The following is a 55304-nucleotide window of genomic DNA, read 5'->3' on the forward strand; positions in this document are numbered from 1 at the left end:
TTTTATTTGTTCCCGAATGCAAAAGAAGCAGCTCAATCTTGCGGCTTCAAAGATGTAGATGAATTTGTCAAAGCGCTTCTTGAGGAGGAAAAAGTGGCAATTGTTCCTGGATCGGGCTTCGGTTCTCCTGATAATGTCCGTCTATCTTACGCCACATCGTTAGATCTTCTTGAAAAAGCGGTGGAAAGAATAAAACGTTTTGTAGAAAAGCATAGCTAACAGAACAAAAGCGGCTGACAAAAAAGCCGCTTTTGTTCTGCATTGACCCGGTTAGTTAAGAGCGGGTATAATAAAGTGATGATAATAGAGTTCGGGACAATGGTCTTCCGAATGTCTTTCTTGTTTTGGAGGGAAATATGTTGAAAACAACAATCAACCAAGTGTATAAGCACGTAGGTGAAGAAGTAACGATCGGTGCTTGGGTCGCAAATAAGCGTTCAAGCGGGAAAATCGCGTTTTTACAGCTGCGCGACGGTACCGGTTTTATTCAAGGTGTCGTAGTAAAAGCAGAAGTAGAAGAGAGCATGTTCCAAACAGCTAAATCAGTGACACAGGAAACGTCACTCTATATAAAAGGGGTTGTCAAAGAGGACGAGCGTTCCCCGCTTGGTTATGAACTAGCTGTGACAGGGATTGAAGTCATTCACGAAGCGACTGATTATCCCATTACACCAAAAGAACACGGTACGGAATTTTTGATGGATCACAGACATTTATGGCTCCGTTCAAAACGCCAGCATGCGATCATGAAAATCCGTAATGAAATTATTCGCGCGACTTACGAATTCTTTAATAACGAAGGCTTCGTAAAAGTAGATCCGCCGATTCTGACTGGAAGCGCACCAGAAGGAACAACAGAGCTCTTTGCGACTAAGTACTTTGATGAAGATGCTTACCTGTCTCAAAGCGGTCAGCTTTACATGGAAGCTGCGGCAATGGCATTAGGAAAAGTATTCTCTTTCGGGCCGACGTTCAGAGCGGAAAAGTCTAAAACAAAACGCCACTTAATCGAATTCTGGATGATCGAACCTGAAATGGCGTTTGTTGAATTTGAAGAAAACCTTCAAGTACAGGAAAATTATGTTTCATTCATTGTGCAATCGGTTCTTAAGAATTGCAAAATTGAATTAAACATATTGGGAAGAGACACGTCAAAACTTGAGCAAATCAAAGCTCCGTTCCCAAGAATTACGTATGACGAAGCCATTGATTTTCTAAAAGAAAAGGGCTTTGATGATATCGAATGGGGAGATGACTTCGGAGCGCCTCATGAAACAGCGATTGCCGAACACTATGACAAACCGGTTTTCATCACTCGCTATCCGACGTCCTTAAAACCGTTCTATATGCAGCCTGCTTCTGACCGCGAGGATGTCGTGCTTTGCGCTGACCTGATTGCACCGGAAGGCTATGGAGAAATTATCGGCGGATCTGAACGGATTCACGATATGGAACTCTTGGAAGCGCGTCTTAAAGAACATGGACTGGATTCTGACGCCTATAAATGGTATGCTGAACTTAGAAAATATGGATCAGTTCCTCATTCAGGCTTTGGCCTTGGATTAGAGCGGACAGTAGCATGGATTAGCGGAGCGCCTCACGTTCGTGAAACCATTCCGTTCCCAAGACTGTTAAACCGTCTATATCCATAATACATTCAAATGAAACAAAAAAAGAGTCTCCTGCAAGGGAGACTTTTTACAGTAAAGGGGAAATCATGATCCTTTACAGTAAGAGGTGTGACGATGAAAAAACAACAATTTATTGATATGCAGGAGCAGGGAACGTCAACCATCCCTAATCTGCTGCTTACGCATTATAAACAGCTCGGGCTTAATGAAACAGAGCTAATCCTCCTGTTGAAAATCAAAATGCATTTAGAAAGAGGCTCTTACTTTCCTACACCGAACGAACTGCAGGAAGGTATGTCAATTTCTGTTGAAGAATGCACAAGCAGATTGCGAATGTTCATTCAAAAAGGCTTTCTGTTTATTGAAGAATGTGAAGACCAAAACGGCATCAAATTTGAGAAATATTCTCTTCAGCCTTTATGGGGCAAGCTGTACGAGTATATGCAGCTTGCACAGACGATAACACAGGTTAGAAAAGCAGAAGGGGAACAAAAAAGCCTTTATACGATTTTTGAGGAAGAGTTTGCGAGGCCCTTATCACCTTTGGAATGTGAAACACTGGCAATCTGGCAGGATCAAGATCAGCATGACGCACAGCTGATCAAACACGCGTTAAAAGAAGCGGTATTATCAGGAAAACTTAGTTTCCGTTACATTGACCGGATATTGTTTGAGTGGAAGAAAAACGGATTGAAAACTGTGGAACAGGCAAAAGTCCATAGCCAAAAATTCCGGCGTGTGCAAACAAAGCAGAATGAACCGCAAAAAGAGTATAAAAGGCAGGTTCCTTTTTACAATTGGCTTGAACAATAAAGTGAAAAGGTGACAAACATGTTAAATCTAAAGCAAATTGAATTCTGTTTAGACAAGATAGGCGACATGTTTCCCCACGCAGAGTGTGAGCTGGTTCATTCCAATCCTTTTGAATTAGTGGTAGCAGTCGCTTTATCTGCTCAATGTACAGACGCACTTGTAAACAGAGTGACCAAAACGTTATTTCAAAAATATAAACGCCCTGAAGACTATTTGGCTGTTTCGCTGGAAGAACTTCAGCAGGATATTAAATCAATCGGTTTGTATCGCAATAAAGCGAAAAATATTCAAAAACTGAGTAAAATGATTATTGAAGATTACGGCGGGGAAGTGCCGAGAGACCGTGATGAGCTTGTCAAACTGCCTGGTGTCGGAAGAAAGACCGCCAACGTCGTGGTATCCGTCGCCTTTGGCGTACCGGCTATCGCCGTGGATACCCATGTGGAGAGGGTCAGTAAGCGTTTGGGCATCTGCCGTTGGAAGGATTCGGTGCTGGAAGTGGAAAAGACGCTCATGCGCAAGGTTCCGAAGGAAGACTGGTCTGTTACCCATCACCGGCTTATTTTCTTTGGCAGATATCATTGTAAGGCCCAGTCACCGCGCTGTGCGGAATGTCCGCTCCTTTCTCTATGCAGAGAAGGGCAGAAGAGAGAGAAAAAAGGACTGGTGAAACGATGACAGAAGCAAAAGAAGTACTGGCTTCCTATGAGCAATACTTGCGCAGTCTTGGCCAGATGAATTCTGCGGATATGAAGGGGACCTTGCAGTTGAATCCTGTTTATTTTGATTTCCGCACGGAAACCCAAGGTATTTTGCCATGGGAAGACAGCAGCAAGTACGTTCCGCTTTTGTTTGAAGTGTGGGAAGACATCAAAGAATCGCTTCTCCCAGTTTTTCAAACACGAAAATCGAGATGTGATCAAAACGACATGCTGAAGGGCATTGTGTGCTTGCTGGCTTCGCTCCACTGGACAGCGGGCGAGCGGGTGAAATCGCTGGATTGGGCAGAACTGACGGATAAATCATTCCCCGCAAAGCCGATCAATTGGCCTGAACGGGTAGAATTTATTCTTCTAAAGCCGACCCAATACCATTGCTTTATTCAGCTTGATGAGCTGTTTACTGAAATGAAAAAGCACTTTTATAAATATCACGCGATAAATCGATAAAACCTCCCCGTAATAGGAGAGGTTTTTTATGAAGAAAAAAAGCCGTCACCTTTTGGGTGACGGCTTTTTGTTTAATTTGTTTTTTTAGGTGATGAGTTTGATTGCGGTTTGTCAGATGGATCTGGTTTATTTTTGTTGGGATCAGAACCGGATGATTCATTCGTGCCTGAGTTTGAATTGCCATCTGACGTATCTTGATTGTTGCTGTTATCGTTAGATTGATCTTGGTTACTGTTGTCGGACGGGTTGTTATTTGTATTATCTTGTTTTTTATCTTGATCTTGATCGTTTGTTGAATCATCAGTTTGATCTTGATTTTTCTGGTCATCTGTTTGAGAATCATCAGTTTGGGAGTCATCCTGAGATTTATCTTCATCTTGCTTTTCATCATCGGTTTTCTTTTCGTCGTCTTTATTTTCTTCATCCTCAGCCTTCGGTACTTCATAGAAAGTAGCGGCTGTATCACTGCGAACATCATCGCTGATCGCTGTTACTTGGAATTTATACACAGATCCAGGCTTCACATCAGATATGACGACTTCTTTTGCAGAACTGTTCTGGATCTCTGAGTAGCTGCCGTCATCGACAGACTGCTTCACTTCAAAGGTAGCATCATCGTCATATTTCCAGCTTAACGTCAGAGACTGATTGTCTTTATCATATTTTACGTTTAAGTCAGTCGGTTTATCTGTTTCTTTTTTTTCATACGTTTTAGAAACAGAGGAAGGAGCAGTGCCTTTTACAAAGTACTCTGTGAGCTTTTTGTCGCTTGGTGTATTTGGTCCTGCCAATTTTGCCGGGTTAGAGCCTTTTTCTACAGTAGCTTCCTCTACACTGTCAGGCTTCTCGAATGATCCGCTTCCGTTATCGACATCGGCGATGAGCTGGGCGAATAGACGTTTTGCCACCTGCTGCTCTGGACTATTCAAAGATTTTTTTCCTAGCTTGTTGTTAGAATCTACACCTGTCCATACAGCGGCTGTATATTGAGGGGTATATCCCACAAACCAAGAATCAGGTACGCCGCCTGATGCAATATTATATTGCTTTAAATATTTTTCTTCAAAGTTTGTTGTACCTGTTTTACCTGCAACTTCCACATTCGGTACTTGTGCAAGTCGTCCAGTACCTGACTTAACAGCTGTTTTCAGCATATCTGTAATCATAAACGCAGTATAATCGCTCATGGCTGACTTAGATTTTGGTGTTAAGTCAAGCTTCGTGCCATCATTAAATTCAATTGACTTTACAAAATGCGGTTCATTATATGTTCCGTTATTGCCGAATGCACTGTATGCCCCAGCCATTGTCAGAGGAGAAACACCGACATTGCCTTCTCCGAATCCGCCGATAGAATACGATTCATATACATGTTCTTTATCTAATCCTAATCCCAATCCGTTAGCAAAGTCTACCGCTGCGTCTTTTCCGGCTGCTTGGAACGCTTTTAAAGCCGGGATGTTACGAGATTGTGCCAATGCTTGGCGCATAGACATTGGTCCATTATATTTACGGTCCCAATCACGGATTGGTTTTCCGTTAGAATACGTATAGGCTGAGTCATCAATTTGTTCGTATGTGGACCATTTCTTATTTTCAATCACTGGTCCGTAATCCAAAATCGGTTTTATGGTCGAACCAGGTTGGGCCTCAGTTTGAGTAGCATAGTTAAAGCCGCCGACCGGCTGATTGCGTCCCGCGCCAATCGCGCGGACTTCTCCGGTTTTTGTATCGAGAAGGGTAACGCCGCCCTGCATGCCTTCAGTAAATCCGACGGTGTCTCCGTCCATCAATTCATCTAGTTTGTCTTGTGCTTTTGTATTTAATGTCGTGTAAATCTTCAATCCGTCAGTGCCTGGATTGACATCAGATTTTTCTTCAATTTCTTTCATGACTTCTTCAACAAACGCACTGTATTTATTTGAATTTGTTTTTTCATATTCCTTCTGTGATACAACGCCTTCATCTTTCACTGCCACTTTTTTCGCTTTGTTAAATTGAGAATCAGAAATAAATCCTTGTTTTTTCATTAGACTGAGTACGATGTTCCGTCTTTTTTCCGATTTATCCGGGTTTTTAACGGGATTGTACGCTGTCGGGCTTTGCGGCATACCGGCAAGTGTCGCGGCTTGTTCCACAGTCAGTTTGCTTAAATCTGTGACACCGAAAAATTCTTCCGCCGCTTTTCCGATTCCGTATGCTCTAGGAGAAAAATAAATCCGGTTTAAATACATTTCTAAAATTTCATCTTTAGAGTAATTGCGCTCCAGCTGAAGTGAAAGCCATACTTCCTGTACTTTCCGTTTCATTGTTTTCTGTTGGGAAAGAAGGGAGTTCTTAACGACCTGCTGTGTGATCGTACTTCCGCCTTCAGCACCAAAGCCATCTGTAAAGTTGGCGACTAAGGCGCCTCCGATACGGACAGGGTCAATCCCATGGTGCTCATAAAAACGGGCGTCTTCTGTTGCAATAAACGCTTCTTTTACAACATCAGGAATTTCATCTATCGAGACGTAACTCCGCTTTTCAGACCCATATTCAGCGATTTCTTTTCCATTTTCATCATAAATTGTCGATGAGTAGGGTGTTTTCAGTTTGTTTTCGTCTAGTTTAGGTGCATCTGAAATCATGACGGCAAATGTAACGGCACCGCCGACTACGCCTAAAACAAACAGAATGAGTAAAGTGAAAAGGGTCTTTTTAAACAACCCGCCTTTTTTTCGTTTTTTATTACCTTTTTTCGGTGAAGGATTCGATTTGCTGTTTGCTTTTCGTCGAGCTTCACGGCTGTTTAATTGATCTGACATCACATCTCAACCTTTCGTTAATCAACCTTTCGCACTTGATGATGGCGAAAAATAAAGCTGTTCAATAATACTAATATAATCAATTCTAGGTGCATATCCAAGAGAAATCGGATATGCGGCTTCCTCTAGCTCATCTTTTCGAATTGATTTTCTGCCGTTTTGTTCTTTTCTGTTCCAGAAAAAAAACAGCTTATCGGCTTCCAAAAAATAAACTTGGTCGAAAGCGGATATAATAACAAAACAAATACCGTCTTGGGCCTTCACCTGCTTCATATGCTCAATTTGATGGTCATGGAAATTCTGCAGGGGGAAAGAGGTTTTGTTTTTCGTTTCTTTCGCCTCAAAATCAATATACCGTCCTTTGTAAATCCCATTATAATCTGTAGTCGATGATTGTTTAAAGTAAGCTTCTTTAATCACTGCGGCGCTTCTTTTTGGGTAATGGACATTTACAATTTGAACAGGTGTCGGCTTTTTGTGTATGACGGCTATTTGGTTTGTCAGATAATACTTATTCGTTTCGTTTAAGTCATCTTCGAGGGTCATTCCGCGATTACTGTAAGACGGGGCCCTTTTTTGACTGTTTTGGGATGAAACCGAATGTTTCGGCTGAAACGTTTTTCCGTTAGGATACCGAATCACTTTCTCATCCTCCTTATTAAACTATTCATGACGGAAGTGAATGAACATGCACGGACAACAGAGCATTGGAACGCTTTTGAGCCGGATTGAGCGGGAGACAAAAGTAAAAAATATAGATAATATCTCAAGAACGAATGCATATAAAGCGTTTTATGATCGTCATCCAGAGATCAAATGGTCGCTATTGGCATCCTTCGTATCCCGCAATGCCGGCTGGTCAATGACTGACTTAAAAGGCAGTCTGTTTCAGCTCGGACTTCGTGAGAGACAGCAAAAGTGGTTCTTTTTGGCCTATGAAAGAGCGAACTGGCTTATTTTTTCGGATGCCTATCCGCAGCTTCTCTTATACCAATGGTCAAAAATAATCGGTAAACCGCTGTTTCATTACCTGCATATGTTTGGCGTCTCACAATTTATGAGAGAAGAATGGACCCGTTTTTGGCATGAGCGAAACACAGAGCGCCTAATGTATGCCCTCATCATAAATGAACAAAACACTATCCAAACACCTATTATACAAAATCCTTCGTTTAAAAAGAACGTTTTTGACACGATTCCTTTTTATTTAAGTGATTGGTTTCATTTTAACACGGTTATTTTTCCTTCTTCAGATGGGCTTCTTTACGGGATTTCAGTGAAACGTTTTTCCAAAACAGAGGAGAGGATCAGGCTGGGAAAGCAGCTGTCTCAATTGCTGTTCAGCCCCGAATTGTTTTCCTCATTTTATCACTTTTTGCACACAGTGCCGCATACAGGTTCCCGTTTTGATATGGAAAAAATGATCGGGGTCAAAAAAAGAACATCTCCTATGCTTAGGACATGCTATCCAGAGTTCATTCACTCATTAGACGGAAAGAAAACTGATTGGTTTCATGGAAAGATAAAGAAAGCGTTCTTTAAACGTGAAGTATTGCCGAAGCAGATTGAATTGACAGACTGGTATCTGCATAAAAATCGCCAGCTTCATGCGCTTTTCGCGGTCGAGCATTGGCTGAAAAAATAAAGAAGCAAGGAAATTCCTTGCTTCTTACGTAGAAGGGCGGTTTGGGCCGCCCAATTTTTTATCTAAAGAGTCGATTGCTTTTGATTCAGTCTTTTTTTGCTGGCCGGCTTTTTTCGGTCTTGTTTTCATACGGCACCTCCTCACAAATATCGTTTGCATTAAGAGGGAGGATCATACAATGTTTGCGGGTGTTTTTGTCGAAAACGTCAGCTTTTTGTGGAATACCTGTTTGTTTGGCGATTTGCTTCTAGTTTTGTCAGGAGGAAGGAAAGAGCCTAAAGAGCAAAGAATGTTAACCGGGAGAGACGAAGAAAGGGAGGTACACGAATGTCCGGTTATGTAAGCAAAACAGATATTCTCCGTATGCTTTCTGATATGGAACATGAACTAACTCGAGCTGAGCAAAGCCTGAATCATTCTTTACATGCATTTGAAGCTGAGGCGCGGGAAACGAAAAACGATCGTCTGCGCGTGCTGGAAGAAGAACTCATGGACCTTCATATTTGTATCAGTGAGCTGTATCAATCGCCTCGGCATAGGTATGCATTTGAAAAGGTATATCGTATCAGCTGAATTTGTGACTGAAATTTGGTACGATATGCATTGAGGTGAAGGGTATTGCAATCACAAACATTGCTGGAAATGACCAAGCAAATGATTGAAGCTGCTGAAAAAGGCGCTGATCGATATCAGGAAGGAAAAGACAATGATCAATCTTATGATTTTTTTGATACGATAAAGCCTGCAGTTGAGGAGAATGATGAGCTTGCGAATAGCTGGGCGCAAGGGGCATTTGAATGGATAAAAGCCAGCCGGCCAAAATATGTGCATAAAGAGCAAATCGAGACCGTAAAGGATCATTTTTTGGAATTGGTCCTTCAATCATACGTTCATCATATTCATAAAAAACGATTTAAGGATATCACGGAATCTGTCCTTTATACGTTACACGCAGTAAAAGATGAAATAGAAAGAGAAGACAGCCGGTAAAGGCTGTCTTCTTTTACGTTTGTTATAGGGGGCCGGCTGTTAATTCAGCTCATATGCCGGGCTTTCTGCTCCATTTGCTTCGAGAACCTTCATACTGTAACGAAACTCAGTTATGCTGAGATGTCCTTGAATATAGAGGAACTTGGCAAAGTCCATCAGTTTATTCACACAGTCTGTTTCATATTTCTTCATTTCTGCAAAACGTTTGCTTAAGTATGATACGTTCATTATGGTGCATCCCCTCTCATCTGTATTGAAAATATGGTACCATAATGATTCGACTTTTTTCTGTTTTTAAAAAATTTAAACTTTCGACAAAGTTAGACAAATGCAAATCAAGACATGTGACACAAATAATAGATTTCACTCATACATATATAGAAGAAAAAACATGTTGAGTTTAGGGGGAATCGCAATGAACAGGAGTTCTCAAAGCTATCCTCAGCAAATGGGCTACTATGATCCTCAGCAAATGCAAGGGTATTATCAGCAGGCTGCTGCACCAGGGCCTGGGCAATATTACCCGATGCAGTATGGACAGCAGGATTATTATGATCCGTATACTCCAAACCCAAACCAGTCAATGCCTATGCAGCCGCCTATGTTTTCTAACCCTTATCCAATCCCAAGGCCTAATCAACAGCAGCCCTCACAATTTCAAAATATACTATCGCAATTCAAAAAAGCCAACGGACAGTTTGATTTTAATAAAATGATGGATACGACAGGCCAAGTGATGAGTGCAATGAATCAGTTCGGATCATTAATAAAGGGAGTTACCAGCTTTTTCAAATGATGAAAGCATGAATGAGTTACTCATTCATGCTTCTTTTTTGGAAAGAAAAGCGTCATCGTCTGCTCATCCCAAGATGTTTCCATATCTTCTTGGTGTACTTCATAAGGCAGCTGAACCGTTCTTGTCATGCTTGTAAAAGTGGCCTCATTATGCTGTTTTTGTTTCTCTTGAAGTGTTACATGCAGATATCTTGATTTTACATCAACGACGATATCACCATCCCGAAACGTCGCCGGAATGGTGATATCGACATACAGTCCGGTCTCTCTTTCCCTCAGATCTATGGTTGTCTGCACATCCTCTAAACTCGAGTTGATCAGGTTTTGAAACCCGTTTAATAGGTTGCCGAATGCTGAAGATTGAAAAAGAGAGTCAATTGCCTCTGTGATCATTTCTTCTTTCTTTTGCAGTTCATTCTTTTTGTCATCATGAAATTCCAAATCTGCCACCGCCTTTTTTTATCAGGTTATGCGTCAATGCCAGATGTTGTTATAAATTGAAGCAAAATTGAAAGTGTGGTTAAATAGGGGGGAATGAAGGGATAACGGTTGAAGCGAATGAGAAGGGAGAAAACACATTGCTGAAAAAATTATTCGGAATGGGAAAAACTCAGGAAAAAGTAACAGAAGAGGTTATTTATTCTCCGGCAGACGGGACGGTCATGAACTTGACAGATGTGCCGGACCCTGTTTTTTCACAGAAAATGATGGGAGAAGGCATAGCGGTAGAACCCTCAAACGGCGAAATCGTCTCACCTGTGGAAGGTGAAGTGATCCAGATTTTCCACACCAAACATGCAGTTGGCATTCGGACACGCTCAGGAATAGAACTGTTAATCCATGTTGGCCTGGAAACGGTTAATATGAACGGAGAAGGATTTACTGCCCACTTAAAAGAAGGGGACAAAGTGAAGGTCGGTGATCCGCTGATTACGTGTGATTTGGAGTTAATAAAAGAAAAAGCGAGCAGCACAGTCATTCCCATTGTAATCATGAATGGTGAAGCTGTAGGATCTCTTGTGCCGGCAGACGAAAAGGCTGCCCATAAAGGTAAAACAAAGCTCCTCACAATAAAAGCGTAATAAGCAGGGCATATGCCTTGCTTTTTTTGTTCGACTGTATAAAATTTGCACCTAGCCATACAAACAAATATTCGGTAAACTGTACTTGACAAAGAGGTGTAAAGAATGAAAAAGAAATCACTGACTGAGCTCATTTCTGAGTTAAAAGGAAATGAAAATGTTGTGAATTGGCATGAAATAGAGCCTCGTGAAGCAAAAACAAGGCCGATGCCTGAAAGTATAGATGAGAGAATAAAAGCAGCCCTTTCAAAAAGAGGCATTGATGCACTATATACCCACCAATTTTCCGCTTTTCAACATGTGCAAAAAGGAGAAAACATCGTTACTGTGACGCCGACCGCATCAGGAAAAACGTTATGCTATAACCTCCCAGTCCTGCAGTCTATCGCCCAAGACGAAACAAATCGGGCGCTATATTTATTCCCGACTAAAGCGCTGGCACAAGATCAGAAGAGCGAGCTAAATGAAATCATTGATGAAATGGACATTGATATTAAAAGCTTTACATATGACGGGGATACGCCTCCTGCAATCAGACAAAAGGTGAGAAAAGCAGGCCATATTGTCATTACAAATCCCGATATGCTGCATTCTGCCATTCTTCCGCATCATACGAAATGGGTCAGTTTGTTTGAAAACCTTAAGTATATCGTCATTGATGAGCTTCATACATATCGCGGTGTATTCGGGAGCCATGTGGCGAATGTGATCCGGAGGCTGAAACGGATTTGCCGATTTTATGGAAGTGATCCGGTTTTTATTTGCACGTCCGCAACAATTGCCAACCCGAAGGAATTGGGAGAACAGCTGACGGACAGCCCTATGCGGCTGGTCAATGATAATGGTGCCCCGACCGGACGGAAGCATTTTGTATTTTATAATCCGCCAATTGTGAACAAGCCTTTGAATATTAGAAGAAGCGCAACAGCAGAAGTAAACGAACTGGCGAAAGAATTTTTGAAAAACAAAGTGCAGACGATTATTTTTGCCAGAAGCAGAGTCCGGGTGGAAATTATCTTAAGCCACATTCAGGAGCTTGTGAAAAAAGAGCTTGGGACAAAGTCAATTAGAGGTTATCGGGGAGGTTATCTTCCGAAAGAGCGAAGAGAAATCGAAAGAGGTTTGAGAGAAGGCGAGATTTTGGGAGTGGTCAGTACGAATGCCTTAGAGTTAGGCGTTGACATCGGCCAGCTCCAAGTATGTGTGATGACGGGTTATCCTGGAAGTGTAGCCAGTGCATGGCAGCAGGCGGGACGAGCTGGCAGAAGACACGGTGAGTCTTTGATTATCATGGTTGCCAATTCAACGCCGATCGATCAATATATCGTGCGGCATCCCCAATATTTCTTTGAGCGTTCGCCGGAATCTGCAAGAATCAATCCGGAGAATTTAATCATTTTGGTAGACCACTTAAAGTGTGCGGCTTATGAGCTTCCCTTTAGAGCTGATGAAGAATTCGGTCCGATGGATGTAAGTGATATTCTTGAGTATCTTCAGGAAGAGTCTGTTCTTCACCGAAACGGCGAACAATATCACTGGGCAAGTGAATCGTTTCCCGCTTCAAATATCAGCCTGCGTTCGGCCTCACAGGAAAATGTTGTTATCGTTGATCAGTCTGATATTGCGAACGTAAGGATCATCGGTGAAATGGATCGTTTTAGCGCGATGACGCTTTTGCATGATGAAGCGATCTATTTGCATGAAGGCGTTCAATATCAGGTAGAGAAGCTTGACTGGGACCATAAAAAAGCTTATGTCAGAAAAGTCGATGTCGAATATTATACGGATGCCAACCTGGCAGTACAGCTAAAGGTATTGGAAATTGATAAAACGAAAGAAAAAAGCCGTCTGTCATTGAATTACGGTGACGTAACTGTCAATGCCCTGCCGACTATTTTTAAAAAAATAAAAATGACCACTTTTGAAAACATCGGGTCCGGTCCGATTCATTTGCCGGAAGAGGAACTGCATACAAGTGCCGCATGGCTCGAAATGAAAACAGCAGACGAAGATATCGGGGAAAAGACGCTGGAACAGCTGCTTCTCGGCATCTCAAATGTGCTGCAGCATATTGTCCCTGTGTATATTATGTGCGACCGCAATGATGTTCACGTCGTGTCACAAATCAAAGCAGCTCATACCGGATTGCCGACGATCTTTTTATACGATCATTATCCGGGCGGAATCGGTTTAGCGGAGGAAGTTTTCAAACGTTTTTCAGATATTAATGAAGCGGCGAAACAGCTCATTAAACAATGTCCTTGTGATGATGGCTGTCCATCTTGTATAGGTACCGAAATAGAAGGGATAAAAGCAAAGGAAAGAATTTTGCAGCTGTTGGATCAAATGTCGTGAGGAGAGAGGTAGGATATGTCATTAAAAGGGAAACTCCAGCGAATGAAAAAGCATATGGTGCTCGGCGATGGAGAACATAAAACAGAAGCAGGCAAACAAGAAAACAATATCGCTGAAATCCCGTTTTTAGAAGAGTGGGAGGCTTTTGGCATGACGCCTTTTTTCTTCGAGGATGAATACTGCCTCATCAGAGAGGTAGAATATCCGCTTTCTCATTGCCATGGATTATACAGTTTTTCTGAGCTTGATGAAGTGATCGACCTGTGGAATCAAAGCAGCCTGTCACATACGCTGTCAGCAAAAGGGTATAACAAAAACAGCCTCTTTTTCTTTGATACAGAGACAACTGGCCTTGGAGGCGGAGCTGGAAATACAATTTTTTTACTTGGTCATGCGAGAGTATACGAAGACAGAGTAATAGTCAAACAGCATCTTTTGCCTAAACCCGGGAATGAAGTTGCCTTGTATCAAAGCTTTTTAAGCGAGGTTGATATTACATCACTTGTGACCTACAACGGAAAAGCCTTTGATTGGCCGCAAGTAAAAACAAGGCACACATTGATTCGTGACAGACTTCCAAAGCTCCCGGAGTTTGGCCATTTTGACCTTCTGCATGGAGCAAGGCGTCTGTGGAAACACAAAATGGACCGCGTATCACTTGGAACAGTTGAAAAAGAGGAGCTTGGCATTCAGAGGGAAGAAGATACACCGGGCTACTTGGCGCCAATGCTTTACTTTCATTTTATCAAAGCGCAAGAGCCTGACCTTTTAAAAGGTGTCCTGCATCATAATGAAATGGATGTACTATCGCTCATTTCATTGTATATTCATATGTCTAAAAAAATCCTTTCTGAATCACATTCGCCACAAGAGCACCGGGAAGCTTATGCCATGGCGAAATGGTTTTTGGCCCATAAAGAAACGAATCAAGCGGTCAAACAGCTGGAAAGGCTTAAAGAACAGTCGTTTGAGGATCAAGACAAAGCGCTGCTCGATCTATCGCTCCTGTACAAGAAACAAGACCGGTTTGAAGAAGCAGTGCCGCTTTGGGAAAAACTGTCCCGCTCTCAAAACCAGAAGTGCAGATATGCTGCTGTGATAGAACTTGCAAAATATTTAGAGCATAAGACAAAAGCGTTCGGTAAAGCTTTGCATATAACAGAATCATTACTGAGCGATGCGGCATTTTTATCAGAAAAAGAAACAGAAAAACTGCATGTGAGAATCGCTCGGCTGAAGAGGAAATATTCCTCTTGAATATTCCCCGGGAAAGCGCAAAAGACGACTTGTTTCGGCAACGATTTTTTTTGCTGAATACGCATTGAATTTGTTGTAGAATAGCGGCGAATCCTGTAAAATAACGTTAGTTATTTTTAAAGGGAGAGTTGGTATGTATAAGGGTGTTTTTTACTTGTTCTTTGTTGTGGTTTTTTTGATTGCTTTTGTGTTTTCAAACTTTAAAGACAGCTTAATTGCACACTTTTAAAATAGGTCTTTGCATCAGAACATGTACCCTTTCATTTTCATAGCTTAGTATTGTAATAAAGTTTATGGAAAGGGGATTTCATCATGCATCACTGCAGACCGCACATGATGGCGCCGATTGTCCATCCTACTCATTGCTGTGAACACCATACGTTTTCAAATACGATCGTGCCGCATATTCATCCACAGCATACGACAAATGTAAATCACCAGCATTTTGAGCATGTTCACTACTATCCACACACTTATTCTAGCTTTGATCCGACAACACATCAGCATTTTCAGGCAGGAAAACCTTGCTGCGACTAGTATTGAATCGTGCAGGCTGATTGGTGTAACACGCAACGATAAAAATGGGGCCCCGCAGGGGACCCCATTTTTTAAAAGTAGGTGAAAATATGAAGGTATTGGCAATTACAGGATATAAACCATTTGAATTAGGGATTTTTAAGCAGGATGATAAGGCATTGTACTACATAAAAAAAACGATTAAAAATCGGCTGATTGGATTTTTAGATGAAGGTTTAGAATGGATTTTAATCTCGGGCCAGCTTGGAGTAGAACTGTGGGCGGCTGAAGCTGCATATGATCTGCAGGAAGAATATCCTGATTTGAAGGTAGCTGTCATTACCCCTTTTTACGATCAAGAAAAGAACTGGAAAGATCCTAATAAAGAGCTATATGAAGCTGTTTTAGCACAGGCTGACTATGAAGAAAGCCTGACTCACAGGCCTTATGAAAGCCCGCTTCAGTTTAGGCAAAAAAACCAGTTCTTTATTGAGAAATCCGATGCGCTCATGCTGTTATATGATTTAGAAATGGAAGGATCCCCAAAGTATATGCTTGAGACAGCAGAAAAGCGGCGCGAACAGGATGGCTATCCTATTTACTTTATCACAATGGATGACTTAAGAGTGACAGTAGAGGAAGACAGCTACTCATAACAAAGAAAGAGAAATTTGACAAGCGTGCAGATTTCTGAAAAAATATATGTGATGATTCACGATACGAGGTGAAAAAGATGCTTGCTGATAAAGTAAAGCTTTCTGCGAAAGAAATTTTGGAAAAAGAATTTAAAACAGGCGTTAGAGGCTACAAGCAAGAAGACGTTGACAAATTTTTAGATATGATCATTAAGGATTATGAAACCTTCCATCAAGAAATCGAAGAACTGCAGCAGGAAAATCTGCAACTGAAAAAACAGCTTGAAGAAGCCAGCAAAAAACAGCCTGTGCAATCTAACACAACGAACTTTGATATTTTAAAACGGTTGTCCAACTTAGAAAAACACGTTTTTGGCAGTAAGCTTTATGATTGATCGCACTTGAAAAAATGGTGCTTGTAAATTGCAATCAGTTGTTATATAATAATTCATGTTCTTAACGTTCGGGTAATCGCTGCAGATCTTGAATCTGTAGAGGAAAGTCCATGCTCGCACGGTGCTGAGATGCCCGTAGTGTTCGTGCCTAGCGAAGTCATAAGCTAGGGCAGCCTTTGAAAGGCTGACGGCAGGAAAAAAGCCTACGTCCTTTGGATATGGCTGAGTATCCTTGAAAAGTGCCACAGTGACGAAGTCTCACTAGAAATGGTGAGAGTGGAACGCGGTAAACCCCTCGAGCGAGAAACCCAAATTTTGGTAGGGGAACCTTCTTAACGGAATTCAACGGAGAGAAGGACAGAATGCTTTCTGTAGATAGATGATTGCCGCCCGAGTACGAGGTGATGAGCCATTTGCAGTACGACGGAACAAAACATGGCTTACAGAACGTTAAACCACTTACATTTTAAATGATGAAAACAAGCTCTCCCGTATAAGGAGAGCTTTTATCTTGAAAAGAGAAAAGTTTTAAAAGACAGGGTGATACGATGACGAAGTATACACTAATTGCAACGGCGCCGATGGGCATTGAAGCTGTTGTTGCAAAGGAAGTACGAGATTTAGGGTACGAATGTAAGGTCGATAACGGAAAAGTTATTTTTGAAGGTGATGCGTTTGCCATTTGCCGTGCAAACCTTTGGCTTAGAACAGCCGACCGCATAAAGGTTCAGATAGCTTCTTTTAAAGCGAAAACATTCGATGAACTGTTTGAAAAAACGAAAGCGATTAACTGGCGCTCATTTATACCTGAAAACGGTAAATTTCCTGTTATTGGGAAATCTGTGAAATCAACACTTGCAAGTGTGCCTGACTGTCAGCGAATCGTCAAAAAAGCGATTGTTGAAAAGCTTAAGCTGCAGTCTGATAAAGCCAACGATTGGATTGAAGAAACAGGTGCCGAGTATAAGGTGGAAGTTTCTTTATTAAAAGATCAGGCGGTTATTACGCTGGATTCATCCGGGACAGGCCTTCACAAACGCGGATACCGTGTTGATCAGGGCGGTGCTCCGATAAAAGAAACACTTGCTGCCGCTTTAGTGCAATTAACCAATTGGACCCCTGACCGTCCGTTTGCCGATCCTTTCTGCGGTTCCGGAACGATCGCGATTGAAGCTGCACTCATCGGTCAAAACATCGCCCCGGGATTTAACCGTGATTTTGCCTCAGAGGATTGGGAATGGATCGGTAAAGACCTGTGGGACAAAGCGCGGCTTGAAGTCGAAGAAAAGGCGAACTATGACCAACCGCTTACGATTTTTGCTAGCGATATAGACCACCGTATGGTTCAAATCGCAAAAGAAAATGCAGAGGAAGCAGGCTTAGGGGATTTAATCCAATTTAAGCAGATGCAAGTCAAAGACTTCACGACAAGTCTCGATTTTGGCGTGATTGTTGGTAATCCGCCATACGGAGAGCGTCTCGGCGAGAAAAAGGCCGTTGAGCAGATGTATAAAGAAATGGGACAGGCGTTCGAACCACTTGATACTTGGTCTGTGTATATGCTGACATCAAATGAGAATTTTGAGGAAGTATACGGCAGAAAAGCGACGAAGAAACGAAAGCTTTTTAACGGCTTTATTAAAACGGATTATTATCAATACTGGTCAAAAGTAAGACCGCAGCGCAAAAAAACTGAAAACGCATAAAAAGAAGACGCGCTAAAGCGTCTTCTTTCATCTTTCAGCCATATTCTATCGTTACCAACGGTGCGCTTTCGCGTTGCTTCTTAAAATAATGTTGGTTTGGGACATTCCAGTGTGACCGTTTACTTGAGACTTAGAACGTTTAGGCCGCGTCCAATTGTGGTGAAACAGTTCAGAATGCTGATCTAATCGATTTCTATAACTCATGTCAACATCACTCCCTGATAGAATATTGTTGATAAGACGGATAATCCGGATACGGAATATCAAATGTAGTTTGTGCACATTTCGGTGATAACATGCAGATAGCATGTATATAAATTGAAACATTCGCATACAATGATGATTATTTCCGTAAGAGGTGATCTCATGTTGAACAGCGAACATTTTAATCGCATTCAAAGGGCGCTGGACACAACGGCAAACGAGCTGAATGAGCTCGAGGCTGATTTGTCTCCGTCTGTGATATCGCATGCGCAAAATGATTTAGAAAAAGCGATGGAACATATTTACTCAACAGACCATCCATTTTTATCATCGCATGTGATCAATCGAAAGTAAGCTGCAACAAAAAACTTGGCATTGCCAAGTTTTTTTATTGTATTCATTATCAGGAAATGATATTATAGATGGTCTGAATGCCGAATAGTTAGGGGTTGGAGTTGGGTGACAACATCACGTTTGCCTTTTTCTTTAACGAAAACAAAGAATTTTTATGAAGAATTGAACAATTGGATTGGTGACGTGTTTTACGATATTCTTCCCGAAAAAGGATTTGACCTTCGGGATGAGCAAGTATTTATGGCTTTTCAGCTGGAGCGGGCGTTTAAAGAGAAAAAAGTCATGTTCGCCGAGGCTGGAGTGGGAACGGGGAAAACGCTGGTTTATCTTCTTTTCGCGATCAGCTATGCAAGATATGTCGGCAAACCTGCCATTATCGCTTGTGCTGATGAAACATTAATCGAACAGCTTGTGAAAAAAGAGGGCGATATTTCAAAGCTGGCTGAGCATTTGGATCTGAAAATTGATACAAGGCTATCGAAGTCACATGAGCAATATTTATGCTTGAAGAAGCTTGAAAAAACGATGCAGCGGTCTGATGATGATAAATGGCTTGATCTTTATGAGTCCTTACCGTCATTTGTCCATGAATCACAGGCGATGCAGCGATTCTATCCGTACGGTGACCGTAAGCAGTACGCAAACCTATCGAATGAAGAGTGGTCTGAAGTAAACTACGATTCATTTCAGGATTGCCTGACTTGTGATATGAGACATAGATGCGGCTTAACGCTTTCCAGAGATTATTACCGTAAATCAACGGATTTGATCATTTGTTCTCATGATTTTTATATGGAGCATGTGTGGACAGAAGAGTCACGCAAACGAGAGGGCCAGCTGCCGCTTTTGCCTGATCATAGTGCAGTTGTATTTGATGAAGGGCATCTGTTGGAATTCGCTGCGCAAAAAGCGTTAACCTACAGAGTGAAGCAGTCTACGCTTGAGTTGTTTTTAGAACGTTTGCTTCAAAATGACATCAGAGAAGAGTTTGCTGAACTGATTGAAGATGCACTTGCTGCGAACGATGAATTTTTTTATGTGCTTTCTGAAGAATCAAAGGAAATAGCCGGTTCACACCGCTTAGACATAAAAAATGAGCAGCGTGTCAAAAAAGCGGCAGACGAGCTGTACCGTTTGCTTGATAAAATCGGAGATGCGCTTGTGTTCGAGTCTGAGATGTACACGATTGATCAATACGAGCTGTCAGTTGTAGAGGAATATGTTGAACAAATGGCATATTCATTATCTCTATACCAAAAGGATGCGATCAGCTGGCTGGAGAAAAAGGAAGCGGAATCTACCTTTGTTGTAATGCCGAGAACGGTTGCGGAAGTGCTCGGCGAAAAAGTATTTTCTAAGAAAATTCCTTATATTTTTTCTTCTGCTACGCTGTCAGAAGGCGGTTCGTTTGATTACATTGCCGACAGTCTCGGGATTCGTGATTATTTGTCATTAACTGTTGATTCACCTTATGATTATGATGAGCAAATGACGGTTAATCTATATGCCAAAACAGATATGGCTGCTGAACAAAAAATGGCTGAAACGATTGAAACGATCAAACGGTATAAAGGCCGGACGCTGGTGCTTTTCCCATCTTTTGAGGAATTAAACGAGTTTAAGCAGCTCTCGGCGGCTTGGGAGCTGCCGTATCCGATTTTCTTTGAAGGTGACGAGGAAATCAGCAGCTTAGTGGAGAAATTCCAAGAGGAAGAGGAAACAGTGCTTTGTTCTGTTCACTTATGGGAAGGGCTCGATATTCCTGGTGACGCATTGAAGAATGTTACCATTTGGTCATTGCCGTTTCCGCCGCATGATCCAGTATTTACAGCGAAACGAAACGGGACGAAAAAGGATCCGTTCGAAGAAGTTGATCTGCCATATATGTTATTACGCGTACGGCAGGGCATCGGACGCCTCATTCGTTCGAGTCAAGACAGCGGCTCGATTCACATCTACGCTGCCGGAGAAAAGGAACGCATCATTGATGAAGTCAAAAAGGTCCTGCCTGTTGAACCGCATATGATGTAAGAGGAAAAAGCTGACGGCTGTGTTCGTCAGCTTTTTTCATTTATCAGCGGATATATTGTGAAAGACGCTAATTGTTATCTTGTTGGAAATAATTTAGATGAATGGAAAAGCCGAAAACACCAATTCCTAAACAATCAAATGAACAGCAGCTGAACAAAGATGGCTGCCGCTGAAATTCGGCCCCTTATCCAAACCATTTGACTTTCATATTCCCTTCCATTAGCCTGTAATGGAACGGCTAGAATAGGGAGGGAATAGATATGGAGATACATACATATGAAAAGGAATTTTTTGATCTTTTAAAAAGAATCTCACATTATAGCGAAGCGGTTGCATTAATGCACTGGGACTCCAGAACAGGTGCGCCAAAAAACGGCTCAGAGGATCGGGCCGAAAGCATTGGTCAGCTTTCGACAGATATCTTCAATATTCAAACATCAGATCGGATGAAGGAGCTGATCGATGCTCTGTATGAACGATTTGATGACCTGGCTGAAGATACGAAAAAGGCAGTGGAGCTTGCAAAAAAAGAGTATGAAGAGAATAAAAAAATCCCTGAGGCTGAATACAAGGAATATGTGATTTTATGTTCAAAGGCAGAAACCGCGTGGGAAGAAGCGAAAGGAAAATCTGATTTCAGCTTGTTTTCCCCTTATTTAGAGCAGCTGATTGAATTCAATAAACGTTTTATTACATATTGGGGCTATCAAGAGCATCCTTATGATGCATTGCTTGATTTATTTGAGCCAGGTGTCACGGTAAAGGTGCTTGATCAGCTGTTCTCCGATCTCAAGGAAGCGATTATCCCTCTTGTTAAGAAGGTAACAGCTTCTGGGAATAAGCCGGATACAAGCTTTATTGCAAAAGTGTTCCCGAAAGAAAAGCAAAAAGAGCTCAGTCTGTATTTTTTACAGGAGCTTGGCTACGATTTTGATGGCGGACGGCTTGATGAAACGGTTCATCCGTTTGCTACTACAATGAACCGCGGAGACGTTCGGGTCACAACGAGATATGATGAAAAAGATTTCCGCACAGCGATCTTTGGCACCATCCATGAGTGCGGTCACGCAGTATATGAGCAAAATATTGACGAAGCGCTGAGCGGCACGAATTTGTCAGACGGCGCATCAATGGGAATCCATGAATCTCAATCATTGTTTTACGAGAATTTTATCGGTCGCAACAAGCATTTTTGGACGTCGTACTATAAGAAGATTCAAGAAGCATCGCCGGAACAGTTCAAGGCCATCTCCCTGGATGATTTTGTCCGGGCCATCAATGAATCAAAACCTTCATTTATTAGAGTTGAAGCGGATGAATTAACATATCCTCTTCATATTATTATCCGATATGAAATTGAAAAAGCGATTTTCAGCAATGAAGTGTCTGTGGAAGAACTGCCCGCGCTTTGGAATCAAAAATACGAAGATTATTTGGGGATTACACCGCAGACGGACGCAGAGGGGATTTTACAGGACGTCCATTGGGCAGGCGGAGATTTTGGCTACTTCCCATCCTATGCGCTCGGTTACATGTATGCGGCTCAGCTGAAACAAAAAATGCTCGAGGATCTGCCGGAGTTTGACACTCTCTTGGAAAGAGGAGACTTTCATCCGATTAAACAATGGCTGACAGAAAAGGTGCATATTCATGGAAAACGGAAAAAGCCGTTAGATATTATTAAAGATGCAACAGGGGAAGAGCTGAATGTACGCTATTTGATTGACTATTTGTCAAATAAGTACTCGAATCTCTATCTGTCATAATCAAAAGCCTGTCGGTATAGCCGTCAGGCTTTTTTATGCGGAAAACACGAATGATTATCAATGAAATAAAAGTAAAGTTCGGGTATTTTGTTTTTTTATCTATGCACGGGACGAAAATCTTGATATAATTTAGTACAACATCATAGGAACACTCATATAATCGCATGGATATGGCATGCAAGTTTCTACCGGGCACCGTAAATGTCCGACTATGAGTGAGCAATGAGACCGCACATGTACGGTTTTTTGTTCTATCAGCATTGCTTGCTCTTTATTTGAGCGGGCAATGCTTTTTTTATTCTCATAATGGAGGTAAGGCAGGATGGAAGCATTAAAACGGAAAATTGAAGAAGAAGGCTTCGTATTATCCGATCAAGTATTGAAAGTGGATTCGTTTTTGAATCACCAAATTGATCCGCTGCTTATGCAGAAAATCGGAGACGAACTTGCGGCCAGATTTGCAAAAGATAACATTACCAAAATTGTGACAATCGAATCGTCCGGAATCGCTCCTGCTGTGATGACGGGTTTGAAGCTGGGAGTGCCTGTTGTCTTTGCGAGAAAACATAAATCATTAACACTCACCGACAACTTGCTGACAGCATCTGTTTATTCCTTTACAAAGCAGACCGAAAGTCAAATCGCAGTCTCAGGAACCCATCTGTCGGATCAGGATCATGTGCTGATTATCGATGATTTTTTGGCAAATGGACAAGCGGCGCATGGGCTCGTTTCGATTGTGAAACAAGCGGGGGCTTCTATTGCAGGACTTGGCATTGTCATTGAAAAGTCATTTCAGCCCGGAAGAGAAGAACTGATAAACCTTGGTTATCGGGTGGAATCTTTGGCAAGAATTCAATCTTTAGCAGAAGGAAAAGTATCATTCGTACAGGAGGTTCATGCATGAAAAACGGATTCGGCAAAACGCTGTCTTTAGGTATACAGCATGTGCTCGCCATGTACGCCGGTGCCATTGTCGTTCCTCTGATTGTCGGAAAAGCGATGGGCCTGACTGTCGAACAGCTGACCTACTTAGTGTCGATTGATATTTTTATGTGCGGCGTGGCTACACTTCTGCAAGTGTGGAGCAACCGATTTTTCGGGATCGGGCTTCCGGTAGTGCTTGGCTGTACATTTACAGCAGTATCGCCGATGATTGCGATAGGAGCTGAGTACGGGGTTTCAGCGGTTTACGGAAGCATCATCGCGTCAGGTATTCTCGTTATTCTGATTTCGTTTTTCTTTGGAAAGCTAGCATCGTTTTTTCCGCCGGTCGTGACAGGCTCAGTTGTTACGATTATCGGTATTACCCTTATGCCGGTAGCGATGAATAACATGGCCGGCGGTGAAGGAAGTGCTGATTTCGGAGAGCTTTCCAATCTTGTTCTCGCCTTTGTCGTATTGAGTATCATTGTGCTTCTATATCGTTTCTCAAAAGGTTTTATCAAATCCATCTCCATTTTAATCGGTATTTTAATCGGGACGTTCATCGCTTATTTTATGGGAAAAGTTCAGTTTGATAACGTTTCGGATGCTGCAGCCGTACAAATGATTCAGCCGTTTTACTTCGGCATGCCGTCTTTTCACGCAGCACCTATTATCACGATGTCCATCGTTGCCATTGTCAGCCTTGTAGAATCAACGGGTGTTTACTTTGCCTTAGGTGACCTGACGAACCGCCGTCTGACAGAGAAAGATTTGTCTAAAGGCTATCGCGCTGAAGGACTGGCTGTGCTTTTGGGCGGTATATTTAACGCTTTTCCATACACTGCATTCTCTCAAAATGTCGGGCTCGTGCAGCTGACAGGAATCAAAAAAAATGCCGTTATTGTGGTCACGGGTATCATCTTAATGGCATTTGGGCTGTTTCCAAAGATCGCTGCTTTTACGACCATTATTCCATCTGCTGTTTTGGGCGGTGCGATGGTGGCGATGTTTGGAATGGTGATCGCTTACGGAATCAAAATGCTTAGCCGCATTGACTTTGCAAAACAGGAAAATCTGCTGATTGTTGCCTGTTCAGTCGGTCTGGGCCTCGGTGTGACAGTTGTACCGGATATTTTCAAGCAGCTTCCTAGTGCCTTAACACTCCTTACAACAAACGGTATTGTCGCTGGCAGTATTACTGCTATCATCTTGAATATCGTATATAACGTATTTTCTAGAGCTGAAAAAACAGAACGAAACGCTGATGCCATTGAGCAAAAAACAGCAGTCTAAGCTCCGCCGCGGCGGAGTTTTTTTGTATATAAAAAAGATGGTTGCGGCACAATGTATGCAAAGAGGTGATTGCATGGCGTTTATTTTATCTATCGGAACAAGTCTCCCCATGAACGATGTAAATCAAGAAAAAGCGATTGAGTTTGCCCGCTATATGTTTCAGCATTCTTTTAAGGATATTGACAGGCTGTTAACCTCCTTTAAAAATGGGCAAATCCAATCAAGACAATTTGTCAAGCCGATTGAATGGTATAAAGAGGGTCACAGCTTTGAAGAAAAAAATCAAATATACATAGAAGAAACGCTAAAACACAGCAAAGAAGCTGTTCGCGAGTGTCTCTCTCATCCTGCATTTATTGAAGATGCCATTCCTTATGAGAAAGTAGATGCTGTGTTTTTCGTCTCCAGCACGGGTCTTTCCACACCGAGCATTGAGGCGCGTCTCATGAATGAACTGCCGTTTTCTCCATATACAAAACGGATTCCAATTTGGGGGTTGGGCTGTGCAGGCGGAGCCAGCGGACTCGCGCGCGCAGCAGAATACTGCAAAGCGTATCCCGAGGCTTTCGTGCTTGTCATTGCTGCTGAGCTGTGCAGCCTGACATTCCAGCCGGAAGACAAAACGAAAAGCAATCTGATCGGCACCTCACTTTTCGGTGATGGTATTGCCGCAGCTTTATTATGCGGAGGAAAAGCGGACCGCAGGGTGTCGAAATTGAAGCTTGCCCCGAAGGTAATAGATTCCCAGTCTGTTTTGATGAAACAATCAGAAGATGTAATGGGCTGGGATTTTACCGATCGGGGGTTCAAGGTCATTTTTTCTAGAGATATTCCGGATTTGGTGGAAAAATGGCTCAAAACAAATGTACAAGAGTTTTTGGCAAAACATTGGCTGACATGTCGTGATATCAGTGTTTTTTTGGCACATCCAGGCGGAAAAAAAGTAATCGACGCATACATTCAAAGTCTGGAGCTGACGCCAGAAAAGCTTTCATCAGCTCAATACATATTGCAACAACATGGAAATATGTCTTCAGCCACAATATTGTATGTCATCAAAGACCATCTGTTAAACGGACATAAAAAGGAAGCTGAACGGGGGCTGATTGGCGCATTAGGACCTGGGTTTTCATCAGAGCTGCTGTTATTCAGCTGGGAGAAGGGGGCTTGATTTATGTTTTGGTTGTTAATTGCTATTCTCATTGCGCAAAGAGCAGCTGAAATGGCAGTAGCCAGACAAAATGAACAAAAGGTAAAGCAACAAGGGGCAATGGAATTCGGGGAGAGCCATTACCCATATATGATCATCATGCACATCCTTTTTTTCCTGTCATTAATGGCGGAAGTGCTGCTGATGAACAAACAGCCGTCAAGCTGGTGGATCGCTATCGCTGTTGCTATTACAACCGTTCAGGCAGTACGTTATTGGGCGCTTTGTTCCTTAGGGTCATATTGGAATACGAAAATCCTCGTCGTTCCAGGTGCGGAGCTTGTGAAAAAAGGCCCTTATAAATGGATGAAGCACCCAAACTATACCGTGGTCATCTTAGAAATTGTATTGATTCCGCTGCTGTATCAAGCGTACGTTACGATGTGTCTGTTTTCCATTTTAAATGCCGCAATGTTAACAGTGAGAATTCGTACAGAAGACAAAGCTTTAGAGGAATACGGTATAAAATAGAGATTGAAAATCATTCTCATTCATGTTAAAATGAACATGAAAAAGATTCTCAATCAGGATGGTGAAGCAAATGACAATGCTGTTTTTGTTTGGGGCGGTCTGTACATATAGTGTGTTAATTGGATTTGTATTAAAAGGAATCTCTAATAAATCGGTTTCATGAATCTAAGAATCATTTAAGTTTTCAGATTTTTGCAGAAGCTGCCGTAATGGCGGCTTTTTTCTATTCTCTTAAAGAAATTCGGCTCATTCTTGTGTAAAATGAGAAAAAGGGTTATATTCAGATCTTTCAAAAAAGGTTCACAATTGATACGGCGCAAAGGGGTTCAGATTGATGACAAAACATAACAGAAAACAGCTTTTGCACAAAACAGGAGAACTTTACAAGCACCTTATTGAGAATCAAGACGACCAAAGGGCGGCTAAACTGGCAGCAGTTATGAAAAAAGCGGATGATGAGGAAATTTATATCGCGTTTACCGGGCATTATTCAGCAGGGAAGTCGTCACTGCTGAACTGCCTCCTAATGGAGGAGATTTTGCCGACAAGTCCGATTCCGACAAGCACTAACACTGTTGTGATCAGAAACGGTGAAAAGCGAGTTCGGCTTCATACAACAGACGGGGCGTATGCTGAGCTGGAGGGATCTTACCAGAAGGAAAAGGTGCAGCAATATTGCAAAGACGGCGAACAAATTGAAAGCGTTGAAATTTTTGACCGGTATACTGAGATCGATTCTGGGGTAGCGTATATTGACACCCCTGGGATCGATTCTACTGACAACGCTCATTTTCTGTCGGCCGCGTCCATTCTCCATCAGGCAGATGCGTTGTTTTACGTCGTTCATTATAATCATGTGCACGCTGAGGAAAATGTGAAGTTTCTCAGATCGATAAAAGAAAGTATTCCCAATGTGTATTTTATCGTAAATCAAATTGACCGCCATGACGAGACGGAGACTCGCTTTGAAGACTATAAAGTGCAGGTAGAGGAGATGCTTTGCAATGAAGGCATTTCGAAGGAAGCGCTCTATTTTACGTCAGTGACAGAACCAAACCATCCGTTCAATCAGATTCGGCTTCTGCGAAAAGAATTAAAAAGAATAGAGCGGCAATCAAAAAACAATTTGCAGACTTTAACCGAACAAAAAGTCCACAATCTGCTGAAGGAACATACGGAAATGCTTTTGAAAAACGAAACAGACGGTCCAAGCTTTGCTGAACAGCTTGATACACAAATGGCACTGGTCCAATCGCTGCGTGATCAATTGGCTGAGACGGCAAAACAAACGACTAGTGCAGAAAACAGGATGAAAGAAGAAATCAATCTCATCTTAAAAAACGCCAATCTGACACCTTTTGAAATGCGTGAGCTGGCAGCTGCATACCTAGAATCAAGAGAGCCTTCTTTTAAAACAGGTTTATTCTTTTCGAAAGCGAAAACTGCACAGGAAAGAGAGAGAAGAAGGAATGTTTTTTTCTCTGATGTGACAAAACGGACAGAGGCTGAAGCGGATTGGCATATGATAGACACGCTCCATGACCTTGCGAAGGCATTCCATGTTCATACCGCTGAAAGTGAACAGCGCATACAGGCCTATTCCACTCCGCTTGAAATTGACATCATTGAACGTGCGGTCAAGCAGGGGGCAGCTTTTTCCTCTGAATATGTATTGCAATATACAAAAGACTTGGCAGAGCTTATCCGCAAAGAAGCGAAAAGAAAAGCGGCAGACATCATAAAGCCGCTGGCTGAGATGGTAAAAGAGCGTGTTTTCAAAGACATGCAAATGATTAATGATCGGCTGATTCAGGAATCGGAAAAACTTGCCCTCCTGCAAGAACAGGCCCAATTAGAACATAATGCACGTGAAAAAGCCGATCGCATGTGGGCCATGTGGGAAACGAAGCCAGGAAATCCAAAGCAGGTAGACATGGACTGGTTTAAAACGAAGAAAAAAACAGTGCCAGCTCCAGAGCAGAAACAAAATCAAGACCAGAAAACGCTGCAGCCGATGCAAAAATCAGAAATCAAAACGGGGCAGGGGTACCGGCTTCAAGACCAAATCAAACGCTTTCACATGTTGTCTGATCTTTTAGGAGAATACAGCGTGTTATCGAAGCAAACGGCAGCATTTCAGAAAAGGATTAAAAGACTTGAGGACCGGAATTTTACACTTGCGCTTTTTGGGGGCTTCAGCTCGGGAAAATCGTCATTTGCCAATGCACTTGTTGGTGAAAAGGTACTGCCGTCTTCTCCAACGCCAACCACAGCCACCATTAACAAAATCACAAAACCAACCGAAGTGCATCTAAATAAAACAGCTGATGTCGTGTTTAAGTCGGAAGCTGATTTAACGGCAGACATTATGCAGCTTACCGGGATACAAGAAGAACCCGCAGGCCGCTCTTTCACCGAAAAGTGGGAAAAGGCCGTCAAAAAAAGCAGGCTTCAAAAAGAACATATCAAATTGATCGACAACTTCCTGCTCGCACATGAAAAGTATCAGCAATATATACAGGAACAAAAGAAATTAACGATACCGCTGTCTGAATTAAAGCCGTATGTGGCGGAGGAGGCAACAGCCTGCGCTGTAAAAGAGGTGACGGTCTATTATACATGCCCGCTCACTGAAAAAGGAATTACAATCGTTGATACGCCAGGCGCAAGCAGCATGAACAAACGGCATACAGAGCTGGCGTTCCACTATATAAAAGATGCTGATGCATTTTTTTATATGACCTATTATCAGCACTCCTTTTCGAAAGGAGACCGTTCGTTTTTGCGGAAGCTTGGGCTTGTAAAAGAATCGCTCAGCACAGATAAGATGATTTTCATCATTAATGCAGCAGATCTTGCAAAAGATAAAACAGAGCTCGAAACAGTGACTGATTATGTCAGCGCAGAGCTTGCAAAAGAAGGGATTCACAAACCGCAGCTCTTTACCGTATCAAGTAAGGAGGAACTGCTGGGAAAAACGGAATCATTTTATAATCAGTTTCAGAAAGTAAGAAATCACTTAGAACGCTTTATCGAAGTGGATGTAAAAAAAGCGTCAGCTGCACAGCTCAGTTCGGAAGCAGACAAACTATGCGAAACTGTTTTCCAGCTCCGTCAATCTCAGCTTCAGTCCAAGGAGGAAAAGGAAGAGCAGAAACAGCGCTTAACTTTGTCATATGAGCGAGCTGCTGCAGAGATCGAAAAACGACAGAACTCAAAAACCATCATTGAGAAAGTGAAAAAAGATACAAAAGAACAGCTTTATCACATTACACAGCGATTATCCTTTTTTGCGAATGATTTATTAAAATCAGCATTTCATCCCGGGCTTCAGAATGGGGATTGGAGAAACAATGTCGGTAAGGCGATGGCCGCCGCCTTACAAGAATATCAGTTTGAATATGTTCAGGAAATCAAAACGCTTGACGTCCGCATGAGCGGTTTCATTGAACGGCATCTTGCCGAAGAGTGGCTGGTAAGCTTTCAAAAAACATTAAACGAGGACGGTTATTTTTCCATTTATACAAATGATCAGCATTCGAAAGGCATTCAACTGAAGGAAGTTGCACCTGAAATAGCTGCACATGCCTTTGAGCAGGAACAAAAAGGGATTAAATCACCAAAGCACTTTTTTGAACAGAAAGGAAAAGCAGCCTTTATCGAAGCTGTGCGGACGAAACTCAATAAAATCACAGAGAATTGGGTGAAAAATGAAGAGGAAAGCCTCCTTTCTCATTACACAGATCATCTCAGCCGCTTGCAGGAAGAGATGGCTGAAAACGCAATGAAACAAATAAAGGATCAAAAAGAGACATATGTAAGGGGATATGAGCAGGGGGAACAGGCGAAGGAGATTGAAAAGGCATACCGAGCATGTATCTCCTGGCAAAGATCAGATCATTCAATAAAAATGTAAAATTCAGTTGGCGTGTCTGACAAGTCATGATAGACTAAATAGAAAAAAGCGAGATGAGCGATTCATGTCAGAGGTACATAAAGCAATTTCAGCACATTCATCAAAACAGCATGAGCATATCAAAGCATTTGTTCGACTTGAAAACATGCGTGAAATGGCCATTGAAGAAGCGATTTCAAAATGCAAAAACGATGAGCCTTTTACGACAGATGCCATTAATGAAATAACCGAGCAAATGAATCAGCTCGCCAAAAAAGGCATTGTCCCGACAAGACGCCTTGTGTCAAAAGAAATGGTCAGAGAATACGCAGGCAGCCTATAAGCTGGATGATCCTGTCGCGAGTGAATCTCTTGCGGGAAGCATATACTATATGTATCCGACGTAAGGGGGGATTCATGTTGGGCAGAACAAAGCTGGGAAACAGAAATGCACAGGCCAATAACAATGCCAAAAAGAAAAATGGGTTTCAAACCCATTTTGACTCTTACGCAGGACGCGAAGCTGAAAAGCTGATCGCCAGCAACAAAAGACATAGCGACTGATTTGTCGTCGAACAGCATCTCTTATTGGAGAGATGCTGTTTTTTATTTTGCGCTGCTTTATGGTAAAATAGAAGGAATGAAAGAAAAGGGAGTTAATTTATGAATCAAAATAAACTATTGCTGGTTGACGGCATGGCTCTTTTATTCCGAGCTTTTTTTGCAACGGCTGTGCATCGCAACTTTATGATAAATGACAGCGGAGTGCCGACGAACGGTGTCAATGGTTTTTTAAAGCATTTGATCACATCAGTTGAAACATTCCAGCCGACACACGTCATCTGCTGTTGGGACATGGGAAGCAAAACGTATCGAAATGATCTGTTCCAAGATTATAAGGCGAACCGCAGTGCACCCCCAGAAGAACTGATCCCGCAGTTTGAGATGGCTAAGGAAGCGGCCGCAGAGCTTGGTATTATAAACATTGGATTTGCCGGGTATGAAGCGGATGATTGCATCGGAACACTTGCCGCTTTGTTTGCTAATGAAGCTGACATCACGATTGTAACAGGAGACAGAGATTTGCTTCAGCTGTTAACAGATGAAGTGAGCGTGGCCTTGCTCCAAAAAGGAATTGGAAATTATAAAGTTTATACAAAAGAGGCTTTTTATGAAGAAACAGGCGTCATGCCGAAGGCCTTAATTGATATTAAAGCGCTTATGGGTGATTCCAGTGATAACTATCCTGGCGTCAGAGGGATTGGCGAAAAAACAGCCTATAAACTGATTCGTGAATACGAAACGATTGACCGGTTATTAGAAAATCTTTCGCTTCTTCCGAAGGGGCAGCAGGGGAAAATTCAGCAAGGTTTGAGCGATTTGGAGATGTCGAGGAAGCTTGCGGAAATTCACTGCTCTGTGCCGCTGGTCTGCACCTTGAATGATGCTTTGTTTACTCTGCAAATGGAGCAGGCGGCTGCCATGCTTCGGCGCCATCAAATCAAAGGAATTGAACGTATGCTTGAAAAATTGAACGCTAGAGAGATCGTATAGATCTTCTCTAGCGTTTTGTATTGCTTTTTTTGGCTCTTTCCTCAAGCTCGGTTTTAGGGTCATTATGTGTATTACCATCCAGGTCGCCCTGTGGAGTTGCACCGCCGGTCAGCCGGCCTTTATTTTTCTTTTTCATGTCAGTCACCTCATCACTAGGATGACCAATGATCCAGATTTAATTCTTATCATTCATCCAAATCGCGTTTTTTGCGAGCAGATCGGCTTTTTGGTTTTGCTTGCTTGGTATCCATTTGATGAAAAAAAGAGGGAAGCCTGCTTTTAATCGGATGATCTCCTCCACATATGGTTGAAACAATTTATTTTTAACCATTTCAAACTCAGCTGCACGCTCCACGATATCTGAATCAGTTCGAAAGGAAACAGATTGATACCCGCGCTTTGCACATAGCTTCATTCCTTCAATTAATGCAAGAAATTCAGCTTCCTGGTTTGTATGTATTCCGACTGGAATAGAGAAAGATTCTGCTTTTCCTTCATGTTTAATGAAAATGCCGATACCGGAAGGCCCGGGATTACCAGCGCTTGCGCCGTCTACATATATTTCAGCAAGCATTATGAACTCCTTTCATCATTCGGTATCATTTTTTTGGCTGTATAGGCATATGGCAATGAAATCAAAGATACCGCAAACTTAATCAAATATGTTGAAATAAAGATATGAAGCCAAATGTTTGGCGGATAAATGCCGAGAAAAGCGACGCTTGTAAAAATAAATGTATCCAACAGCTGGCTGACTGCTGTACTGCCGCCGTTTCTGAGCCATAAAAGCCGATCGGAAGGAAATATCCTTCTGATTGCCGAATATACATAAACATCCAGTGTTTGGCTGAAGATAAAGGCAAGCAGACTTCCTAACGCGACGCGTGGAAGGAAGCCGAAAATCGTTTCCAGCGCGGTTTGTGACATGTCGCTGGAGGCCGGTTCAAAAAGGAGCACGCCCTGCATGACTGCTGTCAGTGTCAGAAGGGTTGAGAATCCGAGCCATACCGCTTTTCTGGCTTCAGCCGGTCCGTATTTTTCATTCAGCACATCTGTCGCAAAAAAGATTGTGCCGTACATCACATTTCCGAGTGTTGCTGTTAAGCCAAACAGTTCTACTGTTTTGACCACTTGAAGGTTGGCACAGACTGTGGCAAAACCAATCCAAACAAACAGTCCCATTTTGCCAAATCCTTTATAAAACAAGAGAACAATGATAAAATTAATGATCGCAAAAACGATCCAAAACAAGTTGTTAAACAAAATAAAGAAGCTTCCTTTCCGGGATAAGATTGGTTTGATTATAGCACAAGCCCTGCAACTAATGAAATGAATGGTAAGGTGATATCAATGAAGCTCAAACCGCATATGAAAATAGAAGCAAAAGGAACGGGATCTGTCTCGTTTTTGGGAGAAGACTGGCTGACAGCACAGCAGGCCCGTATGCTTGCGAGAGAACTTGGCCGTTTTCCATACATGAAAGAACTCGAATTTGAAGATGAAAAAGGCGGCAGCTGGTCGCTGAAGGAATTGGAAAAGTTGACAGAGGAGCTTGCTCATGAGCCTGATGACATTACTGTTTATTTTGACGGCAGCTTCGATAAGGAGAGCGAGCTGGCCGGACTCGGAATTGTCATTTATTATTCATTAGGAGGAATCCGGCATCGTTTGCGAAAAAATAAAAGTTTCCGGCTGAAAACCAATAATGAAGCTGAATACGCGGCGCTTTATGAAGCGATAAGGGAAGTAAGAGAGCTTGGGGCAAGCAGAAATTCAATTACGATCAAAGGGGACTCGCTTGTTGTGCTGAATCAGCTTGATGGCAGCTGGCCTTGCTATGACCCGTCTCATAATGAATGGCTGGACAAAATAGAAGCACTCCTTGAATCGCTGAAGCTTACTCCAACCTACGAAACCATACAGCGGAAAAACAACCAGGAAGCTGATGGACTCGCTAAAAAAATTCTATCCCATCAATTCGTGGAAAGCCACACGACATTAGACCGTAACGGAGATGACGATATTGGATAAGAAAATGATCTTTAAAGAACTGACAGAATTGCACGATGAATATTGCAAGGACTGTTTTATCAAGAAGCAGTTCCGCAAAGAATTTGGCAAAACCTATGCGCATTCATTTTGTATTAATAAATGTACGGTTGGTGAAAAGCTGAGAGCCTACGGCGATGTTTTAACCAATCACTAAACAAAAAAACCGCAGAAGCTGCGGTTTTTTATTGTTTGAACTCATCAAGCTGATGCTGACTGTCATCCAGAAGCTGTTGCTGCTGTTGGACAAATTCAGAATCATCCAGAGCTGTCAGCTCTTCAGATTGCGATAGTTCTCTTGCATCCTCAATGGCTTGGTATGCGGCATCAACTAATGTTGTGCTTCGCCCTCGCGTCGCAGCTCCTGTCGTTTTCTGCGCTGTTTCCACCGCCAGTTCCAGCTGCCGTTTATCAGTAAAGCCAATTTGATCCTCATTATGAAATTCTGAAGTCATAAAAAACACCTCCGCACTTATTTTGCAGAGATTTTTTGAAATTTATGCACCAAAATAGAAAATAAAATAAAAATAAGCCGATATAACTATTGAACCACAAAAAATAGGACTGTTTTACTATTTGAGGTATCTTGGCAGAGAAGGGGAACGCAGTTATATGGATGATAAAGACTTGAAGTCGATCCTTCACAAAACGTTTGTAGAAATATACAATGATTTAGAAGAACTGGCGGATATCGCGAAAAAAGGGAAGCCGTCAATGGAAAAACATATTGAAGACATTGAGCAGAGGTGCAAACAAAATATTTTGGCGATTGAAATCCAGATGAAAATCAAATAGGAGAGGCATTTGCCTCTCCTATATTTGTCATCTCATCATCATGTATTGAGTTTAGAGTTTTACAACATTAGAAGCTTGAGGTCCACGATTACCTTCGACAATTTCAAAAGAAACTTCTTGTCCTTCTTCTAATGATTTGTATCCGTCTCCTTCGATAGCTGTGAAGTGAACAAATACATCGTCTCCGCCTTCAACTTCAATGAAGCCGAATCCTTTTTCGTTGTTGAACCATTTTACTTTACCGTTTTGCATATTGCTAATTCCTCCTAGTACTGTAGCACATGAGTGCTAAAAAAATTTTTTGTCATCATTTAACGGTGATTTATTGTTAAATGATGGTTCAACTATACACCATATGAAAACATGCGTCAAGTTGTGAAACTGCTTATTTTTCAAAAGAAGGCACATTTCGAAAAAGAAGTGTAACCGTTATTATTAATGGATGAATATAAATAAAAAAAGAGCACACGATTTTCGTATGCTCTCCAGAATATTGATTAAGATAATGCTTTGGCTTTTTGTTTATCTGTCATCATTTCAGATTCCTTCAGAATATCCTCTAAAATCACTTCGGAAGAGTTGGTTAAGTGAAGAGCCTTAATGTTTTTCTTCATGCGACGTAAAGTATCTTCATCTGCAAGAAGGGAAGTGACTGACTCGAGAATCTCTTCATGACGATTCACGACGATCGCAGCTCCTCGATCCTCAAAGAAGTTTGCATTTTCTTTTTCCTGGCCAGGCACGGGTTTGTACAGAATGACGGGCACACCGATGGCAGTTGCTTCTGTCAAAGTAATGCCTCCGGGTTTTGTAATCATGCAATCTGTGATTCGAAACAGCTCATCAATGCGCTCCACATAGCCGAGAACTTTTAATTTGTCACTGTTTTCTGATTCAAGCACACTTAAAGATTCTTTCAAAGCCGTGTTTTTTCCGCACACAACAACCACTTGCACATGATCATCTTTAACAAGGTTTTCACACAGCTCTTTTACGTTTTTTAATACACCGTGGGCACCTGCCATGATCAAAAGCACTTTTTTGTTCGGTGTAAGATTGTACTTTTTATATATCGGTTCCACCGGCATGGATTCTTCAAATTGGGGCCTGATAGGAATTCCGGTAATTTTTACGTTGCTTGGATGAGTGCCGATCTCCAACAGTTTTTCCTTTACATAATCTGTTGCCACATAATATTTATCCACGTTTTCGTGAACCCAGATTTTGTGAAGGCAAAAATCAGTCATAACGTTAAAGGTAGGAATGACTCTCCCTGTTCGGCGTCTGTATTCCGGCACGACGATCATCGGAAATGTATTAATAATAATATCGGGCTGATGTTTATCAACAAGCTCGCCCAATCGTTTATTTCCCATTTTGAAATAAATATTGAATTTGCGTTTATTATAGATTTTGTCAACTCCGTAATAAAACAAACGATAAAACTGTTTCCCGATTGAGAAGCTTTTTAAATAAAGGTATTGAGTTACCTCTGAAACAATCGGATTTGACTCTTGGTACAAATTAGAAACTGTAACATGCTGAAAGCCGAGCCGTACACATTGCTCATAAAGCGTTTTGGCTACCTGCATATGTCCATTTCCGTAATTTGCAGTCAAAATTAATATTCTTTTATTGGTATTCAAGTAAATTCACCTCAATGTAATCAACAACAAGCAAGCTTCATGCATCGTAAGGAGTTAATGTCTATACATAAACATAACACAAATACATAATCAAATTAGTAATGCAGTAAAAAATTAAGCTAGTTTTAAAAGATTTGGATCCCAGTATGTTAAATTTTTGTTATAGGCAGACTGAATCAGATGTATTTTATCATATTTTTTGCTCAGCGTATCACTATAAAAGAAAATTAGTCCCATTCATAAGGAGTTTCTTGGTAAACGTAATAATTCAGCCAGTTCATAAACAATAATGTCGCATGCGCTTTCCAGCGATTCACTGGCTCTTTGCTTTCTTTTGCAAAATAGTGCTTAGGCGCCTCGACAGTAGAAAGGTTTCGTTCCAAATCTCTTTCATACTCTTGAAGAAGCGTATTTGTATCATATTCGGGGTGCCCTGTTAAAAATACTTGTTTTTCGTCTTTTGACACAATTAAGCAAACCCCAGCTTCCTCTGATGCGGATAGAATATGTAAATCAGGCACTGCTTGAAGCTGTTCCATATTTATATCTGTATGCCGGGAATGCGGCACGTAGTATAGCTCGTCAAAACCTCTTACCAATCTTTCATGTTTTGAAAGAACTGTATGTTCGAACACGCCGAAGACCTTATTCGGCATTTGAATTTTTTCCACTCCGTAATGATAATACAAACCTGCTTGAGCTCCCCAGCAAATATGCAAGGTTGAAGTAACATTTGTTTTGCTCCACTCCATAATCTCTTTGAGCTCTTCCCAATAAGAAACATCTTCAAACGCCAAATGCTCGATCGGCGCACCAGTGATAATCATGCCATCAAACTTCTTGTGACGGATATTGGAAAAAGTCGTGTAAAATTCGTCCAGGTGTTCTCTTGCAGTGTTTTTCGGCGTGTGTGTGCTTGGGATTAAAAATGTAAAATGAACTTGTAAAGGCGAATTTCCAAGCAATCTGAGAAGCTGAGTCTCTGTTTGGATTTTTTTCGGCATCAAATTCAATATGATAATTTTTTGCGGCCGGATATCCTGATGAAATGCTCTGCTTTCATCCATTACAAATATATGCTCACTCTCAAGCACCTGTTTTGCCGGCAGGTGTGTTGGTATATTTATAGGCAACGTGCCACCCCCATCATTTCCCCGTCTGATTTTCTTCATTATAGGAATTTTCACGCCAATTTTCAATCTATCTATATGTGTTAAGGGGAGAAACAACAGAAAACTCTTTAAATAAAACGCATAGATACGCCTTTTGGTTTCACCGTAAAATAATTTTCCATCGGGATTACAGAAGGGGATTGGAGCGTTTTATAGAAAGAGATAAAAAATGAGCCTCATGAAGAGCTGGGGGTCACATGCATTTTGAATTGAAATATAAAAAAGGTAAAATAATCATCAGCAGGGGGACATAGGAGGGACTTATATGTCGATATATGAGATGAAGGTACGTACAATCACAGGGAAGGACATGACACTTCAGCCTTTTGCCGGTAAAGTGTTAATGATCGTGAATACAGCGAGTAAATGCGGTTTTACTCCTCAGCTTAAGCAGCTTCAGGAGTTATATGATACATATCAGCAGGAAGGCTTAGAGATCTTAGGGTTTCCCTGTAATCAATTTATGAACCAAGAGCCTGGCGACGAGACAGACATACAGAATTTCTGTGAAACAAATTACGGTGTTACGTTTCCTATGTTCTCGAAAGTAGAAGTGAATGGAAAAAACGCCCATCCCCTGTTTGTGTATTTGACAGAGCATGCGAAAGGGATGCTTGGAACTAAGGCGATCAAGTGGAATTTCACGAAGTTTATTGTGGACAGAAACGGAGTGATTGTTGGCCGCTATTCTCCAAATACAAATCCGAAAGAACTGGAAGACGTGATCATAAAACAATTAGGGCGATAAAAAGGGTGATTTTATGAAGGGATGTAAGCACAAAGAGCAAATCAGGTCATGGGTTCAATCTGTCCTAACGGGTGAGAGCGCTGGGCATGATTGGCATCATGTATTAAGAGTGGCAGAACTTGCTGTGTATATTGGAGAAAAAGAGAGCGCGGATTTGCTCATTGTTGAAACAGCAGCGTTGGTTCATGATGTGATTGATGACAAACTCCCTGAGACGGTCAGGCTTTCTCTAGGTGAAGTATATAATCAGCTCGTTTTTTTCGGAATCGAAAGAGAGGCTGCTGACAGAGTGATTCACATCATCACAAGGATGTCTTTTCGGGACAGAAAAAAGCTTGATGGCGAGCCGCTCTCGATTGAAGGGAAGGTTGTGCAGGACGCTGACAGGCTTGATGCGATCGGTGCTGTAGGTATTGCCAGAGCTTTTATGTTTGCTGGGGCAAAAGGACACGGTCTTTACGGTGATGATCAAAGCGCCTATGCTCATTTTTTTCATAAGCTGCTTCGATTGAAAGGTATGATGAATACAGAAACTGCACGGGACCTGACAGAAGAAAGACATGATTTTATGGTGCAGTTTATCGGCCAATTAGAAAAAGATGCACCTGGAATAGATGCCAAAACGTCGTAATAGAAGGCTTGGAGCGACTATGATAGAATAAGTCACAGATATGCTATAGGAGGACGATCATGAAGATAAAATCAATTGAACCTACGCCAAGCCCGAATACGATGAAGGTCATCCTGACAGAAGAGCTTCCGGCAGGCAAAAGCAATAACTATAAACAGGATGAAGCAGAAGGCGCACCGCCAGTTATAGCGGAAATCCTTAAAATAGAAGGTATTAAAGGGGTATACCATGTCGCTGATTTTCTTGCTGTTGAACGGAATGCGAGATACGACTGGAAAGACATTTTACCGCAAGTCCGCACTGCATTTGGGATGGAAAGCGCTGAAAGCAAAGAAGAAAACCGCTCTGAGCAAGAATCTTTTGGAGAGGTGAAAGTTTTTGTGCAGATGTTCAGCGGCATTCCTATGCAGGTCAAATTGACGGATGGGGAGCGGGAAGAGCGCTTCGGCTTACCTGAACGCTTTCAGCAGGCGATCTTAAAACTCAGGTCTGAATCGTCAAACGTTGTGTTTGAGCGGGCCTGGAAGGAGCAAGGTGTGAGATTCGGCGATTTTAATGAAATCGGTCATGACGTGACAGAAGAGCTTCAGGCTGCTTACAGTGATGAACGGCTGAAACGGCTGGCAGAAGCTGTTGCTGAAGGAACGGGAGAAGCAAAACAAGCTGTACAGCGCAAAACCTATAAAGTAACGCTTGACATGCTTGATGAAGAAGACTGGAAAAAGCGTTATGCACACCTCGAACAGATGGATCCGAAAGAAGAGGATATCCCGGTTTTACAGAAGGCGTTGGATGATCCGAAAGTATCCATCAGAAGGCAGGCTGTTGTGTATATAGGAATGATTGAAACACCTGATGTTCTTCCTTTATTGTATAAAGCGCTTGAAGATAAAGCTGTCTCAGTCAGAAGAACGGCCGGAGACTGCCTGTCTGATATAGGTGATCCGCAAGCCATCCCCGCTATGATCAAGTCGTTAAGCGATTCCAGCAAGCTTGTTCGCTGGCGTGCGGCTATGTTTTTATACGAAGTCGGCGATGAAAGTGCAATTGAAGCATTGCGAGCTGCCGAAGATGACCCCGAATTTGAGGTCAGCCTTCAGGTGAAAATGGCGCTTGAACGTATTGAGCATGGAGAAGAAGCAAAAGGTTCAGTTTGGAAACAAATGACAGAGAGCAGAAAAAAAGGCGAATAATAAAAAGAAAAAGGCGCAGATGATGCGTCTTTTTTATGTGAATTGATTTTTTATAAAAATTATTGCGAATATTGTTGAAAAATACCCGAAAACTATTTATAGTAAGTAACAATATTAATAGTTGGAGGGTTCACATCGACAGAAAGCTATATAAATATAAAAACATGAAGAAAACAACTAAGGCGAGGGCGGCCCTGTATTTCATCTATTGCAAAATCAGCCCGAAATAAACTGAAAATTTTTAAAATAAAATCCAATCTAACAATTGAAAGAATATAGGGGGATCACCATGGCAGAATTACGCAGTAACATGATCACACAAGGAATTGATAGAGCTCCGCATCGCAGTTTGCTTCGTGCAGCAGGTGTAAAAGAAGAGGATTTCGGCAAGCCGTTTATTGCGGTTTGTAATTCATACATTGATATCGTTCCCGGTCATGTTCACTTGCAGGAGTTTGGGAAAATCGTAAAAGAAGCAATCAGAGAAGCCGGCGGTGTGCCATTTGAATTTAATACTATCGGAGTAGATGATGGCATCGCAATGGGGCATATCGGTATGAGATATTCGCTGCCGAGCCGTGAAATCATCGCTGACTCTGTGGAAACGGTCGTATCCGCACATTGGTTTGACGGAATGGTCTGTATTCCGAACTGTGACAAAATTACGCCGGGAATGCTTATGGCTGCAATGCGAATCAACATTCCGACGATTTTTGTCAGCGGCGGACCGATGGCGGCAGGAAGAACTAGTGACGGGCGAAAAATCTCCCTTTCTTCAGTATTCGAAGGGGTAGGCGCTTACCAAGCCGGAAAAATTAACGAAAATGAACTTCAAGAGCTTGAGCAGTTTGGATGCCCAACGTGCGGGTCTTGCTCCGGCATGTTTACGGCAAACTCAATGAACTGTCTCTCCGAAGCACTTGGACTTGCCTTACCGGGCAATGGAACCATTCTCGCGGCATCGCCAGAACGCAAAGAGTTTGTCAGAAAATCGGCTGCACAATTGATGGAAACCATTCGCAAGGATATCAAACCGCGTGATATTGTTACTGAAAAGGCGATTGATAACGCATTTGCACTCGATATGGCGCTCGGAGGTTCAACAAATACCGTTCTTCATACGCTAGCTCTTGCAAATGAAGCCGGTGTTGAATACTCTTTAGAACGCATCAACGAAGTTGCTGAGCGCGTGCCGCATTTGGCTAAGCTGGCACCTGCTTCAGATGTGTTTATTGAAGACCTTCATGAAGCGGGCGGCGTGTCAGCGGCTCTGAATGAACTTTCCAAGAAAGAAGGAGCACTTCATTTAGATGCCCTGACTGTTACAGGGGAAACACTTGGAGAAACCATTGCCGGACATGAAGTGAAGGATTATGACGTCATCCATCCGCTGGATCAGCCATTCACTGAAAAGGGCGGTCTCGCTGTTTTGTTCGGTAATCTGGCTCCGGACGGCGCTATCATTAAAACAGGCGGCGTACAAAACGGAATCACGAGACACGAAGGGCCGGCTGTTGTATTTGATTCTCAGGATGAGGCGCTTGACGGTATTATCAACCGGAAAGTCAAAGAAGGCGATGTTGTCATCATCCGATACGAAGGACCAAAAGGCGGACCTGGCATGCCGGAAATGCTGGCGCCTACGTCTCAAATCGTTGGAATGGGGCTTGGGCCAAAAGTAGCTCTGATCACGGACGGTCGTTTTTCCGGGGCCTCCCGAGGACTCTCAATCGGCCACGTATCACCAGAGGCCGCTGAGGGAGGACCGCTTGCCTTTGTTGAAGATGGAGACCATATCATTGTTGATATTGAAAAACGTATTTTGGATGTGCAAGTGCCGGAGGAAGAGTGGGAAAAGCGGAAAACCAACTGGAAAGGTTTTGAACCGAAAGTGAAAACTGGCTACTTGGCACGTTATTCTAAACTTGTGACAAGCGCCAACACCGGAGGTATTATGAAAATCTAGGCAGCGGGGAACACTTTCTTCTATTTTAAGGTGTGAACATTTGAAATCGAGTCCTCTCTATAGTATCCTTTACTTCATATGAAGGATACTAGAGGGGGCTTTTTTTTATGTCAATGGCTTATGAAGAATACATGCGCCAGCTTGTTGTGCCGATGCGCCGCGAGCTGACGGGAGCAGGTTTTGATGAATTAGCAACAGCGGAAGAAGTAGAAAACTTTATGGAGAAGGCAGAGGGCACAACTCTTGTCGTCGTTAACTCTGTGTGCGGCTGTGCGGCTGGCCTTGCACGTCCTGCGGCAACACAGGCAGTTCTCCAGCATGACAAAACACCTGACAATACGGTGACGGTATTTGCGGGCCAAGATAAAGAAGCCACTGCAAAAATGCGTGAATATTTTACCGGCCAGGAGCCTTCTTCACCGTCTATGGCTCTTTTGAAAGGAAAAGAAGTCGTGCATTTCATTCCGCGTCACGAAATTGAAGGACACGATATGGAAGAAATCAAGAAAAATTTGACTGCTGCCTTTGATGCACACTGCTAAATGCCCGTTTTCCGGGCATTTTCTTTTTGGGAGTACAAAAGATGATAACAACAAGCTATAGACCGTCTGAACACACCATAAAAACCGCAAAGCAGCTTTCAAAAGAGCTGCATATGCCATATTGCAGCCGAAATAAACAAACGGTTGAAAATCTGCTGAAGTTAGCTGAACACGATTTGCTTGTGGTCGGCAAAGAGAGATTTGAACTTTATACGACACAAGGTGCCAAATTCTTTTTTCACCCGAATACAGCAATGTTCAGAGCCAAACGCTTCATACGGGGCGAGCGGGAGCCGTTGCTTCAGGCAGCTGGTTTATCGGAGGGAGATACGTTTTTAGATTGCACACTCGGGCTGGGCTCAGATGCCATTATTGCAAGTATGGCAGTAGGCGAAACAGGTTCAGTGATCGGGATTGAAAAAAGCAGTCTTGTCTCCGCGTTGGTGAAGTTGGGACTGCTTTCATGGGAAACGAAGATAGAAGAGCTTCAGGCTGCAATGAGAAGAATCCAAGTGAAGCATGGAGATTCATTTAAATACATTAAGCAGCTTCCTGACAACTCGGTTGACGTGGTTTATTTTGATCCGATGTTTCATGAGCCTGTAGAGACATCTGACGGCATCGCACCTTTACGGGATTTGGCAGAAGATTCAGTTTTACATGAAGAGTGTATCAAAGAAGCGGTGCGCGCTGCCAGAAAAAGAGTTGTGCTGAAAGACCATTGGAAAAGCCCGCGGTTTGAACAGTTTGGCTTTAACGTCATGAAAAGAAAAACAGCGCTTTTTCATTATGGTGTCATCGAAGCCCGTGATTGAATTCACGGGCTTTCTGTCAGTCGGTGACTTCCATGACGACAAAGTATAACAATGTTAAGAGTGAAACTGTGGCAAATAAAGCGTCAATCATGCAGAAAGCCTCCTTTCACAAAACATTGTAAGCGTTTTTACAAGAAGTGCAAAGTAACGAATCTCCTAATTTACATATCAGTTTCATATCTTACATGACTTGCATGTTTAGGGTGTGCTAAAATAAGAGAAAAGTGAAAATAATACAGAGAGGAATAAGCAGTCATGAAATTGTGGATGAGAAAGACTCTTGTGGTTTTATTTACCATCGTAACATTCGGGCTCGTATCTCCTCCGGCTGCTCTTATGGCAGACAAGCCCTCCGGACAGCCGAGCAGTCTTGAGCAGAGTGATTACACCGCTTTTTATGATGAGCATGTGCTGTACGATGATGATAAATCGGAAGACAGGCAAGACCCTGAACTGCTTTTTCAATTGTACAAGGAAGAGCTCCTTGACAGTGCTGAGGACCAGTCTTTTTTGAAATTCGGCAGCAAAATCTCCACTGTCATTGAGGATGACTATCGGAAAGAGATTCTGCCGCAAATTGAAAATGTAATAAGCAATTATTTAACGACATTGCAAGATAATGAGGCATATCAAGATGTAGTGATCTCGAGCACGCCTTCAGGGGGCAAAACGGAAAAAATATTCAACGTTTACAATCGGAAGACTGGAGAAGACCTCCTTAGATTTCACGTGCGCAGAGATCATCCGCCTCACGACGGCTACTGGTTTAATTTTCACTATCATTCAGCAGAAGATAGATTTCAATCACATCATGAGCTTGGGAGCATTTACTGGGACCGCAACACGCCTCCCAACTGGATGAGTGCGTAAAGGAGATGCCATTAGACATGAAAAAGTACACAATGAATGAAATGGTTGATATAACTAAAGATATGCTTCACAAACGCGGTGTTATGATAGAAGATATTGCGCAGATTGTTCAAAAACTTCAGGAAAAATACACTCCAAATCTGCCGCTCAGCGTATGTATGGAGAATGTAGAAAAAGTGCTGCACAAACGTGAAATTGTTCACGCTGTTTTGACAGGCCTTGCACTTGATCAGCTCGCCGAGAAGAAACTTCTTCCGGAACCGCTGCAGCATCTTGTTGAGACGGATGAACCGCTTTACGGCATAGATGAAATTATCCCTCTTTCAATCGTCAATGTGTACGGATCGATTGGCTTAACTAACTTCGGTTATTTGGATAAAGAGAAAGTTGGTATTATTAAGGAACTTGATGAAAGTCCGGACGGGATTCATACCTTTCTGGATGATATTGTGGCAGCACTTGCGGCAGCGGCGGCGAGCAGAATTGCCCATACACATCAGGATCTGCAAGATGAAGAAAAAGAACAAGATGAAAAGCCACTCATTAGGTGACAATAAAAAATCATTTCTGGGTTCAGAAATGATTTTTTATTGTGTTACACTACTAGAAGATTACTTTTAAAGGATGAAAAAAATGAAACAATATATGGAGTTATGCAGACATGTCGTAGAGCATGGTGAAAAAAAGGGAGATCGGACAGGCACTGGAACAATCAGCACCTTCAGATATCAAATGAGATTTCAGTTACAGGAAGGCTTTCCGATAAAAGGAGTGATCAGCGTATGATTTCGTTCATTTTTGCGATGGATGCCAACAGGCTGATCGGCAAAGACAATGATTTGCCGTGGCATTTGCCTAATGATCTTGCGTATTTTAAAAAAGTAACATCAGGGCATTCAATCATGATGGGCAGGAAAACATATGAATCGATTGGACGGCCGCTCCCAAACCGGAAAAATATCGTCGTCACATCAGCGCCGGCTTCACAATTTCCGGGATGCACGGTTGTCAGTTCGATAAAGGATGTACTGGACATATGTTCAGACTCTGAGGAATGTTTTGTGATCGGAGGGGCTCAGCTATATACAGCGCTGTTTCCTTATGCAGACAGACTGTATATGACGAAAATTCTTCACGAGTTTGAGGGCGACCGACATTTTCCCGAATTCGATGAGACCGATTGGAAGCTGGTTTCAGCTGAGAAGGGAATCAAGGATGAAAAAAACCCTTACGATTACGAATTTCTGATATATGAAAAAAAGAATTCTTCTGAATCAGGAGGATTTTAATTGCTCCGCTACAATTTGCTAGTCGTTTATATTGTATATATGCTGTTGAAACATATGAAACAATTATTTAATCAAAGGATGCTTGACCCTCGTCTTTCATACAAAAAACAGATGACGCTTGTTTATGAGCGGCCAAAGGCGTTTTTGGAAGGCTGTATCGGCATTACCGGTTCAGTTGTGACGATCCATCAGCCTGAGCAAATACCGCGCGGTCCTGTTTTGTATGTGCATCCCCGTTTACATGTGACGGAACTGGCCTTAATTGCTGGATATATTGAGGAACCGGCCGGCTTTATTGCCAAGCCAAAAGCATTTCGCCTGCCTTTTGTCGGGCAATGGCTAGATCGGATGGATGTGATCTCAGACGGCGATTCAGAAAAGGTATATGAAGATGTGACGAAACAGCTGGAAAAAGGACAAAGTCTGATTCTTTCATTAAATGGTCCTATAGATCCTGTAGCGCTTGCAAGCCGCCATCAGCTCCCATTGGTAATGGTGGAGACGAAAGGAACAGAAGATCTGCTAAAGGGATCGTTCTTTAAACGGTTAAAGTCTGCAGATATTGAATTGTCCTTTTCAAAAGCCTGGATACCTGCAAATGAAAAACAATTAAGAGCATAAAAAAGCGCAGTCGTTAAGACTGCGCTTTTTGCTATGAAATGAATGGCACCTTTACACAATAAAACAGGACACAGAAAAACATCGCAGCGCTTCCGCCTAATACAAAACTGTGCCAAATGGCGTGATGGAAGGGGATCTTTTTCCAAATGTAAAAGATCGTTCCGACAGAGTATAAAACGCCCCCCAGAAAAAGAAGGCCGAATCCCGCTCCGCTCAGCGAAGCATATAAAGGTTTAACCGCAATCATCATCAGCCAGCCCATGATCAAATACATGAAGGTTGACAATAGGATAAAGCGTTTCACGAAGAAAATTTTAAAGACGATTCCGCCAAGGGCAAGAGACCAGACGATAATCAGCAAAGTGAAGCCGAGTGTGCCTTTTAGCGGCCCCAGCAAAAAAGGCGTGTAGGTTCCGGCGATCAGTACGTAAATGGCGCTATGATCAATAATCTCTAAAATATCCTTCGTCTTTTTATGTGTGATGCTGTGAAGCAGTGTGGAGCTTAAATATAACAGCAGCATGGAAACACCGAATATCGTAAAGCTGACAATATCCCATGCGGACCCGTAATGAGCCGCAAATATGATCAAAAACACTAATGCTGGTATAGACAAGATCACACCGATGCCATGTGTAATTGCATTGGCGATCTCTTCTTTGATTGTAAACAAGTGCATTCTCCTTTCAATCTCTAGATTATTTGATGTTTCAGGGTTTCTAAAAAACTCAGGCCCTCTAATGTAATTTTAGTGCCGGCGCGCCCGCGGCTTTTAGTAAGATAATCTTTTTTCTCCAAGTAATCGAGACGGCTTCTGACCTGCTGCGGAGTTAACGAGGTTTTGCTGTTTTTGCTGTGTTCCGATATGATTCTTCTGCTGGCCGGTTCTCCTTTTTCGTTTAATGTTTTTATGGTTTCCAAAATAAACAAAAACTCAGCTTTTTCCATTAAAGTCAGCAGCTTCACTTTTTTCTTCGATGCTTTTTCGTCTATAGCGTCCCTCATATATGGCGGCAGGTCATATGGATGAACCGTTCCCCCGTTTGAGACTGCCGCCATATAATGTGCGGCGTTTTTTAATTCCCGGACATTACCTTCAAATGGGTGCTGCTCAAGCAGCGAAAAAACTGAGGGATCGATTAACATTTGCTGCCCTGAATTTGAGAGAAAATACTGTGTCAAAAGCGGTATATCGCTTTTACGTTCAGACAATGCGGGCAGTGTGAATGTTAAAATATTCAGTCTGTAAAATAAGTCTTGCCTGAAAGTTTGACCATCTGCGCATCTAACTGTGGAAGCACAGATCAAGCGCGGTTTCTCTGTGTCTGAATCAAGTGCTTTTAGCAGTTCAGCCTGTACAGAAGCAGGCATGCGCCAAACTTCATCAAGAAATAGGGTTCCTCGCGCCGTTTTTTGATATGCACCTGAGTGTCCATTAAGGCCAAAAAGCTCATGCATAAGGCTTTCTTCAGTATGTGTGCTGCAATTGATGCTAATATAGGATTCGTTATTTCTCGAAGATTCCTGGTGTATTGCTTGTGCAAAATGATTTTTGCCTGTTCCGATTTTTCCTGTGATCAGAACTGGAAACTCCGATAATGAGAACTGCTTGGCGATTCGCTTCGCTTCCAGGAATGTTTGATGTTCTCCAATTAGATGTTGAAATGCGCTGGATAGTAGTATGGTATTCATCAATTGGCTCCTTTTGGTTCTAATTGGTTTATTATATCATGCCATTTGGCTGAAAACATCCTTTATTTCCGATCTTCTTTTTTTCTTAGACATTCCAAGGCACCACAGACACAGATATTGCGTAAGAAATCTGTATTTTTGAAATATAAAATAAAAATAACTATCTTATTTTTTGAATATTCATGTTATAATGGCATATTAAATAGAGATTTAAAATAAGAAAGGAATCTGTACATGAAACCGTTGCTTAAAGAAAACTCTCTCATTCAAGTGAAAGACATTTTAAAAGCGCATCAAAATGTAAAAGATGTTGTGATCCATACACCTTTGCAAAGAAATGACAGACTTTCGGAGAGATATGAATGCAATATCTATTTGAAACGTGAAGACTTGCAAGTTGTCAGGTCATTTAAGCTCCGAGGGGCTTATCATAAAATCAAACAGCTTTCCAGCGAGCAGACTGAGAATGGAGTTGTATGTGCGAGTGCCGGAAACCATGCCCAAGGCGTGGCGTTTTCGTGTAAATATCTTGGCATTCACGGGAAAATCTTTATGCCGTCTACAACACCGAGACAAAAAGTGTCTCAAGTTGAACTGTTCGGAAAAGGGTTTATCGATATTATTTTGACAGGTGATACGTTTGACGATGCGTATAAAAGCGCTGTTGAGTGCTGCGAGGCGGAATCCCGGACGTTTATCCATCCTTTCGATGATCCCGATGTGATGGCCGGACAGGGGACGCTGGCGGTCGAAATTTTAAACGACATTGATACGGAGCCGCATTTTCTGTTTGCGAGTGTCGGAGGGGGCGGACTTCTCTCAGGTGTAGGTACATATTTGAAAAATGTGTCTCCTGCTACAAAGGTAATTGCCGTTGAGCCGGCGGGTGCGGCCTCCTACTTTGAATCAAACAAAGCCGGGCATGTTGCCACCCTTGATAAAATTGATAAGTTTGTCGATGGAGCAGCTGTGAAAAAAATTGGGGAGGAAACGTTCCGAACGCTGGAATCTGTCGTCGATGACATTCTCCTCGTACCTGAAGGAAAAGTATGTACGTCCATTCTTGAATTATATAATGAATGTGCGATTGTTGCTGAACCGGCTGGAGCTCTTTCTGTCGCAGCGCTTGATTTGTACAAAGAAGAAATTAAGGGCAAAAACGTGGTGTGTGTGGTCAGCGGAGGCAATAACGATATCGGAAGAATGCAGGAAATGAAGGAAAGGTCATTGATTTTTGAAGGACTTCAGCATTATTTTATCGTCAATTTTCCGCAAAGAGCAGGGGCGCTCCGTGAATTTCTTGACGAAGTCCTCGGACCTAATGACGACATTACAAGATTTGAATATACGAAAAAAAATAATAAAAGCAATGGACCTGCCCTTGTCGGCATCGAATTGCAAAATAAGGAAGACTATGGACCGCTGATTGAACGGATGAACAGAAAACCGTTTCATTATGTAGAGGTAAATAAGGATGAGGATTTGTTCCATTTGCTGATCTAATTTTTTTGCTGAACCGCGTAAAATGACAGACAGCCCGGCTGGCATTGTATATAATAGAAGAAAAACAAAAAAGAGGATTGATTAGCTTGTTACTCAAAAGCCTAGAGTTCAAACGCAGTGATGGGATTCAGGTGAAAGTGACAGAAATACCTGTATTAAAGGAAGATGAGCACTATTTCTTTATGTTACATCATCATTTGCAAATCTACTTAAAAAAAGTGTTTTCATCAAACTGCAGGGCAAAAGTGTATTCTTTCCGACATTATATGAAGCGCCGAATGAAATGGACAGATTATCAGGCTGTTTTTCATCAAGAGGCGTTAAAGTACAACGCTTAATATGCCGTTTATTACCTGTATGTTCCTCAATTTGCTGATTGGGGGGCATGCAGGATTTTTTTGCCCAATATCGAATACAAACATGGGACGCAAGCAGGCAAGGTTGATTTCGAAAAAACGCTTTTATGTTGGCTGGAAAGGGTGAAAGTCATGAAAGTGATCAAGGGTTTAACGGCAGGACTGTTTGTACTGTTTTTGTATGCCTGCGGAGGACAACAGATTAAAGATCCGCTCAATTATGAGGTGGAACCCTTTATCTTTCAAAATCAAGATGGAAAGAACGTTTCTTTAGAGAGTTTAAAAGGAGAAGTATGGCTGGCGGATTTTATTTTCACCAACTGTGAGACTGTTTGTCCTCCGATGACCGCTCATATGACCGAGCTCCAAAAAAAGCTGGAAGCCGAGAAGATAGATGTCCGTATCGTATCATTTAGCGTTGATCCAGAAAATGATAAGCCGAAACAGCTGAAAAAATTTGCTGCAAACTACCCATTATCGTTTGATAACTGGGATTTCCTCACGGGGTACAGCCAGAGTGAGATTGAGGCGTTCGCGCTTAAGAGCTTTAAAGCGATTGTGAAAAAGCCGGAGGGAGAGGACCAAGTCATTCATTATTCTACCTTTTATTTAGTAGGACCGGACGGCAAGGTGCTGAAAGATTATAATGGAGTGGAAAATACACCCTACGGTGACATTATTGACGATGTGAAAACAGCCAGTGTACTCAAGTAAGCTAGCAGACTAGGCATTTTCAAATCTGCTAAAACATGATACACTTTCCACTAGTAGAATGGGAAGGAGCAACAAGATTGAAGCTGCGCATAACACTCATGGCCAGTTTGATTTTGCTTCTTACTGCTTGTACGGGTATACGTACAGCATCTGAGGGAAAACAACAAGCCCATGAACCGAAAACGAAAGAGCACATTGTCATTGCAGCTGTAGGAGATTCGCTGACAGAAGGAGTCGGAGATCTCGAAGGAAAGGGATATGTTGGCAATGTTGCGGATTCTATCCGATCAGATAAACAAGTCAAAACGGTAGACGTGAAAAATTATGCCGTGAAAGGGAACCGTTCGGACGATTTGTTAGAGAAACTAAAAGATAAAAAGGTTCGAAAAGGCATAAAGGACGCAGATTATGTCTTTTTTACAATTGGTGGTAATGATTTGATGAAAGTCCTTCGCCAAAACTTTCTGCAATTAACCATTGAACCGTTTCAGGAAGCGGAAAAGCCGTACGAAAAGCGCTTTAAAAAAATTATTTCTGAAATTCGAAAGCTGAATGATCACGCTGAGCTCATTTATGTCAGCATGTATAATCCATTTACGTTTACGTTATCTGAATTAAATGAAATAAACGGAGTCGTCACTGATTGGAATCATATTGCTGAAAAAGAGCTGAAAAAAGATAAACATGCAAAAATCATTCATATTGAAGACTTGTTCAATAAAAAAAGTGACAGCAGCCGAATTTCTGAGGACGATGATTTTCATCCTAATGGTACGGGTTATTCCCTTATCGCGAAGCGTGTCTATCAAGCCATAAAAAAAGAAGGATTACCGAAAGAGTAGGGTGACATCATGAATATATGGAAACGATTGTTTTTTATATTACTTACAATCAATATTGTCCTGGCTGTTGGGTTTACAGTCCTTGTTATGCTGCCGGGAAAACAAGCACAGGTGAAAGAATCAACTAAGAGCGAATACGGATTTCAAGTGACAAGCACAAAAGAATCATTAGCTGCGTTTATCAATTCATATTTAAACGACAAAGCATCAAACAAGCTTGATTATAAAGTAGAGATTGAGGATGATGTTCATGTCGCAGGGAAAATAAAAGCTTTTTCGACATCCATTGATGCGTTTGTCGCTTTCGAACCGACCGTGAAAAAAAATGGAGATGTGGAGCTGAATGTGACGAAATTTTCATTAGGGAAATTGAGTATTCCCATTAGCTTTGTGTTAAATTATATGGGCAGCTTTTACGAATTGCCGTCATTTGTGCATGTCCATCCCGGTGATAAAAGCATTGAAGTTCGTCTGTCAGAAATGCCTTTAACGAATGGAATGTATGTCAAAGCGGATAAAATAAATTTAGAAAAAGATGAAATTGAGTTTTCCTACTACCATCCTAAACAATAGAGGTGACTGAAAATGAAACGTATTTATCAGTATTTCAGTTTATTATCCTTTACATTTTCTCTGTATTTCGGCTGGCTTGCATATCATCATCTGGCCGCTGAAAACATGGACCAAATGTACTTGAATATTTCCTATTGTACCTTGTTCCTAAGTGTGATGGTGCTTACATTCGGTATGAAAGACCGAAAAAAAACGGATAAATCATGAAAAAAGAGACATGAAACAACGTCTCTTTTTTCATGCGGCCAGATGAAAATTTGAGAACATAAGGAGAAAAAATGAAAGCATACGATTTTACAGAAGGGAACGTACTGAAACAGCTTGTGCTATTTTCAACACCTATTATGCTGGGGAACGCATTGCAGGTTTCTTTTCAATTGATAGACAGTTTGTGGATTGGAAATTTACTGGGGGCAAAGGCTCTTGGGGCAGCTGCGGTATCAAGCACAATTGTTTTAACCGTGCTGTCTTTTATTTTGGGCCTTAATAATGCGACATTAACGATTTTGTCACAGCAAAAGGGGAAAGATGATGAAACAGGAATGGTGTCGTATATTAACGCTTTTGTGGTTTTATTAACAGGTTTAAGCATCGGATTCGGAGCGGCCGGTTTTTTTCTGTCAGATCCCTTGCTTCGTCTGCTGAAAACGCCTGAGTCGATGATACCGCTGGCTGAGACCTATTTACAGATTCAATTTATCGGTATTTTATTTTTGTTCGGTTATAACTTTATTAGTACTGTATTGCGGGCGCTCGGTGACAGCAAAACACCTCTCCGGTTTATTGCGTTTGCCGTTGTGCTGAATGCGGTATTGGCACCGCTCTTTATTTCTGTGTTCCGTATGGGAATAGCGGGAGCTGCTTATTCGACGATTTTGTCCCAAGGCATTGCGTTTCTGTACGGATTGTTTTATGTCATCAAACACAAGCTTGTGCCATTTTCTATTCCGCGAATGCCCAAATGGGGAGAGTCCGCGCTGATTTTGAAACTTGGGATTCCGGCAGGCCTGCAGATGATGGTTATTACAGGCGGAATGATGGCGATTATGAGTGTTGTCAATTCATACGGAGAGCACGTGGTGTCAGGTTTTGGCGCGGTGCAACGGCTCGACAGCATCATCACACTTCCGGCTATGGCAGCCGGTACGGCGGTTAACAGTATGGCAGGTCAAAATATCGGAATAGGGAACGATAAAAGAGTAGGAGCAATTGCGAGACTAAGTGTGATAGCTGTTATTTCTTGCATGCTGGTGATTGCAGTGATGATATGGGTATTTAGTAAAGAGCTCATGAAGTTGTTTATCAGCGAGCCAGATGCGATTGCATTTGGTGAACAATATTTGCGGTGGATTGCTTTCTTCTATCCTTTTATTGGGATTAATTTCGTGCTGAACGGAATTGTCAGAGCTGCGGGAGCGATGATGCAGGTCTTAGTTTTAAACGTAATATCGTTTTGGGTGTTGAGGTATCCGTTCACCGCTCTAATTTCAGCATGGCTTGGACAGAAAGGAATTGGGCTCGGAATCGGAATGAGTTTTTTATTAAGCAGCTGTGCAGCATTTTTGTATTACAGATACGGTCGTTGGAAAACAATGAAACTGTTTACTGAAAAATAAGGAAGCGCTGTAAAAAGCACATACCCTTGTGTGGAGGTATGTGCTTTTTTTAACGGTTTTTATCTAGTTTGCTGAAAAGCTCAATTAATGAGGCTAGTTCAGCGTCACTGTAACAGTCAAAACGTTTAAAGAAATATTCTGTTTTTTTCTCGTTGAAATGCTGGAGGACTTTTTCGCCTGCTTCGGTGATATGAATACGGATAATCCGTCTGTCTTCCTTCGATCTGATTCTCGTAATCCATTCCTTTTCGACCAGCGCATCAGTTACAGCCGTAATGTGGCTTGCCGAAACCTCTAAAATAGGCGCAAATTCGGTTACTTTTTTAGGGCCTTGATCATTGAGAATTCGCAAAATGGTGAATTCATTCCGTGACAGTTCTTTATCTAGAATCTCATTGATTTCATTGCGTATTTGTTTAAAGACTTTACGAAGTAAAGTTTCCATATCGTACATCATCTGTGTTCTTACTTTCAAATTTGTGAACCTCCATTACATAAGCATATTGCTTAAAACCTATAGATTTTTATGAAAAGCAGAATCGTTTTCATTCTATTTTTACATGCTATAATATAATAATACCACGTATTAACAAAGGAGGCACCAGTATGTCTGAAAAAAAAGAAATCGCCACATTTGCAGGAGGCTGTTTTTGGTGTATGGTTAAACCTTTTGACGAACAGCCGGGAATTGAAAAAGTGGTGTCCGGGTATACAGGCGGCCATACTGAAAACCCTACGTATGAAGAAGTGTGCAGTGAAACGACAGGACATCGTGAAGCCGTTCAAATCACATTCCGTCCCGATGTGTTCCCTTATGAAAAACTGCTTGAATTATTTTGGCAGCAAATCGATCCGACAGATGCCGGCGGCCAGTTTGCTGACCGGGGCAGTTCCTACCGTGCCGCTATTTTTTATCATAATGATAAACAAAAGGAGCTTGCGGAAGCTTCCAAGCAGCGTCTGGAGGAAAGCGGAATCTTTAAAGATCCTATTGTAACAGATATTTTAAAAGCTGAACCTTTCTACGAAGCGGAAGGCTACCATCAGCATTTTTATAAAAAAAATCCAGGGCATTATCAGCGCTACCGAACAGGTTCTGGACGTGCCGGATTTATCAACGAACATTGGGGGGCGAAGTAAATGGCGAATCATAAAGAAGAAAAAATTCAGTCACTAAACCGGATGCAATATGAGGTGACGCAAAATAACGGCACGGAGCCGCCGTTTCAAAATGAATTTTGGGATCATAAGGAAGAAGGGCTGTATGTAGACATTGTGTCCGGTGAGCCGCTGTTTACATCTAAAGATAAATTTGATTCCCACTGCGGATGGCCAAGCTTTACAAAGCCGATTGAAGAAGAAGAAGTAGAAGAAAAGTTAGACACGAGCCACGGAATGATTCGCACAGAAGTGAGAAGCCGCACTGCTGATTCTCATCTTGGCCACGTATTTAATGACGGGCCGGGGCCAAGCGGGCTTCGTTACTGTATAAATTCAGCTGCGCTGCGATTTGTGCCGAAAGAGAAGCTGAAAGAAGAAGGATACGAAAACTATTTACATCTCTTTGATAAATAAGATGCAAAAAAACAGGCCTGCCTACTGGATAGACAGGCTTGTTTTTATGCCTTTTTTTCTTGATGCAATTCTTCAATGATCTGGGCAATCCTGTCTATTGTAATAAGCGGAGCTTGATCTGATTGATATCCGGGAAGAGTGACTTTGCGAAAATCGGGATGTTTTTCCGGCTCGGGAAGGATTGCATAAAGATCACCCCATTCATACAGTGATTCAATTTCATGGGGAGATGTTAATTCTTCATGAAGCTTTTCACCAGGGCGTTTGCCGACTTTTACTGCGGCTGGACGAGGGAGTCCGTGCTTTGATGCATATTCCTCAAACCCATGAATCAATTCTTCAAGTCTTAATGATTCCATTTTAAAAATAAAAATTTCTCCGCCTTTGGTAATAGCAGCTGATTGCAATGTTAGTGTAGCTGCGTCATCTATTGACATGAAAAATCTGGTCATATTTTTGTCCGTGATGGTCAGCGGTTCACCTTCCATCATTTGTTCAAATAAAATAGGGATGACTGACCCCCTTGAGCCGAGAACATTTCCAAAACGAACCGAACAAAATACGGTTCCTCTGTTTTGAATATGGCAGTTTGCTT

Annotated in this window: 68 protein-coding genes, 1 other RNA gene, 1 pseudogene and 1 riboswitch (2 of these 71 cut by a window edge); of the genes and pseudogenes, 53 read left to right on the forward strand and 17 right to left on the reverse strand. The window is 42.0% G+C overall.

The genetic code is table 11. The annotated features are described in order from the left end of the window. The 5 genes from aspB to BTW01_RS08965 form a co-directional block, all read left to right on the forward strand. Window positions 1–219: the end of an aspartate transaminase AspB gene (gene aspB / locus BTW01_RS08945; protein WP_162102644.1), read on the forward strand. 963 nt of this gene lie to the left of the window's left edge; only the last 219 of its 1182 coding nucleotides appear in the window; the start codon falls outside the window, past its left edge; its stop codon occupies window positions 217–219. A gap of 140 nt (window positions 220–359) precedes the next feature. Further along, complete coding sequence (asnS, locus tag BTW01_RS08950; RefSeq protein ID WP_162102645.1) at window positions 360–1652, forward strand: asparagine--tRNA ligase; 1293 nt, start codon at window positions 360–362, stop codon at window positions 1650–1652. A gap of 93 nt (window positions 1653–1745) precedes the next feature. After that, a complete protein-coding gene (gene dnaD / locus BTW01_RS08955; protein WP_162102646.1) occupies window positions 1746–2444 on the forward strand; it encodes a DNA replication protein DnaD in 699 nt (232 codons plus the stop codon). An 18-nt stretch (window positions 2445–2462) separates the two neighbouring features. Next, window positions 2463–3122, forward strand: coding sequence for an endonuclease III (gene nth, locus BTW01_RS08960; RefSeq protein ID WP_162102647.1), 660 nt, complete (start codon window positions 2463–2465; stop codon window positions 3120–3122). Continuing rightward, a complete protein-coding gene (locus BTW01_RS08965) occupies window positions 3119–3613 on the forward strand; it encodes a YpoC family protein (protein ID WP_162102648.1) in 495 nt (164 codons plus the stop codon). The genes nth and BTW01_RS08965 overlap by 4 nt, the downstream gene beginning before the upstream one ends. A gap of 71 nt (window positions 3614–3684) precedes the next feature. Here BTW01_RS08965 and BTW01_RS08970 read toward each other — a convergent pair whose 3' ends face one another. Together BTW01_RS08970 and recU are read right to left on the reverse strand one after the other, a co-directional pair. Further along, window positions 3685–6420: a PBP1A family penicillin-binding protein gene (locus BTW01_RS08970; protein WP_162102649.1), complete on the reverse strand. Its 2736-nt coding sequence runs from the start codon at window positions 6418–6420 to the stop codon at window positions 3685–3687. Between the two features lie 21 nt (window positions 6421–6441). Continuing rightward, window positions 6442–7062, reverse strand: a complete 621-nt coding sequence (gene recU, locus BTW01_RS08975) for a Holliday junction resolvase RecU (RefSeq protein WP_162102650.1) — start codon at window positions 7060–7062, stop codon at window positions 6442–6444. A gap of 40 nt (window positions 7063–7102) precedes the next feature. On the opposite strand from recU, the gene BTW01_RS08980 reads away from it, so the two are divergent. Then, the gene (locus BTW01_RS08980) at window positions 7103–8065 is read left to right on the forward strand and encodes a DUF2515 domain-containing protein (RefSeq protein WP_162102651.1); all 963 of its coding nucleotides are present in this window, start codon (window positions 7103–7105) and stop codon (window positions 8063–8065) included. A gap of 24 nt (window positions 8066–8089) precedes the next feature. Here BTW01_RS08980 and sspM read toward each other — a convergent pair whose 3' ends face one another. Then, entirely contained in the window at window positions 8090–8194 is a 105-nt protein-coding gene (sspM, locus tag BTW01_RS08985; RefSeq protein WP_003225606.1) for an acid-soluble spore protein SspM, read from the reverse strand. 198 nt (window positions 8195–8392) lie between these two features. Between sspM and BTW01_RS08990 the strand changes: the two genes are divergently transcribed. Together BTW01_RS08990 and BTW01_RS08995 are read left to right on the forward strand one after the other, a co-directional pair. Continuing rightward, window positions 8393–8638 carry a DUF5446 family protein gene (locus BTW01_RS08990; protein WP_162102652.1) on the forward strand — a complete coding sequence of 82 codons (246 nt, stop codon included), beginning with the start codon at window positions 8393–8395 and terminating at the stop codon, window positions 8636–8638. A 45-nt stretch (window positions 8639–8683) separates the two neighbouring features. Then, window positions 8684–9055 carry a YppE family protein gene (locus BTW01_RS08995; RefSeq protein WP_162102653.1) on the forward strand — a complete coding sequence of 124 codons (372 nt, stop codon included), beginning with the start codon at window positions 8684–8686 and terminating at the stop codon, window positions 9053–9055. A gap of 39 nt (window positions 9056–9094) precedes the next feature. Here the strand turns inward: BTW01_RS08995 and BTW01_RS09000 are convergent, their stop codons facing one another. After that, entirely contained in the window at window positions 9095–9283 is a 189-nt protein-coding gene (locus BTW01_RS09000; RefSeq protein ID WP_162102654.1) for a YppF family protein, read from the reverse strand. Window positions 9284–9470: 187 nt separating this feature from the next. Here BTW01_RS09000 and BTW01_RS09005 point away from each other — a divergent pair, with 187 nt between their 5' ends. Continuing rightward, window positions 9471–9851: a YppG family protein gene (locus BTW01_RS09005; protein WP_162102655.1), complete on the forward strand. Its 381-nt coding sequence runs from the start codon at window positions 9471–9473 to the stop codon at window positions 9849–9851. A gap of 20 nt (window positions 9852–9871) precedes the next feature. Here BTW01_RS09005 and BTW01_RS09010 read toward each other — a convergent pair whose 3' ends face one another. Then, window positions 9872–10291, reverse strand: a complete 420-nt coding sequence (locus BTW01_RS09010) for an Hsp20/alpha crystallin family protein (protein ID WP_162102656.1) — start codon at window positions 10289–10291, stop codon at window positions 9872–9874. Between the two features lie 137 nt (window positions 10292–10428). Between BTW01_RS09010 and BTW01_RS09015 the strand changes: the two genes are divergently transcribed. The 9 genes from BTW01_RS09015 to BTW01_RS09055 all read left to right on the forward strand — a co-directional run bounded on the left by BTW01_RS09015 (window position 10429) and on the right by BTW01_RS09055 (window position 17796). Then, window positions 10429–10932 carry a PTS sugar transporter subunit IIA gene (locus BTW01_RS09015; protein ID WP_162102657.1) on the forward strand — a complete coding sequence of 168 codons (504 nt, stop codon included), beginning with the start codon at window positions 10429–10431 and terminating at the stop codon, window positions 10930–10932. 105 nt (window positions 10933–11037) lie between these two features. Beyond that, the gene (gene mrfA / locus BTW01_RS09020; protein WP_162102658.1) at window positions 11038–13287 is read left to right on the forward strand and encodes an ATP-dependent helicase MrfA; all 2250 of its coding nucleotides are present in this window, start codon (window positions 11038–11040) and stop codon (window positions 13285–13287) included. Window positions 13288–13302: 15 nt separating this feature from the next. Next, the gene (locus BTW01_RS09025; RefSeq protein ID WP_162102659.1) at window positions 13303–14544 is read left to right on the forward strand and encodes a ribonuclease H-like domain-containing protein; all 1242 of its coding nucleotides are present in this window, start codon (window positions 13303–13305) and stop codon (window positions 14542–14544) included. Between the two features lie 100 nt (window positions 14545–14644). Next, complete coding sequence (locus BTW01_RS09030; protein ID WP_003230707.1) at window positions 14645–14773, forward strand: hypothetical protein; 129 nt, start codon at window positions 14645–14647, stop codon at window positions 14771–14773. 83 nt (window positions 14774–14856) lie between these two features. Further along, on the forward strand, window positions 14857–15081 hold the full coding sequence (gene cotD / locus BTW01_RS09035; RefSeq protein WP_162102660.1) for a spore coat protein CotD: 225 nt from the start codon (window positions 14857–14859) through the stop codon (window positions 15079–15081). An 89-nt stretch (window positions 15082–15170) separates the two neighbouring features. Next, complete coding sequence (locus BTW01_RS09040) at window positions 15171–15716, forward strand: DUF1273 domain-containing protein (RefSeq protein ID WP_162102661.1); 546 nt, start codon at window positions 15171–15173, stop codon at window positions 15714–15716. 77 nt (window positions 15717–15793) lie between these two features. After that, window positions 15794–16090: a cell division regulator GpsB gene (gene gpsB / locus BTW01_RS09045; RefSeq protein ID WP_003225629.1), complete on the forward strand. Its 297-nt coding sequence runs from the start codon at window positions 15794–15796 to the stop codon at window positions 16088–16090. A 64-nt stretch (window positions 16091–16154) separates the two neighbouring features. Next, window positions 16155–16538: RNase P RNA component class B (rnpB, locus tag BTW01_RS09050), an RNA gene on the forward strand. A 100-nt stretch (window positions 16539–16638) separates the two neighbouring features. Then, window positions 16639–17796: a THUMP domain-containing class I SAM-dependent RNA methyltransferase gene (locus BTW01_RS09055; RefSeq protein WP_162102662.1), complete on the forward strand. Its 1158-nt coding sequence runs from the start codon at window positions 16639–16641 to the stop codon at window positions 17794–17796. A 51-nt stretch (window positions 17797–17847) separates the two neighbouring features. Here BTW01_RS09055 and BTW01_RS09060 read toward each other — a convergent pair whose 3' ends face one another. Further along, entirely contained in the window at window positions 17848–18000 is a 153-nt protein-coding gene (locus BTW01_RS09060) for a YpzG family protein (RefSeq protein ID WP_162102663.1), read from the reverse strand. Between the two features lie 162 nt (window positions 18001–18162). On the opposite strand from BTW01_RS09060, the gene BTW01_RS09065 reads away from it, so the two are divergent. The 12 genes from BTW01_RS09065 to exnP all read left to right on the forward strand — a co-directional run bounded on the left by BTW01_RS09065 (window position 18163) and on the right by exnP (window position 31501). Beyond that, window positions 18163–18354: a hypothetical protein gene (locus BTW01_RS09065; protein WP_162102664.1), complete on the forward strand. Its 192-nt coding sequence runs from the start codon at window positions 18163–18165 to the stop codon at window positions 18352–18354. A gap of 105 nt (window positions 18355–18459) precedes the next feature. Then, entirely contained in the window at window positions 18460–20385 is a 1926-nt protein-coding gene (locus tag BTW01_RS09070; RefSeq protein ID WP_162102665.1) for an ATP-dependent DNA helicase, read from the forward strand. Between the two features lie 260 nt (window positions 20386–20645). After that, the gene (ypwA, locus tag BTW01_RS09075) at window positions 20646–22151 is read left to right on the forward strand and encodes a carboxypeptidase (RefSeq protein ID WP_162102666.1); all 1506 of its coding nucleotides are present in this window, start codon (window positions 20646–20648) and stop codon (window positions 22149–22151) included. Window positions 22152–22283: 132 nt separating this feature from the next. Continuing rightward, window positions 22284–22383, forward strand: a riboswitch (purine riboswitch). A gap of 90 nt (window positions 22384–22473) precedes the next feature. Next, window positions 22474–23058, forward strand: a complete 585-nt coding sequence (gene xpt / locus BTW01_RS09080; RefSeq protein WP_162102667.1) for a xanthine phosphoribosyltransferase — start codon at window positions 22474–22476, stop codon at window positions 23056–23058. After that, window positions 23055–24371, forward strand: coding sequence for a xanthine permease PbuX (gene pbuX / locus BTW01_RS09085; RefSeq protein WP_162102668.1), 1317 nt, complete (start codon window positions 23055–23057; stop codon window positions 24369–24371). The genes xpt and pbuX overlap by 4 nt, the downstream gene beginning before the upstream one ends. A gap of 73 nt (window positions 24372–24444) precedes the next feature. After that, window positions 24445–25542, forward strand: coding sequence for a type III polyketide synthase (locus tag BTW01_RS09090; protein ID WP_238391403.1), 1098 nt, complete (start codon window positions 24445–24447; stop codon window positions 25540–25542). Window positions 25543–25545: 3 nt separating this feature from the next. After that, window positions 25546–26052: an isoprenylcysteine carboxyl methyltransferase family protein gene (locus BTW01_RS09095; protein ID WP_162102669.1), complete on the forward strand. Its 507-nt coding sequence runs from the start codon at window positions 25546–25548 to the stop codon at window positions 26050–26052. Between the two features lie 70 nt (window positions 26053–26122). Further along, window positions 26123–26215, forward strand: coding sequence for a Fur-regulated basic protein FbpC (gene fbpC / locus BTW01_RS09100; RefSeq protein ID WP_162102670.1), 93 nt, complete (start codon window positions 26123–26125; stop codon window positions 26213–26215). 171 nt (window positions 26216–26386) lie between these two features. After that, window positions 26387–29968 (forward strand): dynamin family protein, encoded by a 3582-nt coding sequence (locus BTW01_RS09105; protein WP_162102671.1) that lies wholly within the window; start codon window positions 26387–26389, stop codon window positions 29966–29968. Window positions 29969–30032: 64 nt separating this feature from the next. Next, window positions 30033–30290, forward strand: a complete 258-nt coding sequence (locus BTW01_RS09110) for a YpbS family protein (RefSeq protein ID WP_162102672.1) — start codon at window positions 30033–30035, stop codon at window positions 30288–30290. 74 nt (window positions 30291–30364) lie between these two features. Continuing rightward, entirely contained in the window at window positions 30365–30511 is a 147-nt protein-coding gene (locus BTW01_RS09115) for a hypothetical protein (RefSeq protein WP_072557089.1), read from the forward strand. A 99-nt stretch (window positions 30512–30610) separates the two neighbouring features. After that, window positions 30611–31501, forward strand: a complete 891-nt coding sequence (exnP, locus tag BTW01_RS09120) for a 5'-3' exonuclease ExnP (protein WP_162102673.1) — start codon at window positions 30611–30613, stop codon at window positions 31499–31501. Between the two features lie 7 nt (window positions 31502–31508). On the opposite strand, the gene sspL is transcribed toward exnP, so the two are convergent. From sspL to BTW01_RS09135, 3 genes are read right to left on the reverse strand one after another with little or no spacing between them, the layout of a single operon-like run. Continuing rightward, complete coding sequence (sspL, locus tag BTW01_RS09125) at window positions 31509–31637, reverse strand: small, acid-soluble spore protein L (RefSeq protein ID WP_162102674.1); 129 nt, start codon at window positions 31635–31637, stop codon at window positions 31509–31511. Window positions 31638–31676: 39 nt separating this feature from the next. Next, a complete protein-coding gene (locus BTW01_RS09130; RefSeq protein WP_162102675.1) occupies window positions 31677–32075 on the reverse strand; it encodes a reverse transcriptase-like protein in 399 nt (132 codons plus the stop codon). Beyond that, entirely contained in the window at window positions 32075–32764 is a 690-nt protein-coding gene (locus BTW01_RS09135; protein ID WP_162102676.1) for a queuosine precursor transporter, read from the reverse strand. Before BTW01_RS09135 ends, BTW01_RS09130 begins: the two co-directional genes overlap by 1 nt. 87 nt (window positions 32765–32851) lie before the next feature. Between BTW01_RS09135 and BTW01_RS09140 the strand changes: the two genes are divergently transcribed. Further along, window positions 32852–33532: a ribonuclease H family protein gene (locus BTW01_RS09140; RefSeq protein WP_162102677.1), complete on the forward strand. Its 681-nt coding sequence runs from the start codon at window positions 32852–32854 to the stop codon at window positions 33530–33532. Next, entirely contained in the window at window positions 33525–33707 is a 183-nt protein-coding gene (locus BTW01_RS09145) for a zinc-finger domain-containing protein (RefSeq protein WP_162102678.1), read from the forward strand. Before BTW01_RS09140 ends, BTW01_RS09145 begins: the two co-directional genes overlap by 8 nt. A 28-nt stretch (window positions 33708–33735) precedes the next feature. On the opposite strand, the gene BTW01_RS09150 is transcribed toward BTW01_RS09145, so the two are convergent. Then, a complete protein-coding gene (locus tag BTW01_RS09150; protein WP_162102679.1) occupies window positions 33736–34005 on the reverse strand; it encodes a DUF2564 family protein in 270 nt (89 codons plus the stop codon). Window positions 34006–34162: 157 nt separating this feature from the next. Here BTW01_RS09150 and degR point away from each other — a divergent pair, with 157 nt between their 5' ends. Beyond that, complete coding sequence (gene degR / locus BTW01_RS09155; protein ID WP_162102680.1) at window positions 34163–34345, forward strand: transcriptional regulator DegR; 183 nt, start codon at window positions 34163–34165, stop codon at window positions 34343–34345. Window positions 34346–34396: 51 nt separating this feature from the next. On the opposite strand, the gene cspD is transcribed toward degR, so the two are convergent. The 3 genes from cspD to metA all read right to left on the reverse strand — a co-directional run bounded on the left by cspD (window position 34397) and on the right by metA (window position 37124). Continuing rightward, a complete protein-coding gene (gene cspD, locus BTW01_RS09160; RefSeq protein ID WP_003230776.1) occupies window positions 34397–34597 on the reverse strand; it encodes a cold-shock protein CspD in 201 nt (66 codons plus the stop codon). Between the two features lie 245 nt (window positions 34598–34842). Beyond that, window positions 34843–35991 (reverse strand): diglucosyl diacylglycerol synthase, encoded by a 1149-nt coding sequence (locus tag BTW01_RS09165; protein ID WP_162102681.1) that lies wholly within the window; start codon window positions 35989–35991, stop codon window positions 34843–34845. A 227-nt stretch (window positions 35992–36218) separates the two neighbouring features. Beyond that, a complete protein-coding gene (gene metA, locus BTW01_RS09170; RefSeq protein ID WP_162102682.1) occupies window positions 36219–37124 on the reverse strand; it encodes a homoserine O-acetyltransferase MetA in 906 nt (301 codons plus the stop codon). A gap of 304 nt (window positions 37125–37428) precedes the next feature. Here metA and BTW01_RS09175 point away from each other — a divergent pair, with 304 nt between their 5' ends. The 11 genes and pseudogenes from BTW01_RS09175 (at window position 37429) to BTW01_RS09225 (ending at window position 45838) form a co-directional block, all read left to right on the forward strand. Then, the gene (locus BTW01_RS09175) at window positions 37429–37911 is read left to right on the forward strand and encodes a glutathione peroxidase (RefSeq protein WP_162102683.1); all 483 of its coding nucleotides are present in this window, start codon (window positions 37429–37431) and stop codon (window positions 37909–37911) included. Between the two features lie 13 nt (window positions 37912–37924). After that, on the forward strand, window positions 37925–38542 hold the full coding sequence (locus BTW01_RS09180; protein ID WP_162102684.1) for an HD domain-containing protein: 618 nt from the start codon (window positions 37925–37927) through the stop codon (window positions 38540–38542). 59 nt (window positions 38543–38601) lie between these two features. Next, window positions 38602–39735, forward strand: coding sequence for a conserved virulence factor C family protein (locus tag BTW01_RS09185; RefSeq protein ID WP_162102685.1), 1134 nt, complete (start codon window positions 38602–38604; stop codon window positions 39733–39735). Window positions 39736–40024: 289 nt separating this feature from the next. Then, on the forward strand, window positions 40025–41701 hold the full coding sequence (gene ilvD, locus BTW01_RS09190) for a dihydroxy-acid dehydratase (protein WP_162102686.1): 1677 nt from the start codon (window positions 40025–40027) through the stop codon (window positions 41699–41701). Between the two features lie 107 nt (window positions 41702–41808). Then, the gene (gene brxA, locus BTW01_RS09195) at window positions 41809–42243 is read left to right on the forward strand and encodes a bacilliredoxin BrxA (RefSeq protein ID WP_162102687.1); all 435 of its coding nucleotides are present in this window, start codon (window positions 41809–41811) and stop codon (window positions 42241–42243) included. Between the two features lie 41 nt (window positions 42244–42284). Then, window positions 42285–43058: a class I SAM-dependent methyltransferase gene (locus tag BTW01_RS09200; RefSeq protein WP_162102688.1), complete on the forward strand. Its 774-nt coding sequence runs from the start codon at window positions 42285–42287 to the stop codon at window positions 43056–43058. Window positions 43059–43313: 255 nt separating this feature from the next. Further along, on the forward strand, window positions 43314–43928 hold the full coding sequence (locus BTW01_RS09205) for a YpjP family protein (protein ID WP_162102689.1): 615 nt from the start codon (window positions 43314–43316) through the stop codon (window positions 43926–43928). 17 nt (window positions 43929–43945) lie between these two features. Further along, complete coding sequence (locus BTW01_RS09210; protein ID WP_162102690.1) at window positions 43946–44479, forward strand: phosphatidylglycerophosphatase A; 534 nt, start codon at window positions 43946–43948, stop codon at window positions 44477–44479. Between the two features lie 82 nt (window positions 44480–44561). Next, window positions 44562–44693, forward strand: a pseudogene (locus BTW01_RS09215) (thymidylate synthase); the annotation flags it as partial. A 17-nt stretch (window positions 44694–44710) separates the two neighbouring features. Further along, window positions 44711–45217, forward strand: a complete 507-nt coding sequence (gene dfrA / locus BTW01_RS09220; RefSeq protein WP_162102691.1) for a dihydrofolate reductase DfrA — start codon at window positions 44711–44713, stop codon at window positions 45215–45217. Continuing rightward, window positions 45218–45838: a lysophospholipid acyltransferase family protein gene (locus tag BTW01_RS09225; RefSeq protein ID WP_162102692.1), complete on the forward strand. Its 621-nt coding sequence runs from the start codon at window positions 45218–45220 to the stop codon at window positions 45836–45838. Window positions 45839–45869: 31 nt separating this feature from the next. Here the strand turns inward: BTW01_RS09225 and trhA are convergent, their stop codons facing one another. Next, window positions 45870–46511, reverse strand: a complete 642-nt coding sequence (gene trhA / locus BTW01_RS09230) for a PAQR family membrane homeostasis protein TrhA (RefSeq protein WP_162102693.1) — start codon at window positions 46509–46511, stop codon at window positions 45870–45872. A gap of 20 nt (window positions 46512–46531) precedes the next feature. After that, window positions 46532–47530 carry a sigma 54-interacting transcriptional regulator gene (locus BTW01_RS09235; RefSeq protein ID WP_162102694.1) on the reverse strand — a complete coding sequence of 333 codons (999 nt, stop codon included), beginning with the start codon at window positions 47528–47530 and terminating at the stop codon, window positions 46532–46534. A gap of 234 nt (window positions 47531–47764) precedes the next feature. Between BTW01_RS09235 and ilvA the strand changes: the two genes are divergently transcribed. The 7 genes from ilvA to BTW01_RS09270 all read left to right on the forward strand — a co-directional run bounded on the left by ilvA (window position 47765) and on the right by BTW01_RS09270 (window position 53134). After that, window positions 47765–49033, forward strand: a complete 1269-nt coding sequence (gene ilvA / locus BTW01_RS09240; protein WP_162102695.1) for a threonine ammonia-lyase IlvA — start codon at window positions 47765–47767, stop codon at window positions 49031–49033. An 86-nt stretch (window positions 49034–49119) separates the two neighbouring features. Then, entirely contained in the window at window positions 49120–49371 is a 252-nt protein-coding gene (locus tag BTW01_RS09245) for a DUF2535 family protein (protein WP_162102696.1), read from the forward strand. Window positions 49372–49521: 150 nt separating this feature from the next. Continuing rightward, window positions 49522–50103, forward strand: coding sequence for an SCO family protein (locus BTW01_RS09250; RefSeq protein ID WP_162102697.1), 582 nt, complete (start codon window positions 49522–49524; stop codon window positions 50101–50103). A gap of 77 nt (window positions 50104–50180) precedes the next feature. Continuing rightward, the gene (locus tag BTW01_RS09255; RefSeq protein ID WP_162102698.1) at window positions 50181–50945 is read left to right on the forward strand and encodes an SGNH/GDSL hydrolase family protein; all 765 of its coding nucleotides are present in this window, start codon (window positions 50181–50183) and stop codon (window positions 50943–50945) included. Between the two features lie 9 nt (window positions 50946–50954). Further along, window positions 50955–51518: a YpmS family protein gene (locus tag BTW01_RS09260; protein ID WP_162102699.1), complete on the forward strand. Its 564-nt coding sequence runs from the start codon at window positions 50955–50957 to the stop codon at window positions 51516–51518. 12 nt (window positions 51519–51530) lie between these two features. Next, window positions 51531–51725, forward strand: a complete 195-nt coding sequence (ypmT, locus tag BTW01_RS09265; RefSeq protein ID WP_162102700.1) for a protein YpmT — start codon at window positions 51531–51533, stop codon at window positions 51723–51725. A 71-nt stretch (window positions 51726–51796) separates the two neighbouring features. After that, window positions 51797–53134: an MATE family efflux transporter gene (locus tag BTW01_RS09270; protein ID WP_162102701.1), complete on the forward strand. Its 1338-nt coding sequence runs from the start codon at window positions 51797–51799 to the stop codon at window positions 53132–53134. A gap of 49 nt (window positions 53135–53183) precedes the next feature. On the opposite strand, the gene BTW01_RS09275 is transcribed toward BTW01_RS09270, so the two are convergent. Continuing rightward, window positions 53184–53609, reverse strand: coding sequence for a MarR family transcriptional regulator (locus BTW01_RS09275; RefSeq protein WP_162102702.1), 426 nt, complete (start codon window positions 53607–53609; stop codon window positions 53184–53186). A 131-nt stretch (window positions 53610–53740) separates the two neighbouring features. Here BTW01_RS09275 and msrA point away from each other — a divergent pair, with 131 nt between their 5' ends. After that, window positions 53741–54274, forward strand: coding sequence for a peptide-methionine (S)-S-oxide reductase MsrA (msrA, locus tag BTW01_RS09280; protein WP_162102703.1), 534 nt, complete (start codon window positions 53741–53743; stop codon window positions 54272–54274). Next, window positions 54275–54709, forward strand: coding sequence for a peptide-methionine (R)-S-oxide reductase MsrB (gene msrB / locus BTW01_RS09285; RefSeq protein WP_162102704.1), 435 nt, complete (start codon window positions 54275–54277; stop codon window positions 54707–54709). Between the two features lie 44 nt (window positions 54710–54753). Here the strand turns inward: msrB and BTW01_RS09290 are convergent, their stop codons facing one another. Next, window positions 54754–55304: the 3' portion of an SDR family NAD(P)-dependent oxidoreductase gene (locus BTW01_RS09290; RefSeq protein WP_162102705.1), read on the reverse strand. It continues 475 nt past the right edge of the window; only the last 551 of its 1026 coding nucleotides appear in the window; its start codon lies off the right edge, out of view — the gene reads right to left on this strand; its stop codon occupies window positions 54754–54756.

The sequence above is a fragment of the Bacillus sp. SKDU12 genome, from assembly GCF_010093085.1.
Lineage (GTDB): Bacteria > Bacillota > Bacilli > Bacillales > Bacillaceae > Bacillus > Bacillus mexicanus.

What these genes read in the sequence shown, in the direction of transcription:
- dnaD (WP_162102646.1), top strand. Translation starts at nt 1,746, where the DNA reads ATGAAAAAACAACAATTTATTGATATGCAGGAGCAGGGAACGTCAACC.
- nth (WP_162102647.1), top strand. Translation starts at nt 2,463, where the DNA reads ATGTTAAATCTAAAGCAAATTGAATTCTGTTTAGACAAGATAGGCGAC.
- BTW01_RS08965 (WP_162102648.1), top strand. Translation starts at nt 3,119, where the DNA reads ATGACAGAAGCAAAAGAAGTACTGGCTTCCTATGAGCAATACTTGCGC.
- BTW01_RS08970 (WP_162102649.1), bottom strand. Translation starts at nt 6,420, where the DNA reads ATGTCAGATCAATTAAACAGCCGTGAAGCTCGACGAAAAGCAAACAGC.
- BTW01_RS08980 (WP_162102651.1), top strand. Translation starts at nt 7,103, where the DNA reads ATGAACATGCACGGACAACAGAGCATTGGAACGCTTTTGAGCCGGATT.
- sspM (WP_003225606.1), bottom strand. Translation starts at nt 8,194, where the DNA reads ATGAAAACAAGACCGAAAAAAGCCGGCCAGCAAAAAAAGACTGAATCA.
- BTW01_RS08990 (WP_162102652.1), top strand. Translation starts at nt 8,393, where the DNA reads ATGTCCGGTTATGTAAGCAAAACAGATATTCTCCGTATGCTTTCTGAT.
- BTW01_RS09000 (WP_162102654.1), bottom strand. Translation starts at nt 9,283, where the DNA reads ATGAACGTATCATACTTAAGCAAACGTTTTGCAGAAATGAAGAAATAT.
- BTW01_RS09005 (WP_162102655.1), top strand. Translation starts at nt 9,471, where the DNA reads ATGAACAGGAGTTCTCAAAGCTATCCTCAGCAAATGGGCTACTATGAT.
- mrfA (WP_162102658.1), top strand. Translation starts at nt 11,038, where the DNA reads ATGAAAAAGAAATCACTGACTGAGCTCATTTCTGAGTTAAAAGGAAAT.
- BTW01_RS09025 (WP_162102659.1), top strand. Translation starts at nt 13,303, where the DNA reads ATGTCATTAAAAGGGAAACTCCAGCGAATGAAAAAGCATATGGTGCTC.
- cotD (WP_162102660.1), top strand. Translation starts at nt 14,857, where the DNA reads ATGCATCACTGCAGACCGCACATGATGGCGCCGATTGTCCATCCTACT.
- BTW01_RS09040 (WP_162102661.1), top strand. Translation starts at nt 15,171, where the DNA reads ATGAAGGTATTGGCAATTACAGGATATAAACCATTTGAATTAGGGATT.
- gpsB (WP_003225629.1), top strand. Translation starts at nt 15,794, where the DNA reads ATGCTTGCTGATAAAGTAAAGCTTTCTGCGAAAGAAATTTTGGAAAAA.
- BTW01_RS09055 (WP_162102662.1), top strand. Translation starts at nt 16,639, where the DNA reads ATGACGAAGTATACACTAATTGCAACGGCGCCGATGGGCATTGAAGCT.
- BTW01_RS09060 (WP_162102663.1), bottom strand. Translation starts at nt 18,000, where the DNA reads ATGAGTTATAGAAATCGATTAGATCAGCATTCTGAACTGTTTCACCAC.
- BTW01_RS09065 (WP_162102664.1), top strand. Translation starts at nt 18,163, where the DNA reads ATGTTGAACAGCGAACATTTTAATCGCATTCAAAGGGCGCTGGACACA.
- ypwA (WP_162102666.1), top strand. Translation starts at nt 20,646, where the DNA reads ATGGAGATACATACATATGAAAAGGAATTTTTTGATCTTTTAAAAAGA.
- xpt (WP_162102667.1), top strand. Translation starts at nt 22,474, where the DNA reads ATGGAAGCATTAAAACGGAAAATTGAAGAAGAAGGCTTCGTATTATCC.
- pbuX (WP_162102668.1), top strand. Translation starts at nt 23,055, where the DNA reads ATGAAAAACGGATTCGGCAAAACGCTGTCTTTAGGTATACAGCATGTG.
- BTW01_RS09090 (WP_238391403.1), top strand. Translation starts at nt 24,445, where the DNA reads ATGGCGTTTATTTTATCTATCGGAACAAGTCTCCCCATGAACGATGTA.
- BTW01_RS09095 (WP_162102669.1), top strand. Translation starts at nt 25,546, where the DNA reads ATGTTTTGGTTGTTAATTGCTATTCTCATTGCGCAAAGAGCAGCTGAA.
- fbpC (WP_162102670.1), top strand. Translation starts at nt 26,123, where the DNA reads ATGACAATGCTGTTTTTGTTTGGGGCGGTCTGTACATATAGTGTGTTA.
- BTW01_RS09105 (WP_162102671.1), top strand. Translation starts at nt 26,387, where the DNA reads ATGACAAAACATAACAGAAAACAGCTTTTGCACAAAACAGGAGAACTT.
- BTW01_RS09110 (WP_162102672.1), top strand. Translation starts at nt 30,033, where the DNA reads ATGTCAGAGGTACATAAAGCAATTTCAGCACATTCATCAAAACAGCAT.
- BTW01_RS09115 (WP_072557089.1), top strand. Translation starts at nt 30,365, where the DNA reads ATGTTGGGCAGAACAAAGCTGGGAAACAGAAATGCACAGGCCAATAAC.
- exnP (WP_162102673.1), top strand. Translation starts at nt 30,611, where the DNA reads ATGAATCAAAATAAACTATTGCTGGTTGACGGCATGGCTCTTTTATTC.
- sspL (WP_162102674.1), bottom strand. Translation starts at nt 31,637, where the DNA reads ATGAAAAAGAAAAATAAAGGCCGGCTGACCGGCGGTGCAACTCCACAG.
- BTW01_RS09130 (WP_162102675.1), bottom strand. Translation starts at nt 32,075, where the DNA reads ATGCTTGCTGAAATATATGTAGACGGCGCAAGCGCTGGTAATCCCGGG.
- BTW01_RS09140 (WP_162102677.1), top strand. Translation starts at nt 32,852, where the DNA reads ATGAAGCTCAAACCGCATATGAAAATAGAAGCAAAAGGAACGGGATCT.
- BTW01_RS09150 (WP_162102679.1), bottom strand. Translation starts at nt 34,005, where the DNA reads ATGACTTCAGAATTTCATAATGAGGATCAAATTGGCTTTACTGATAAA.
- degR (WP_162102680.1), top strand. Translation starts at nt 34,163, where the DNA reads ATGGATGATAAAGACTTGAAGTCGATCCTTCACAAAACGTTTGTAGAA.
- cspD (WP_003230776.1), bottom strand. Translation starts at nt 34,597, where the DNA reads ATGCAAAACGGTAAAGTAAAATGGTTCAACAACGAAAAAGGATTCGGC.
- BTW01_RS09175 (WP_162102683.1), top strand. Translation starts at nt 37,429, where the DNA reads ATGTCGATATATGAGATGAAGGTACGTACAATCACAGGGAAGGACATG.
- BTW01_RS09180 (WP_162102684.1), top strand. Translation starts at nt 37,925, where the DNA reads ATGAAGGGATGTAAGCACAAAGAGCAAATCAGGTCATGGGTTCAATCT.
- BTW01_RS09185 (WP_162102685.1), top strand. Translation starts at nt 38,602, where the DNA reads ATGAAGATAAAATCAATTGAACCTACGCCAAGCCCGAATACGATGAAG.
- ilvD (WP_162102686.1), top strand. Translation starts at nt 40,025, where the DNA reads ATGGCAGAATTACGCAGTAACATGATCACACAAGGAATTGATAGAGCT.
- brxA (WP_162102687.1), top strand. Translation starts at nt 41,809, where the DNA reads ATGTCAATGGCTTATGAAGAATACATGCGCCAGCTTGTTGTGCCGATG.
- BTW01_RS09200 (WP_162102688.1), top strand. Translation starts at nt 42,285, where the DNA reads ATGATAACAACAAGCTATAGACCGTCTGAACACACCATAAAAACCGCA.
- BTW01_RS09205 (WP_162102689.1), top strand. Translation starts at nt 43,314, where the DNA reads ATGAAATTGTGGATGAGAAAGACTCTTGTGGTTTTATTTACCATCGTA.
- BTW01_RS09210 (WP_162102690.1), top strand. Translation starts at nt 43,946, where the DNA reads ATGAAAAAGTACACAATGAATGAAATGGTTGATATAACTAAAGATATG.
- dfrA (WP_162102691.1), top strand. Translation starts at nt 44,711, where the DNA reads ATGATTTCGTTCATTTTTGCGATGGATGCCAACAGGCTGATCGGCAAA.
- BTW01_RS09235 (WP_162102694.1), bottom strand. Translation starts at nt 47,530, where the DNA reads ATGAATACCATACTACTATCCAGCGCATTTCAACATCTAATTGGAGAA.
- ilvA (WP_162102695.1), top strand. Translation starts at nt 47,765, where the DNA reads ATGAAACCGTTGCTTAAAGAAAACTCTCTCATTCAAGTGAAAGACATT.
- BTW01_RS09250 (WP_162102697.1), top strand. Translation starts at nt 49,522, where the DNA reads ATGAAAGTGATCAAGGGTTTAACGGCAGGACTGTTTGTACTGTTTTTG.
- BTW01_RS09260 (WP_162102699.1), top strand. Translation starts at nt 50,955, where the DNA reads ATGAATATATGGAAACGATTGTTTTTTATATTACTTACAATCAATATT.
- ypmT (WP_162102700.1), top strand. Translation starts at nt 51,531, where the DNA reads ATGAAACGTATTTATCAGTATTTCAGTTTATTATCCTTTACATTTTCT.
- BTW01_RS09270 (WP_162102701.1), top strand. Translation starts at nt 51,797, where the DNA reads ATGAAAGCATACGATTTTACAGAAGGGAACGTACTGAAACAGCTTGTG.
- msrA (WP_162102703.1), top strand. Translation starts at nt 53,741, where the DNA reads ATGTCTGAAAAAAAAGAAATCGCCACATTTGCAGGAGGCTGTTTTTGG.
- msrB (WP_162102704.1), top strand. Translation starts at nt 54,275, where the DNA reads ATGGCGAATCATAAAGAAGAAAAAATTCAGTCACTAAACCGGATGCAA.